Annotated in this window: 50 protein-coding genes, 2 tRNA genes and 1 pseudogene (1 of these 53 running past the window's edge); 33 read left to right on the forward strand and 20 right to left on the reverse strand. The window is 40.9% G+C overall.

Annotated elements, in window-relative coordinates:
• Nucleotides 1-253: 253 nt before the first annotated feature.
• Entirely contained in the window at nucleotides 254-751 is a 498-nt protein-coding gene (locus tag Q0R88_RS08305) for a peptidylprolyl isomerase (RefSeq protein ID WP_295714936.1), read from the reverse strand.
• Between the two features lie 26 nt (nucleotides 752-777).
• Nucleotides 778-2,787 (reverse strand): thioredoxin domain-containing protein, encoded by a 2,010-nt coding sequence (locus Q0R88_RS08310; protein WP_295714938.1) that lies wholly within the window; start codon nucleotides 2,785-2,787, stop codon nucleotides 778-780.
• Between the two features lie 129 nt (nucleotides 2,788-2,916).
• On the opposite strand from Q0R88_RS08310, the gene Q0R88_RS08315 reads away from it, so the two are divergent.
• Nucleotides 2,917-5,010 carry a M1 family metallopeptidase gene (locus Q0R88_RS08315; protein ID WP_295714941.1) on the forward strand — a complete coding sequence of 698 codons (2,094 nt, stop codon included), beginning with the start codon at nucleotides 2,917-2,919 and terminating at the stop codon, nucleotides 5,008-5,010.
• 352 nt (nucleotides 5,011-5,362) lie between these two features.
• Here Q0R88_RS08315 and tnpA read toward each other — a convergent pair whose 3' ends face one another.
• The gene (gene tnpA, locus Q0R88_RS08320) at nucleotides 5,363-5,824 is read right to left on the reverse strand and encodes an IS200/IS605 family transposase (protein WP_295714943.1); all 462 of its coding nucleotides are present in this window, start codon (nucleotides 5,822-5,824) and stop codon (nucleotides 5,363-5,365) included.
• 543 nt (nucleotides 5,825-6,367) lie between these two features.
• Between tnpA and arsB the strand changes: the two genes are divergently transcribed.
• The gene (gene arsB, locus Q0R88_RS08325) at nucleotides 6,368-7,453 is read left to right on the forward strand and encodes an ACR3 family arsenite efflux transporter (protein ID WP_295714946.1); all 1,086 of its coding nucleotides are present in this window, start codon (nucleotides 6,368-6,370) and stop codon (nucleotides 7,451-7,453) included.
• Nucleotides 7,453-8,190 (forward strand): metallophosphoesterase family protein, encoded by a 738-nt coding sequence (locus Q0R88_RS08330; RefSeq protein ID WP_295714949.1) that lies wholly within the window; start codon nucleotides 7,453-7,455, stop codon nucleotides 8,188-8,190. The genes arsB and Q0R88_RS08330 overlap by 1 nt, the downstream gene beginning before the upstream one ends.
• 45 nt (nucleotides 8,191-8,235) lie before the next feature.
• Here Q0R88_RS08330 and Q0R88_RS08335 read toward each other — a convergent pair whose 3' ends face one another.
• Together Q0R88_RS08335 and Q0R88_RS08340 are read right to left on the reverse strand one after the other, a co-directional pair.
• Nucleotides 8,236-8,526, reverse strand: a complete 291-nt coding sequence (locus Q0R88_RS08335; RefSeq protein WP_295714951.1) for a hypothetical protein — start codon at nucleotides 8,524-8,526, stop codon at nucleotides 8,236-8,238.
• A 21-nt stretch (nucleotides 8,527-8,547) separates the two neighbouring features.
• Nucleotides 8,548-10,764, reverse strand: a complete 2,217-nt coding sequence (locus Q0R88_RS08340) for a transferrin receptor-like dimerization domain-containing protein (protein ID WP_295714954.1) — start codon at nucleotides 10,762-10,764, stop codon at nucleotides 8,548-8,550.
• Between the two features lie 194 nt (nucleotides 10,765-10,958).
• Here Q0R88_RS08340 and Q0R88_RS08345 point away from each other — a divergent pair, with 194 nt between their 5' ends.
• The 4 genes and pseudogenes from Q0R88_RS08345 to Q0R88_RS08360 all read left to right on the forward strand — a co-directional run bounded on the left by Q0R88_RS08345 (nucleotide 10,959) and on the right by Q0R88_RS08360 (nucleotide 14,845).
• On the forward strand, nucleotides 10,959-11,351 hold the full coding sequence (locus tag Q0R88_RS08345; RefSeq protein WP_295714957.1) for a hypothetical protein: 393 nt from the start codon (nucleotides 10,959-10,961) through the stop codon (nucleotides 11,349-11,351).
• A gap of 155 nt (nucleotides 11,352-11,506) precedes the next feature.
• Nucleotides 11,507-13,800, forward strand: a pseudogene (locus tag Q0R88_RS08350) (UvrD-helicase domain-containing protein).
• A 138-nt stretch (nucleotides 13,801-13,938) separates the two neighbouring features.
• Entirely contained in the window at nucleotides 13,939-14,307 is a 369-nt protein-coding gene (locus Q0R88_RS08355) for a helix-turn-helix transcriptional regulator (RefSeq protein WP_295714961.1), read from the forward strand.
• 232 nt (nucleotides 14,308-14,539) lie between these two features.
• Nucleotides 14,540-14,845 (forward strand): hypothetical protein, encoded by a 306-nt coding sequence (locus Q0R88_RS08360; protein WP_295714964.1) that lies wholly within the window; start codon nucleotides 14,540-14,542, stop codon nucleotides 14,843-14,845.
• A gap of 384 nt (nucleotides 14,846-15,229) precedes the next feature.
• Here the strand turns inward: Q0R88_RS08360 and Q0R88_RS08365 are convergent, their stop codons facing one another.
• Entirely contained in the window at nucleotides 15,230-16,669 is a 1,440-nt protein-coding gene (locus Q0R88_RS08365; RefSeq protein WP_295714967.1) for a tetratricopeptide repeat protein, read from the reverse strand.
• Between the two features lie 568 nt (nucleotides 16,670-17,237).
• On the opposite strand from Q0R88_RS08365, the gene Q0R88_RS08370 reads away from it, so the two are divergent.
• The 8 genes from Q0R88_RS08370 to Q0R88_RS08405 all read left to right on the forward strand — a co-directional run bounded on the left by Q0R88_RS08370 (nucleotide 17,238) and on the right by Q0R88_RS08405 (nucleotide 20,806).
• A complete protein-coding gene (locus tag Q0R88_RS08370) occupies nucleotides 17,238-17,393 on the forward strand; it encodes a hypothetical protein (RefSeq protein WP_295714970.1) in 156 nt (51 codons plus the stop codon).
• A gap of 69 nt (nucleotides 17,394-17,462) precedes the next feature.
• The gene (locus Q0R88_RS08375) at nucleotides 17,463-17,606 is read left to right on the forward strand and encodes a hypothetical protein (protein WP_295714972.1); all 144 of its coding nucleotides are present in this window, start codon (nucleotides 17,463-17,465) and stop codon (nucleotides 17,604-17,606) included.
• 44 nt (nucleotides 17,607-17,650) lie between these two features.
• The gene (locus Q0R88_RS08380) at nucleotides 17,651-17,806 is read left to right on the forward strand and encodes a hypothetical protein (RefSeq protein WP_295714975.1); all 156 of its coding nucleotides are present in this window, start codon (nucleotides 17,651-17,653) and stop codon (nucleotides 17,804-17,806) included.
• A 67-nt stretch (nucleotides 17,807-17,873) separates the two neighbouring features.
• The gene (locus Q0R88_RS08385) at nucleotides 17,874-18,128 is read left to right on the forward strand and encodes a hypothetical protein (RefSeq protein WP_295714977.1); all 255 of its coding nucleotides are present in this window, start codon (nucleotides 17,874-17,876) and stop codon (nucleotides 18,126-18,128) included.
• A 52-nt stretch (nucleotides 18,129-18,180) separates the two neighbouring features.
• Nucleotides 18,181-18,351, forward strand: a complete 171-nt coding sequence (locus tag Q0R88_RS08390) for a hypothetical protein (RefSeq protein ID WP_295714981.1) — start codon at nucleotides 18,181-18,183, stop codon at nucleotides 18,349-18,351.
• A gap of 339 nt (nucleotides 18,352-18,690) precedes the next feature.
• Nucleotides 18,691-20,061, forward strand: coding sequence for a dipeptidase (locus Q0R88_RS08395; protein WP_295714984.1), 1,371 nt, complete (start codon nucleotides 18,691-18,693; stop codon nucleotides 20,059-20,061).
• Nucleotides 20,062-20,209: 148 nt separating this feature from the next.
• Entirely contained in the window at nucleotides 20,210-20,335 is a 126-nt protein-coding gene (locus Q0R88_RS08400) for a hypothetical protein (RefSeq protein ID WP_295714987.1), read from the forward strand.
• A gap of 345 nt (nucleotides 20,336-20,680) precedes the next feature.
• The gene (locus Q0R88_RS08405; protein WP_295714989.1) at nucleotides 20,681-20,806 is read left to right on the forward strand and encodes a hypothetical protein; all 126 of its coding nucleotides are present in this window, start codon (nucleotides 20,681-20,683) and stop codon (nucleotides 20,804-20,806) included.
• A 144-nt stretch (nucleotides 20,807-20,950) separates the two neighbouring features.
• Here Q0R88_RS08405 and Q0R88_RS08410 read toward each other — a convergent pair whose 3' ends face one another.
• Both Q0R88_RS08410 and Q0R88_RS08415 read right to left on the reverse strand, forming a co-directional pair.
• Nucleotides 20,951-21,409: a GNAT family N-acetyltransferase gene (locus Q0R88_RS08410; protein ID WP_295714991.1), complete on the reverse strand. Its 459-nt coding sequence runs from the start codon at nucleotides 21,407-21,409 to the stop codon at nucleotides 20,951-20,953.
• Nucleotides 21,410-21,428: 19 nt separating this feature from the next.
• Complete coding sequence (locus tag Q0R88_RS08415; protein ID WP_295714993.1) at nucleotides 21,429-22,538, reverse strand: dipeptide epimerase; 1,110 nt, start codon at nucleotides 22,536-22,538, stop codon at nucleotides 21,429-21,431.
• A gap of 341 nt (nucleotides 22,539-22,879) precedes the next feature.
• Between Q0R88_RS08415 and Q0R88_RS08420 the strand changes: the two genes are divergently transcribed.
• The 3 genes from Q0R88_RS08420 to Q0R88_RS08430 all read left to right on the forward strand — a co-directional run bounded on the left by Q0R88_RS08420 (nucleotide 22,880) and on the right by Q0R88_RS08430 (nucleotide 27,055).
• Nucleotides 22,880-23,623 (forward strand): DUF4290 domain-containing protein, encoded by a 744-nt coding sequence (locus tag Q0R88_RS08420; RefSeq protein WP_295714995.1) that lies wholly within the window; start codon nucleotides 22,880-22,882, stop codon nucleotides 23,621-23,623.
• Nucleotides 23,624-24,047: 424 nt separating this feature from the next.
• Complete coding sequence (gene murA / locus Q0R88_RS08425) at nucleotides 24,048-25,355, forward strand: UDP-N-acetylglucosamine 1-carboxyvinyltransferase (RefSeq protein ID WP_295714997.1); 1,308 nt, start codon at nucleotides 24,048-24,050, stop codon at nucleotides 25,353-25,355.
• Between the two features lie 134 nt (nucleotides 25,356-25,489).
• On the forward strand, nucleotides 25,490-27,055 hold the full coding sequence (locus tag Q0R88_RS08430; protein ID WP_295714999.1) for a glycosyltransferase family 39 protein: 1,566 nt from the start codon (nucleotides 25,490-25,492) through the stop codon (nucleotides 27,053-27,055).
• Nucleotides 27,056-27,219: 164 nt separating this feature from the next.
• Here Q0R88_RS08430 and Q0R88_RS08435 read toward each other — a convergent pair whose 3' ends face one another.
• Together Q0R88_RS08435 and Q0R88_RS08440 are read right to left on the reverse strand one after the other, a co-directional pair.
• The gene (locus Q0R88_RS08435) at nucleotides 27,220-28,095 is read right to left on the reverse strand and encodes a hypothetical protein (RefSeq protein ID WP_295715001.1); all 876 of its coding nucleotides are present in this window, start codon (nucleotides 28,093-28,095) and stop codon (nucleotides 27,220-27,222) included.
• Nucleotides 28,096-28,205: 110 nt separating this feature from the next.
• A complete protein-coding gene (locus Q0R88_RS08440; RefSeq protein WP_295715005.1) occupies nucleotides 28,206-29,567 on the reverse strand; it encodes a pyridoxal-phosphate dependent enzyme in 1,362 nt (453 codons plus the stop codon).
• A 169-nt stretch (nucleotides 29,568-29,736) separates the two neighbouring features.
• Between Q0R88_RS08440 and Q0R88_RS08445 the strand changes: the two genes are divergently transcribed.
• The 4 genes from Q0R88_RS08445 to Q0R88_RS08460 all read left to right on the forward strand — a co-directional run bounded on the left by Q0R88_RS08445 (nucleotide 29,737) and on the right by Q0R88_RS08460 (nucleotide 38,248).
• Nucleotides 29,737-30,957, forward strand: coding sequence for a hypothetical protein (locus tag Q0R88_RS08445; protein ID WP_295715008.1), 1,221 nt, complete (start codon nucleotides 29,737-29,739; stop codon nucleotides 30,955-30,957).
• A gap of 2,081 nt (nucleotides 30,958-33,038) precedes the next feature.
• Complete coding sequence (locus Q0R88_RS08450; protein WP_295715276.1) at nucleotides 33,039-35,579, forward strand: carboxypeptidase-like regulatory domain-containing protein; 2,541 nt, start codon at nucleotides 33,039-33,041, stop codon at nucleotides 35,577-35,579.
• Nucleotides 35,580-36,036: 457 nt separating this feature from the next.
• Nucleotides 36,037-37,521: a sodium:solute symporter gene (locus Q0R88_RS08455; protein ID WP_295715010.1), complete on the forward strand. Its 1,485-nt coding sequence runs from the start codon at nucleotides 36,037-36,039 to the stop codon at nucleotides 37,519-37,521.
• A gap of 19 nt (nucleotides 37,522-37,540) precedes the next feature.
• Entirely contained in the window at nucleotides 37,541-38,248 is a 708-nt protein-coding gene (locus Q0R88_RS08460; protein WP_295715012.1) for a TIGR00730 family Rossman fold protein, read from the forward strand.
• A gap of 88 nt (nucleotides 38,249-38,336) precedes the next feature.
• Here the strand turns inward: Q0R88_RS08460 and Q0R88_RS08465 are convergent, their stop codons facing one another.
• On the reverse strand, nucleotides 38,337-39,521 hold the full coding sequence (locus Q0R88_RS08465) for a heparan-alpha-glucosaminide N-acetyltransferase domain-containing protein (protein WP_295715014.1): 1,185 nt from the start codon (nucleotides 39,519-39,521) through the stop codon (nucleotides 38,337-38,339).
• A gap of 141 nt (nucleotides 39,522-39,662) precedes the next feature.
• Here Q0R88_RS08465 and Q0R88_RS08470 point away from each other — a divergent pair, with 141 nt between their 5' ends.
• Nucleotides 39,663-40,937, forward strand: a complete 1,275-nt coding sequence (locus tag Q0R88_RS08470) for a TCR/Tet family MFS transporter (protein WP_366086973.1) — start codon at nucleotides 39,663-39,665, stop codon at nucleotides 40,935-40,937.
• Between the two features lie 94 nt (nucleotides 40,938-41,031).
• Nucleotides 41,032-42,270: a TCR/Tet family MFS transporter gene (locus Q0R88_RS08475; RefSeq protein WP_295715017.1), complete on the forward strand. Its 1,239-nt coding sequence runs from the start codon at nucleotides 41,032-41,034 to the stop codon at nucleotides 42,268-42,270.
• On the opposite strand, the gene Q0R88_RS08480 is transcribed toward Q0R88_RS08475, so the two are convergent.
• On the reverse strand, nucleotides 42,267-42,857 hold the full coding sequence (locus Q0R88_RS08480; RefSeq protein WP_295715020.1) for a DUF502 domain-containing protein: 591 nt from the start codon (nucleotides 42,855-42,857) through the stop codon (nucleotides 42,267-42,269). The genes Q0R88_RS08475 and Q0R88_RS08480 overlap by 4 nt on opposite strands.
• A 1,308-nt stretch (nucleotides 42,858-44,165) precedes the next feature.
• On the opposite strand from Q0R88_RS08480, the gene Q0R88_RS08485 reads away from it, so the two are divergent.
• Nucleotides 44,166-44,363, forward strand: coding sequence for a hypothetical protein (locus Q0R88_RS08485; protein WP_295715023.1), 198 nt, complete (start codon nucleotides 44,166-44,168; stop codon nucleotides 44,361-44,363).
• Between the two features lie 210 nt (nucleotides 44,364-44,573).
• Here the strand turns inward: Q0R88_RS08485 and Q0R88_RS08490 are convergent, their stop codons facing one another.
• Nucleotides 44,574-47,039 (reverse strand): bifunctional UDP-N-acetylmuramoyl-tripeptide:D-alanyl-D-alanine ligase/alanine racemase, encoded by a 2,466-nt coding sequence (locus tag Q0R88_RS08490; RefSeq protein WP_295715025.1) that lies wholly within the window; start codon nucleotides 47,037-47,039, stop codon nucleotides 44,574-44,576.
• Nucleotides 47,040-47,101: 62 nt separating this feature from the next.
• On the opposite strand from Q0R88_RS08490, the gene Q0R88_RS08495 reads away from it, so the two are divergent.
• From Q0R88_RS08495 to Q0R88_RS08515, 5 genes are all read left to right on the forward strand, one after another.
• Nucleotides 47,102-47,584 carry a RecX family transcriptional regulator gene (locus Q0R88_RS08495; protein WP_295715028.1) on the forward strand — a complete coding sequence of 161 codons (483 nt, stop codon included), beginning with the start codon at nucleotides 47,102-47,104 and terminating at the stop codon, nucleotides 47,582-47,584.
• 122 nt (nucleotides 47,585-47,706) lie between these two features.
• Nucleotides 47,707-47,779: transfer RNA gene (locus Q0R88_RS08500), tRNA-Gly, on the forward strand.
• Between the two features lie 51 nt (nucleotides 47,780-47,830).
• A tRNA-Leu gene (locus tag Q0R88_RS08505) sits at nucleotides 47,831-47,915 on the forward strand.
• Between the two features lie 284 nt (nucleotides 47,916-48,199).
• Complete coding sequence (locus Q0R88_RS08510) at nucleotides 48,200-49,390, forward strand: site-specific integrase (RefSeq protein ID WP_295715280.1); 1,191 nt, start codon at nucleotides 48,200-48,202, stop codon at nucleotides 49,388-49,390.
• A gap of 69 nt (nucleotides 49,391-49,459) precedes the next feature.
• Nucleotides 49,460-49,999: an ORF6N domain-containing protein gene (locus tag Q0R88_RS08515; RefSeq protein WP_295715030.1), complete on the forward strand. Its 540-nt coding sequence runs from the start codon at nucleotides 49,460-49,462 to the stop codon at nucleotides 49,997-49,999.
• Between the two features lie 141 nt (nucleotides 50,000-50,140).
• Here Q0R88_RS08515 and Q0R88_RS08520 read toward each other — a convergent pair whose 3' ends face one another.
• Nucleotides 50,141-51,043 carry a HEPN domain-containing protein gene (locus tag Q0R88_RS08520; protein WP_295715033.1) on the reverse strand — a complete coding sequence of 301 codons (903 nt, stop codon included), beginning with the start codon at nucleotides 51,041-51,043 and terminating at the stop codon, nucleotides 50,141-50,143.
• Nucleotides 51,044-51,073: 30 nt separating this feature from the next.
• On the reverse strand, nucleotides 51,074-52,504 hold the full coding sequence (locus tag Q0R88_RS08525) for a hypothetical protein (protein WP_295715036.1): 1,431 nt from the start codon (nucleotides 52,502-52,504) through the stop codon (nucleotides 51,074-51,076).
• Nucleotides 52,505-52,705: 201 nt separating this feature from the next.
• Here Q0R88_RS08525 and Q0R88_RS08530 point away from each other — a divergent pair, with 201 nt between their 5' ends.
• Both Q0R88_RS08530 and Q0R88_RS08535 read left to right on the forward strand, forming a co-directional pair.
• Nucleotides 52,706-53,122 carry a helix-turn-helix transcriptional regulator gene (locus tag Q0R88_RS08530; RefSeq protein WP_295715039.1) on the forward strand — a complete coding sequence of 139 codons (417 nt, stop codon included), beginning with the start codon at nucleotides 52,706-52,708 and terminating at the stop codon, nucleotides 53,120-53,122.
• A gap of 206 nt (nucleotides 53,123-53,328) precedes the next feature.
• Nucleotides 53,329-53,517, forward strand: a complete 189-nt coding sequence (locus Q0R88_RS08535; RefSeq protein ID WP_295715042.1) for a hypothetical protein — start codon at nucleotides 53,329-53,331, stop codon at nucleotides 53,515-53,517.
• Between the two features lie 72 nt (nucleotides 53,518-53,589).
• Here the strand turns inward: Q0R88_RS08535 and Q0R88_RS08540 are convergent, their stop codons facing one another.
• The 5 genes from Q0R88_RS08540 to Q0R88_RS08560 all read right to left on the reverse strand — a co-directional run bounded on the left by Q0R88_RS08540 (nucleotide 53,590) and on the right by Q0R88_RS08560 (nucleotide 56,915).
• A complete protein-coding gene (locus tag Q0R88_RS08540; RefSeq protein WP_295715045.1) occupies nucleotides 53,590-54,450 on the reverse strand; it encodes a DUF5712 family protein in 861 nt (286 codons plus the stop codon).
• A gap of 10 nt (nucleotides 54,451-54,460) precedes the next feature.
• Nucleotides 54,461-55,042 (reverse strand): BfmA/BtgA family mobilization protein, encoded by a 582-nt coding sequence (locus tag Q0R88_RS08545; RefSeq protein WP_295715048.1) that lies wholly within the window; start codon nucleotides 55,040-55,042, stop codon nucleotides 54,461-54,463.
• A gap of 273 nt (nucleotides 55,043-55,315) precedes the next feature.
• The gene (locus Q0R88_RS08550; RefSeq protein ID WP_295715051.1) at nucleotides 55,316-55,630 is read right to left on the reverse strand and encodes a hypothetical protein; all 315 of its coding nucleotides are present in this window, start codon (nucleotides 55,628-55,630) and stop codon (nucleotides 55,316-55,318) included.
• Nucleotides 55,627-55,893 (reverse strand): helix-turn-helix domain-containing protein, encoded by a 267-nt coding sequence (locus Q0R88_RS08555; protein WP_295715053.1) that lies wholly within the window; start codon nucleotides 55,891-55,893, stop codon nucleotides 55,627-55,629. Before Q0R88_RS08555 ends, Q0R88_RS08550 begins: the two co-directional genes overlap by 4 nt.
• A 263-nt stretch (nucleotides 55,894-56,156) precedes the next feature.
• The gene (locus Q0R88_RS08560) at nucleotides 56,157-56,915 is read right to left on the reverse strand and encodes a hypothetical protein (protein WP_295715055.1); all 759 of its coding nucleotides are present in this window, start codon (nucleotides 56,913-56,915) and stop codon (nucleotides 56,157-56,159) included.
• 640 nt (nucleotides 56,916-57,555) lie between these two features.
• Between Q0R88_RS08560 and Q0R88_RS08565 the strand changes: the two genes are divergently transcribed.
• Nucleotides 57,556-57,671, forward strand: partial view of an RICIN domain-containing protein gene (locus Q0R88_RS08565; protein ID WP_295715058.1) — the 5' portion only. 1,759 nt of this gene lie beyond the right edge of the window; the window shows 116 of its 1,875 coding nt (coding positions 1-116); it begins with the start codon at nucleotides 57,556-57,558; its stop codon lies beyond the right edge, outside the window.

Raw genomic sequence — 57,671 nt, forward strand, 5'->3', positions numbered from 1 at the left:
TTCCTGCCCATCTAAATACTCCTGGCAAACTTTGCGTTTAAATTCCTCACTGTACTGGCTTTGCCATTTACTCCCATAAATCTTTGAATATCTTTCCATTTTTGTTTACTGGTGTGTAAACCTATTTTAGGACAAGACAGAAAGCTGAAACCATATAGGCCACGAGTTAGAACCTCGCGGCAGTTTGTTTTTTGCACAAAAAAAGCCCGCTATTTGCATAACGGGCTTTTCAAATATTATACGTTCGCCAAAATTAGTGAGCGTGGTGACCATCAGCGCCATGTGCATGGCCGTGTGATAATTCTTCTGGTGTGGCGGGGCGTACGTTGAGGATACTGCCTTTAAAATGCAATTCCTGGCCAGCCATAGGGTGGTTAAGGTCAACAATTACCGAATCTTCGGCAATTGATACTACCTGTGCCTGGAAACGGTTGCCATTATTATCCTGTAAAGGTAAAATGCTGCCAATTTCAGGAACTTCAGTTCCCTGGAACATTTCTTTAGGCAGGTTGGCTACTGCTTCTTCATCATATTCGCCGTAAGCATCCTGAGCTGACAGACGAAATTCATAAGCATCACCAGTTGATAGGGTACTTAAATTTTCTTCAAATTTGGGCAGCATCTGGCCGGCACCAAACAAAAAGGTTAAAGGTTGTTCTTGTGTGGCACTTTCCGTTAACGTTTCGGTACCATCCTGGTCAACATACAAATCGTAAGTTAATGACACTACGTGCTGTGGTTCAATCTTCATTGTAAAGTATTTTTATAAATAAGCAATCAAGCCTGCATTTGTTTTAATGCGTCGGCCGTGTTATTAGCAGGTAATCCGCAGGTTTTATCTTTACAAACAAAAATTTGTGTTGATTTACCAAACTTATCCTGTAACAAAGGTAAACTTCCTTTTGTACCTCCCAAGATTATTTTATTAGGGAAGTAATTATTTTCAAGTTCCTTTCTTACGGGTTCAGCTTCGGGGCCGGTTACTGCAACTTCATATATACCAAAAACTTCATCAAGCAATAACATAGTCCAGTTTGAATAGGCCGTACCATATTTTGCCAACTGCGGCATAATGTTGCGTAACAGCTGTGCCGAAACCGCTGCATAACTTTCATCATCAAAAAGCAGGCCTAATTTTTTCAGAACACGTGCCATAGCCGAATTACTGGCCGGTGTAACACCATCCATAATTTCTGATTTGCGGGCTATCAGCTGTTCATCATTATCGGCGGTATAAAAGAAAATGCCGTTCTGCTCATCGTAATAATGGGTTATAGCGGTATCTGTAAGGGCTTTTGCCTGTTGCAGCCAATGCTCATCAAAGGTAACCTCGTAAGTGGCTATCAACCCATCAATAATGTTGGCATAATCATCCAAAAACGCTACCGGAATTTCTCCTGCCGTATTGCTATTGTAAACCCGTGATAGTCTGCCATTTTGACCTAATAGATTATCCAGGATGAAATTAGCATTCTTCAAAACAAGCTCCAGATACTCAGGTTTATCAAATGCCCGGTAAGCTTCACAAAGTCCTTTTAGCATCAAACCATTCCATGAGGCCAGTATCTTGTTATCCAAACCTGGTCTGATACGGTGACGACGGGCTTCGAAAACTTTTTTGCGGGATGCTTTTACCTGCGATAGCAGATCATCAACTCCCAAACCCAATTTTTTGGACAATTGCTCATCAGTTTCCTTGCGGAACAATACATTTGACTGCTCCTCCTCCCAGTTGCCATCTTCTGTAATATGGTAGTAAATACAGAACAGGTCGGCATCATCGCCCAGGATCTCTTCTATCTGTGTTTTAGTAAAAATATAAAACTTACCCTCTACGCCTTCGCTATCGGCATCAAGCGCCGAGTAAAAGCCAAGATCTGGCGAGGCCAATTCTTTAGTAGCAAAATGGATGATCTCATCAACTACCCTTTCGTAAAGCTCATCGGGCTGCCAGGTATAAGCCTCGGCATATAAACTAATGAGTTGGGCGTTATCATAAAGCATTTTCTCGAAATGCGGTACATGCCACCTGCCATCAACAGAATAACGGGCAAAACCGCCGCCTATATGATCATAAATTCCGCCATAGGCCATTTTATGCAGCGTGAGTTTTACCTGTTTGGCAATTTCCTCATCCTGCATCAAATGCGCGTAACGCATTAGCAGCAGCCAGTTATTGGGCATCGGAAATTTGGGCGCATTCCCTGTACCGCCTTCGTATTTATCAAAATATCGTTTCCAGGTGTCGGCTATCAGCTTTAAATCGTCTTTAGTATGCGCAGGCTGTTCGGCTATAAATTGTACCGACTCATATTTCTGGATTCCCTCAGTTAATCGTACCGCATATTCTTCGGCTTCTTCTGGTTTTTGTTTGTAGAAATCGGCCAGGTTAAAGAGCAGCGATGTCCAGTCGTTTTTACGAAAGTAAGTGCCGCCATAAATGGGTCTTTGATCTGGCAGGCAGATACAGTTTAGCGGCCAGCCGCCACGGCCACTCATCAGCTGCACGGCGCTCATGTATATCTGGTCTACATCGGGGCGCTCTTCCCTATCCACCTTAATACAAACAAAATATTCGTTCATTACGGTGGCCACGGCTTCGTCCTCAAAGCTTTCGTGCTCCATTACGTGGCACCAGTGGCAGGCGGAATAACCAATACTCACCAATATCAGCTTGTTTTCGGCTTTAGCCTTATCAAGTGCCTCTTTACCCCATGGGTACCAGTTTACAGGATTATTGGCGTGCTGCAATAAATATGGGGATGTGGAATTTGCCAGTTTGTTCATGGTAAATAGGTATCAAAGTTTTGCAAATGCGAATATAAATGTACCTACAGGTTAAATAGGTTTTAATTTGAAAAGTTTTATCCCACAGTGTTATTGCATGGCGCAGGCCGGGGTCGGTCTACCCTCGCAATGCCCGCGTCGCCCGGTAACATTACCATTACAACTTCGCCAATCAACCACAATCACAGCACTATAAGCGCTCCCGTTACCAATTTCACAAATTATTTCCCTTTCTTTGCGCCTTTATTATCAAATTCAAAAATGCGCTATTTTAAACTGATCAACATTTTAGGCGCCTTTGGCTTATTTGCAATGGCAAACCCGGCATCGGCACAAACAGACTCTATAAAGTATGACCACCAGGACCTTTTTGGCCCTATCACCTGGCCGGTTACCGGGCAGGGAACACGATCAAACAGCGGCAAGCCTTCGCCAACCTATTGGCAAAACCGTGCCGATTACCAGATCAAAGCTGCTCTTAACGAAGGCAAGGACACTACCATCACCGGCGAAGTGACTATTACCTACACCAATAACAGCCCCGATCAACTGGATTACTTGTGGTTACAACTGGACCAAAACCTATTTAAACCCGATTCTCGCGGCGCTGCCGTTACCCCGGTTACCGGCGATCGTTTTGATGTGCGTGGCTTTAGCCGCGGAGGCTATCATATAGGCTCGGTTGATGTTACTTACAAAGGTCAAACCTATAAAGTTATTCCTGTAATTACTGATGCCCGCATGCAGTTACGCCTAAACGCGCCAATGGATGGCAAAGGCGAAAAAATACAGGTTAAGATCAACTATGATTTTGCTATCCCTTTTTATGGTGCCGACCGCATGGGCCGCAAAAAGTTTAAACAAGGCTACGTTTACGAAATTGCCCAATGGTACCCACGCATGTGCGTTTATGATGATGTGGAAGGCTGGAACACCCTACCCTACATGGGCCTGGGCGAGTTTTATTGCGAATACGGCGATTTTGATTATTACATAACCGCACCTGCCAATATGGTGGTTGTAGGATCGGGCGATTTGCAAAACCCTGAAGAGGTTTTATCACCGGCGCAATTGAGCCGTTTGGCTGATGCCAAAACCAGCGATAAAACTGTAATGCTGATTAAAGAAAACGAAGTTGGCAAATCATCAACCCGTCCGTTTAAAGGTACTTTAACCTGGCATTATAAAATGGAGAATAGCCGCGATGTGGCATTTGGCGCGTCGAACGCGTTTATATGGGATGCCGCTAAGGTTAATTTCCCATCGGGCCGTAAAGGTATTGCCATGTCTGCCTACCCTGTGGAGAGTGCCGGCGTAGATAGCTGGGGCCGCTCAACCGAGTACCTGAAAAACAGCATGGAAATTTACTCAAAAGCTTATTTTGAATATCCATGGAACTCTGCTGTAAACGTATCTGGCGTTGCCCTGGGTATGGAGTATCCGGGCGCTATATTTTGCCTGAGCAATTTAAAGAAAGGACAACTTTGGGGCGATGTTACGCACGAAATAGGTCACAACTGGTTCCCGATGATAGTGGGCTCAAACGAGCGTAAATATATGTGGATGGATGAAGGCTTTAACACTTTCATCAATGAATATGCCTCACAGCAATTTAATAAAGGCGAGTATAACGATACCACCAAAATGGCTCAGCGCATTTTAGGAATGTTCCGCAACAGCAAAGATCCACTGATGACTGCTCCGGAAGCTATTGGTTTGAACGATTATGGACAGTATTATGTAAAAACCGCTTTGGGTATGGATATGCTGCGCAATGTGGTATTAGGACCAGAGCGTTTTGACTATGCGTTCCATGAATATATCAAGAACTGGGCATTTAAACACCCACTACCAGCCGACCTTTTCCGTGCCATGAATGATGCCAGCGGCGAAGATCTTAACTGGTTTTGGAAAGCTTGGTTTACTACTACATGGAAGCTTGATCAGGCTATAAGCAACGTTAAATACATAGATGATAATGCGGCAAACGGCGCGCTGATCACTATTACCAATAACGAAAAAATGGCTATGCCTGTTGATTTGAAAATTACCCAGGCTAACGGTAAAACCGAAACTTTACATTTACCTGTAAACGTTTGGCAACGCGGCGGTGTGTGGACGTTTAAATATCCGTCAACCTCCACAATAAAATCAATGGTGATTGATCCTAATCACGAACTGCCCGATGTTAACTTGAAAAACAACGTTTACTACGGCGAGTAATTCTAATTAGTGAATTGCTGATTTAGTGAATTGCTTTTGGGCATTTTAAATAGCGATGGGTTAAGGCTCATCGCTATTTTTTTGTGATATCAATTCGTTCTTTTGGCGAGAGGTGTTATACGTACTAAAGTCATGGAATTGAATTTCATTCATCCGGGCAACCAGCTCTCCAAACTATCTTTTCATTAAAGGGCCATCGGCCCGGATCATGTTGTAACAACGGGTTAAAACCCGTTGCCATGGGCAGAGCGAATATACAAGTCAAACCTACCTCTTGTTCAACGGGTTAAAACCCGTTGTTACAATATTCGTCGAGGCGATGCCTCTATTACTAATAGGTATGGGCGAATAGCTATATCAAGTCCTGAAAAATATACTGCTCATCAAATTCGACGTTGAATTTTTTTAAAAAATCTAAATACTCATCTCTGAACGTTTGCTTTTTATGATGTTCTTCCTGCTTTTGAATGTATTTATAAACCTTATCAATCTGCGAATGGCTGTATGAAAATACGCCATAGCCTTCCTGCCATTCAAAACGCTCGGAGGTTAACGAGTGATCATTAATATATTTGGACGATTTTGCTTTTACGGTTTTCATTAATTCAGAAACGGAAACCACCGGTTTTAACCCGATAAAACAATGCACATGATCTTCCACTCCATTTACAATAATGGTTTTGCAATTAGCTTCACTGATTAAATTACCAATTACACCAAAGAATTTTTCCTTCCACTCTTTTTCAATTATCGCCTGGCGGTATTTAACTGCAAAAACTGTTTGAATGTAAATTTGATGGTAAGTATTTGCCATTTTTTGGGGTTAAATCATTAATAGTTTTTTGTTTATACAAGTCGAACCTACGGTTCTTATTGGTATCCTTCACGTCTCTTCAACGGATTAAAATCCGTTGTTACAATATCTGTCGAGGCGATGCCTCTGTTTCATTCGCTTAATTATCTTTTCATTAAAAGTGCCATCGGCACGATACATTTTGTAACAACGGGTTTTAACCCGTTGCCTGTAAGCCTACCATAAATCAAAAGTGCCATCGGCACGGACAATATTAATAATTTATACAAACCGAACCTAGGGTTCTTATTGCTATTCTTCACCTCATTTCAACGGATTAAAATCCGTTGTTACAATATTTGTCGAGGCGATGCCTCTGACTCTTTCACTTAAATGGTTAGTTTTAATAGACACTCTCATATCAATTTGCTCTCTCTTTAATAAACATATATTTTTTAATCAAAACATTAATCGTAATATTGCAATATAATAGTTTAAAGAAGAGAGAATCTTATCGAAGGTCAAAACAAACTTCACATTAAAACACGAATTATACTTTAATATATGGCAGCAAATAACTGTGCCCCGGTGGCCGAACGAAAACAATTAAGTTTTCTTGACCGATACCTTACTTTGTGGATCTTCCTTGCTATGGCTATTGGAGTAGCGGTAGGCTATTTTATTCCATCATCATCTGGCTTTATAAATTCTTTTTCCAGCGGAACTACCAATATCCCCCTGGCAATAGGCCTAATCCTGATGATGTACCCTCCGCTTGCCAAAGTGAGATACGAGAATATGGGCGAAGTATTTAAGGATACAAAAGTATTGAGCGCATCCCTGGTATTAAACTGGGTAATTGGTCCTATCCTGATGTTTATATTAGCGATAACGCTTTTACGTGATCATCCCGCTTATATGGTAGGTTTAATTTTGATAGGCCTTGCGCGCTGTATTGCGATGGTGGTGGTATGGAACGAATTGGCAGAGGGCAACCGTGAATATGCAGCCGGGTTAATTGCCTTAAACAGTATTTTCCAGGTATTGCTTTACAGCGTTTATGCTTATGTATTTATAACCGTTTTGCCGCCTCTTTTTGGCTTGAAAGGATTAGCCGTTAATATAACCATATCTGAAATTGCAAAAAGCGTTGGTATTTACCTCGGTATCCCTTTTGCAGCGGGTATTATCAGCAGATATGCTTTAATTAAAATTAAGGGAGAGCAATGGTTCCAAACTAAATATGTCCCTTTTATTTCTCCGATAACCTTAATTGCCTTGCTGTTTACCATTGTGGTAATGTTCAGTTTAAAAGGTAACTTAATTGTTCAAATCCCTTTTGATGTACTGCGTATTGCTATACCGTTGGTAATTTACTTTACCATCATGTTCATCTTGAGTTTCTTTATCGGTAAATCGTTTGGTGCCGATTACTCCAAAAGTACTTCTATTGCATTCACGGCCACCGGGAACAACTTTGAATTAGCTATTGCAGTAGCCATTGGCGTTTTTGGTATTAATTCGGGAGAAGCCTTTGCAGGGGTTATTGGCCCCTTAGTAGAAGTACCTGCATTGATCGCTTTGGTTAACCTTGCTTTTTATTTCCGAAAAAAATATTATACCTCTAAAACTCAAACTGCAGTACAATAATGAGAATTGCCCTTTTTTCGGATATTCACGCAAATCTGCCAGCGTTGGAGGCATTCTTCGCCGATGTAGCAACCAGGAATACTGATGCCATTTATTGCCTTGGCGATCTGGTTGGTTACAACATTTGGCCTAACGAGGTAATTGCCGAAATCCGTAAACGAGGTATCGCTACCCTCGCCGGTAATCATGATCTGAAAGTGAAGAAATTGGTTACCACCGATCAAACCCTTGGTGAACCAGGAAAAACCTATGCCTATCATTTGATTGATGAGGCAGGTCGTCAGTATCTATCAACCCTGCCTGCACATATTCGCCTTGAATTTAAAATGATAGATGAGGCCGTAAATATTGTACTGGCACATGGCAGTACAAGGAGTGTTGACGAATACGTTTTGGAAGATTTGGATGAAACCTATGTACTTGAAATGATGGCAGAAGCGAATGCCGATATCCTGTGTATCGGTCATTCGCATAAACCTTATCATCGTATCCTCAAAGTCGGCAACCAACAATTCAGGCATGTTATCAATATAGGCTCTGTAGGCAAACCAAAAGATGGCAACCCAGCCGGATGCTATGTAATATTAAATCTGGATATGACCAGTTCGATAACTGACAGGGATAGTATTACAGTGGAGTTTATAAGAGTTGCTTACGATGTTGAACAAGCAGCAATGGCAATTGAACAAAGCTTATTACCCGATGAATTTGCCGATCGGTTAAGAAAGGCCTATTAAAACAACTTTCTATATAAATTCCACTGATAGCTTTGGTTTGTTTTATTAATCCCCCACAATAAATAATCCTTCTTTTACTCCTGTCAACTTATCCAATAGTGTTACACGCGAGACATTTTTATCCCTGACCATATCTAAGCTTTTATTAATTTTTGATAGGAGTAGTTCGATAAACTCCTGATGGATTCGTGTTGTTCCATAGGGATCTATATAGATTCCTGTCAGTCTTTTAAATTCAATCAGTATTTCTTCTATTTCCACAAGTTCCTGCTCATCTATTTGAAACAGTAAATATTGATGACGAACATCAACTAAGTGATAACAATCTAAAGCCATTAGTAAGTATGCTAAATTTCCTTACTTCGCCCCCATCGCCAAATACCCGGCCAATGCGTTAATCCTCCCGGCTACAACCCCTATCTGCTGCTTAACTTCATCCCAGTTACGTTGCTCAATAGCTTCGCGGATGCCGGGGAGCGTTTTGACACCATAGCCGGTGTAAAAGCCCGGCGCATAAATAGTGTGACGGTACCAGCTACGACGCGGCAAACCATCTACCGAAAGTAATTGCTGCTCGGCCTGGTAAAGTAACTTGTTTAGCTTATCATGGTCGCCGTTTTTAAGTGTAGCAGCGGTCCAATAAGTGGCCAGTTTATCCGCGCTTTTCTTTAATGAATCAAGGGCGCCGGTTAGTGGTTTAAAATCTATTTGCGGCACTTCGCTTTTAGCTGCCGGGGCCTTGTACAGGTGTGTTGGGTCGGCAGCCAGGGTATAGTCGTTGGCTTTTATCAGTTGGTTATCTATAGCAGTGGCTTCGCGGGTATCGTTTGCCAGTTTCGTTAATTCGGTAGCATACTTACTGATGGTAGTTTGCAGACTCCTGAAATCAAATGGCAGTACATCGGCATCTGCCATACGCAATACCGAGTGACCGGCAGTTTGCGATAGCGCCACGCCATAAGCAAAATCAGGGTCTTTAAAGCGTTTGTAATCATCAAAGGAATCATAAATAGAGTGGTATTCGCCACCGCCATCTTCTCCACCGAAACCAAAATCAAGCGTAGGGATGCCCAGATGCTGCAGGAATGATGAGAAATCTGATCCTGAACCCAGCGCTTCCAGCTTCTCGCCCTTACGTTCCAAAATTTCTTTTTTATCGCTGGTTGATTTGGCATTAACCAATTCCATTGCCTTTTTACGATCAAACACACTCACTTTGGTTTGCGGGTCGGTTATGCCGCGGGTTATCTCGTCAATAAAGCTTTCCAATGCCTGCGAACCGCCTGCACCTAAAAACCCGCGACCATTACTATCTGAGTTGATATAAACCACAGCCTTTTGCTGCAATTCCTTATCATGATCTTCTGCAAACTCGGTAGAGCCTAATAAACCAGGTTCTTCCCCGTCCCATGAGCAATAAATAATGCTACGCTTTGGTTTCCAGCCGGTTTTAAGCAGGTCGCCGAGGGCTTTTGTTTCCTCAATCATGGCGGCTTGTCCGCTTATGGGGTCGTTGGCTCCGTTTACCCAGGCATCATGGTGGTTACCGCGCATTACCCACTCATCGGGATACGTGGAGCCTTTAATTTGGGCTATTACATCATAGGCCGGTACCATATCCCAGTTAAATTCCATTTTAAGGTGTACCGTTGCTTTACCCCCACCAATATGGTAAGTTATAGGCAGGGATCCGGCCCAGCCTGCCGGCGCAACCGGACCATCCAAGGCGGCCAGTAAAGGTTGTGCATCATGATAACTGATGGGCAGCACCGGTATTTTCAATATTGTGGTGGCATCTTTCCTATCCAGGCGTTTGGCATCTTTGGTAGCACCAACACCCGGTGTAAGCGGATCGCCGGGATAGATCACCATATCCATCACCGAACCCCGCTGCACGCCAAATTCATTTTTATAGGCTCCTTTTGGATACACATCACCCGCCGAGTAACCATCATCAGCAGGATCTGAATAAATGATACAGCCAATGGCCCCATGCTCATAGGCTACCTTTGGCTTTATGCCACGCCATGAGCGGCCATATTTGGCAATTACTATTTTACCTTTTACATCAATGCCCATGGCAGCCAGCTTCTCGTAATCATCCGGCAATCCATAGTTTACAAATACCAGCTCACCATTCACATCACCATCAGCACTCCAGGCGTTATAGGTTGGCAACTGGTTGGGCTGCCCCGATGTTCCATCCTCTGCCAGCGCGGGCTCTTTTAATAAAGCGGTATAGCTTGCCGGGCCGGAAAGTTCCAGCACCCTTGTTTTGGGCGTAGGGTAAAGTACAGTATAGGTTTCTATATGTGCATCAAGCCCATAGCTTTTATACATGGCCAATATTTTTTCGGCTACGGCCTTGCTGCCCGGCGAACCTATATTATGCGGAAATGCCGAAAGCGTTTTAATGGTTTCGCCAATACGTTGCGCGCTCAGGGATGCATCAAATGATTTTTCGGCAGCCAATTGTTTGGCCGACGATGCCGGGGTGAAGCCGATTAATGTTTTTTGCTGCGCGAAAGCAGTGGCAGAAAGCGCCAGTAAACCAAGAGTAAGGGTTTTCTTCATGACAATGTATATGGTTGATGCGTGAAGATAGTAAATTTGGCATAGATTATATTTCATGGGATGTAAAAATGGTGATGGGCTGAGTTGGATGCCGATTATAGGTATTACCGTATAAAACCGGCAGTTCCTTTTACTTAATAGACTTAAACTTTATGCCTCATCAATATTTGTTTGTTATTTAGTAAAATAACAAAATGGTACATAAAGAAATAGTTTCAGGGATTGAACTAACCTTAACCAATGCTCAAGAGATACTGAGTATGGGAGGTCCATATACAGTTGATGTTTACAAGGGTGATAAGCTGATATCAGACAATTGTATTGCTGATAACTTTATTTTCAAAGAAGATTTAAAGCTTTTGTTTTTTGTAAAATATCATCAAATCAATTCATTTCCATACTTCACTATTAACTTTTATAATATTGACAATGACACTGTATTTGAATTTTACAGGGAATTTGACATGCTGCATTTAAAACAATTTTTAAGCTCGAGTGAACTTGAAATACACATTGCCTTTCATGGACAATTTAACTACCAAGGGCAAATATTTAATATTGATAACGAGGATTTTAGACAAGTTTAAATTTCAGACTTCCCGATTGGCTAAAAAGCCAAATTTTCTTTTATCCACCTTTAAATCACCATTGTTAATATTTTTATCACGTCCACCGGCAATCTTACTTTCCCCTTTCGTCGCAAAACCTTAATTTCGCTGTTTCAAGAAAAGAGGAAAAGATTTTGGATTATTTACAGGGTTTAAACCCCGAACAACGGGCAGCGGTAGAACAAACTGAAGGACCGGTGATGATCATTGCCGGTGCCGGATCTGGCAAAACAAGGGTAATTACCTACAGGGTGGCCCACCTTATTCGTAAAGGTGTGGATTCATTTAATATACTGGTTTTAACATTTACCAATAAAGCCGCGCGCGAAATGCGCGAACGTATTACCCATGTAGTGGGTGGCGAGGCTAAAAACATCTGATGGGTACCTTCCACTCGGTTTTTGCCAAGCTGTTACGTGTAGAAGCCGAAAAAATTGGCTACCCAAGTAACTTTACCATTTATGATACCGACGATAGCAAAAGCGTACTGCGTGCCATTATCAAAGAATTAAACCTTGATGATAAGCTATATGCCGTAAACTTTGTACTTAACCGTATCTCCGCATCAAAAAATAACCTGATCTCGTTTAGGGAATACAATAAAAATGAGCAGATCCAGGCCGATGATATGTCGACAGGCCGCGGGCAACTGGGCAAAATTTACGAGATGTATGCCACCCGTTGCTTCCGTGCCGGCGCTATGGATTTTGACGATTTGCTGTACAAAACCAACGAGTTGCTTAAACTGCATCCCGAAGTACTAAACAAATACCAGCACAAGTTTAAATACCTGATGGTGGATGAGTACCAGGATACCAACTTTTCGCAATACCTTATTGTGAAAAAACTGGCAGCTGTTAACGAGAATTTATGCGTTGTAGGTGATGACGCGCAAAGTATTTACGCATTTCGTGGAGCCAACATTCAAAACATCCTCAACTTTGAAAAGGATTACCCGGATTTGAAGGTATTTAAGCTGGAGCAAAACTACCGGTCGACACAAAATATTGTGCATGTAGCCAACAGTATCATCAGCAATAATAAAGAGCAGCTTAAAAAGAACGTTTTCAGCGAAAAGGAAGCGGGAGATAAAATAAAAATAATGCGCGCCTTCAGCGATAACGAAGAAGGTAAAATGGTGGCTGAGGCTATTATGCAGGACAGGAGCCTGAAAGGTAAAAACTGGAATAATTTTGCCATTCTTTACCGTACCAACGCGCAGTCGCGTTCCATGGAGGAGGCTCTGCGCAAGCTGGGGATTCCTTATAAAATATATGGTGGCTTGTCCTTTTATCAGCGAAAAGAGATCAAGGATCTGATAGGCTACTTCCGCCTTACTTTTAACCCTAATGATGAGGAAGCGCTTAAACGTGTTATCAACTACCCTAAAAGGGGCATAGGCGATACCACGGTTGACAAGATCATTGTAAGTGCCGATCATCACAAAGTTACCCCCTGGGAGGTGATTGTGGATCCGGTTCAATATTTTGATGGGAAAGCATCCCCATCACTGAGCAACTTTGCCACTATGATTCAAAGTTTCCAGGTTTTGACAAAAACAAAATCGGCATATGAATCGGCATTGTACATAGCCCAACACTCGGGCCTGCTTAAAGATCTTTACGAGGATAAATCTGTAGAGGGGTTAAACCGCTATGAGAATATACAGGAATTACTGAATGGTATCAAGGAGTTTAGCGAGCGCGAAGACATAGAAGAAAAAGGTCTGGACATATTTATGCAGGATATTGCCCTGCTCACTAATGATGACAAGGACAAGAATAAAGATGCTGATACAGTATCGCTCATGACCATTCACAGTAGTAAGGGCTTAGAGTTTTCGCAGGTGCATGTGGTAGGTTTAGAAGAAAATCTTTTCCCATCCCAGATGTCGCTCAATTCCCGCAGTGATCTGGAAGAAGAACGACGACTGTTTTACGTGGCTGTAACCCGTGCCGAAACTAAGCTTACCATAAGCTATGCTACTTCGCGTTTTAAATTTGGCACACTCATTAGCTGCGAACCAAGCCGCTTTTTGGATGAAATAGATGCCAAATACCTTGAACTGGATTACAGCGCCAAAACAACTACAAGCAACAATCCGTTTTTTGATGACGACCGCAAGGCCTGGACCAGTGGTAAACAAGCTGATGCTTTTTCAAAACCAAAACCGGCAACATCCGCGCCTGTAAAAACCACATCAATTTTGGCAAAAGCGCACGTAGTATCGCCAGATTTTAAACCGTCTGATACATCAAACCTGCAGGTGGGTATGGAAGTTGAGCACGAGCGTTTTGGTTTTGGCAAGGTGCAAAGCCTGGAGGGAACGAAGCCCGATATCAAGGCTACTATATTTTTTAAAGAAATTGGCCAAAAGCAACTGCTACTTAAATTTGCAAAGTTGAGTATTATCAATAATATGGCTTAGAAAGCCGCCCCAATTTTCGTGTATTTTTTTCCCCGTTTTGGAATAATTGTGCTTTGAAGACATATATTTAAAGCTAAATTAATAATGGCATAACGTTTGGATATCTTTTATTAACTGATTAATTATAGATAACCGAACATGAGCGACATCACTAAAAAAAAGACCAACAAATTTGTAGGTAAAAACATCAGAACCTTGCGTCATCAGCACGGTTGGAGCCAGGAAGATGTGGCAAACCGTTTAGGTATTTCTATCCCTGCATTTTCAAAAATTGAAACGGGTGTAACGGATATTAACTTATCGCGGTTGGAACAAATTGCAAACATTTTTGAGCTTAACGTGGTGAACCTTCTTGCACTCGATGCAGGGGAAATTGATCTTACTCCATCAAACCTCAGTATCGCCCAAAAGAAGCTGGTTGACCGCGAATCGGAAATTGCAAACCTGCAGCGTAAAGTGATTTTACTTTATGAAGAACTGCGTGGTAAAAGCGCTTTAGCTGTTTAGTTATGGTAATGTGTGTTGTAAAACTTACATTTACACATACTTGATATACTAATTGCTACATTTATTTTAATGGCATTATTTTTCTTGTTAAATATTGATTAATATTATTTAACAAGAAGAAACTTTTGTAAAATTTAATGGTTGTATTAAACTTTAAAGGTTAATACCATTATTATTTAACTTTTTGGAGTAAAAATTGTTACATGCTTTTCACCCAGAAAAACATGTACTTATGTCAAATTACCTGATATCTATTTCAAAAAACGAGGCGCTAAAGGACGGAACTATTCATGATCCTAACAGCAAGCTTAAGGTGAAGGCCTATGATATGCTGAAATCAAAGTTTAAACCCTGTAAAGGCGAATTAAGGTTTTTTGTTACTGCAGGCGATGAAACCATCGCTTTTGAAACCCAGGGCTACAACAAAAAACACCGCCAGTTGCTTATCTTACAAATGATATCATGGTATTGTATTTACCTTGGCCTTTTTGAAGCCCAAATACACTCTACTTTTCCTATAGCTTTTAATCTGAATTAGTTTTTTAGAGCAAGGAGCAAGGATTTTGGGAGTAAGGATTTTTGGACAAAGGATTTTCGGACGAAGGACTTTTAGAGCAAGGAGCAAGGATTCTTAGAGCAAGAACCAAAGGACTTTCAGAGAAAGGACGAAAGACGAAAAAATAAAGTATAAAATATAAAAAAACGGCCGGTGTATACCGTCCGTTTTTTGTTTAGCCATCATGAAAGCTCAAAGCATATCGGCTTAACCCTTCAAGATAAATCATAGAATCCGAAATCCCCCTTTATCTTTTGTCTGAAAGTCCTTTGTCCGAAAGCCTTTTGTCCAAAAATCCTTCGTCTAAAAGTCCTTTGTCCAAAACTCCTTGCTCCTTACTCCAAAAAAAACCCTTGCTCCAAAAATCTACGTAGTCGTAGTACGCGATGGGTTATGTAGCATGTCGCTCATATCAATGATCTTTTCATCAATCTCTGATACGCATTTGTCCATCATTGAGATACATTCATGTTGATCTACCAAACCTTCCTTTTCAAGGTTGATAAGGCCGCGTAGCGTGGCTATAGGGCCCCTTATCTGGTGCGAGAGGTATGAGGAGTGCTCTGACAGCTTTCTGTTCTTAATCTGGAGATCTTTGGTACGCTCATCAATGATCTCTTCCAGGTGGTGGTTAATGCGGTCGAGGTTGTCCTTCTGCCGGGATACTTCCCCATTAAGCAAGGTAAGCTGCGAATTGGTTTTAGCTTTGCGTTTTACATTACCAACCAATAGCCCTATTACAACAAGCAAAAGGCCTGCAACTATAGTTACGGCCCAAAACTTGGTACGATCATACGCCTGCCGCTCGGCTACGCGCTCATTTTCTTTTATCTGCTCTTCCTGCTTGCGGGTAGCCTCAATCAGTTTCATTTGCACCGAAGTATTGGTCTTGAAAGTTGCACTATCAACCCGGTAAATCTCCCGCAAATAAAACAGCGCCTCATTATAGTTTTTACGATTATAAGCCAATTCATAATTGGTGTGCTTATAATCATACTCAAGCTTAGGGTCATTAATCAGTTGGGTATAGGCAACGCCTTCCTTAACAATCTTTTCTGCCTCATCGAATTTTTGCTGGTTCATATATAATGAGGCCAGCGTAAGGTCGATACTTGCAATCGGCTCGTTCAAATCAAGGTGCTTAGCGGCCGCGTTGGCCTCCAGTAGCATGGCTAAAGCTTTATCGTATTGGTTCAACTTAAAATAAACTACTCCAATATTCTGTCCGCATTGAATTAAGTTTACAGAATCTTTTAGCTTGGAAAATATCGCTTTGCTTTGGCCATAGTATTTTAAAGCCTGGGTATAACTATTTCTGCGTGTATAAACGTTTCCTATATTTAAATTAAGGGCCGCAATTAAGCTTACATTATTAATTTTATTCGCGATAGCCAACGATTTAAAAAAATAATCCAGTGATTTGTTGGTATCATGGTCACGGTAAATATTACCCATGTTATTGTAAACCTTTGCCTCACCCCCCAAATTATTAGCCTTTGTAAAAAAAGCCACCGCGTTTAAATAATTGCTAAATGCCTTTTCTGCCTGGTCCATGTAAAACATGGCCAAGCCGGTAACCCTGTACGCCTCGGCTATACCGTTGTTATAGTTTATTTTGCGAGCCAGAACCATTGCCCTGTTTGCATCTGAAAGCGTTTGCTGAGGCTGGGTTAAGCGGTTATCATACGCTTGCTTATTAATGCGTATAACCTCACTTGTATCTCCTGTAATTGCCTCACCTAAATCTTTCGCATGTAAAGTAACCGCCGTACAAAAAAATAAAAGAAATACAAAGGCTTTTTTCATTAAAACACTGTTACGTTATATTGAATGTGAAAGTTATAAATTATACTGATATATACCTAAAACATCAGTAAAAACATTGTTGAAAATTATTTTATATTTATTAATAGAAAATTAAAAAACATATTTATATTTGCATTGTTAAATAACTGATATACAGTTAATTAATTGAGTATTATTGTGTATTTTGTAATATTTTTTGACATAAAAATAACGTTTCAAACTACGATTTAAAGTAGTGAAAAAAATCAAACGGCATTAATATGTTACTTAGTTTACCAATATGCTACCTAATGATGAATAAAATTAAAAGTATAACAATTCTTTTTTCTTAACAATTGGGTATAGTGTTTAAAAATAACAATTTATTTCAACAAAAATGTAAAAAAAAATATGAATAAAACTGTAAATATCTTACCATATTTTGATCAGTTTTTTTCACAAAAAAGAGAGTAAATCTTAATCTAAAACAATTTTTACAGACCGGTAAATTTACCGCAACGTATTATTGGGCACATATGGTTAATTATTACTTAACAATTTAGAATACTAATATAAAATATTTATATATATGAAAAAAATCATCCTTTTAGCGTTGCTTGCATCAGGCACAGGAGTTTTATCATCAGCGGTTTTATTATCGCCAAAAAAAGCCGAACAGCCTATGGCCACCAGCTTTATAAAAAACGACCATGGGTTTAAAAAAGACCTGGCTTTTGCCGACTAATCTTTTATAAATCCAGAACAAACATTAAAAATTAAGACAGTCCAATATTCAAAATATTATTTAACGACCATGAAAAAGTTAATCACAATCATCTTGGCTATTTTATTCACCGGCGCCATCTCCTCATGCCAAAAAGAAAGGGTTGCCCCTGAAACTGCAGCATTACATTCATTTGGCTCAAGTGCAAGAAGAGACCTTGGTACAGCTGATTAATCTTAAACATGATTTATAAAAACATTTAAAAAATTAAAAACGACATGAAAAAATTTATCATCATAACCATTGTAAGCTTAACCGTAGCTACTGGTATTTTATCATCACAAACCACAACTAAACAAACTGTAAAACCCGAAGCCACAACCTTTGCTTCGTCATCAACAGCATTTAGAAAAGACTTAGGTCAGGCCGACTAATTAACAAACAACAATCATTTATAAACAAAAAATATTAATCAAAACTCTCTCACAACATATAATAATCATGAAAAAATCATCAATCATAGCAGCATTAGCATTAAGCACTTTTTTAACGTCATTTGTAAACGCAGAAACAACTCCTGCAAAAACTAAAACTCCACCAACTCAAAATACAGCTTTCACTGGCGGTCCGAAAAAAGACTTAGCTACTGCTGACTTCGCTTTCACTGGCGGTCCTAAAAAAGATTTAGCTACTGCTGACTTTGCTTTCACTGGTGGTCCGAAAAAAGATTTAGCTACTGCTGATTTTACAGCATAATTAAATCATCTGCAGCAAAACAAATTAAACATCGTTCTAACGCAACAAAAACATGAAAAAGATAATTATCGCTATAGCCATCATATTAACTTCGGGCATAACTGCTTATTCATTAAGCACTAAAGAAAACACCAATACCAACTTAAAAACAAAACCAGAAACAGCCTCATTTACTGCCAAAGCAGGCCACGGCCCCAAGGCTGATCTTGCTACTGCGGATTAATTGCTAAATTTAACCGCTTGCAGGTTGATGTGCTCTTCAACCTTTTTACAGGCGCTGGTAAATATAAAACCGCACGTACATTCCTCTCTTGGCCTCAGGGAACTTCAGTTACATTCACCATATAATAATGTAGCTCTGTTAATTACCGTTTCAGGGCTTTAGGCCGGCAAAAAGTCGTTGTAAAATTTCACTTTCTTTTTTCAATAATTGATTAGTTTACTGCCACTATCATGGTGATAGTAATTTTAAAAAGAGTGATCTTAAACTTTACAAAGCCGCCCCGCAATTAAGCCGCCCCAAATCAATAAACATCAATATATTTGCTGCAAACTTGATAATATGCAGCACATAAAGCAATATGTTGATGAGCACAGGCAACGTTTACTCGACGAATTATTTGCCCTCTTGCGTTTCCCTTCAGTTAGCGCCGATCCAAAATACAAAACAGATGTACTCCATACAGCCGACTATGTGGCGCAAAAACTGCGCGATGCCGGTGCCGACAATGTGGAGATTTGCCAAACAGCAGGCTATCCTATAGTTTATGGTGAAAAAATAATTGATGCCGGCAAACCCACAGTTTTGGTTTATGGTCATTATGATGTACAACCGGCAGATCCGCTGGAGTTATGGAAAACCCCGCCTTTTGAGCCTACCATTCGCGATGGTAAAATTTACGCGCGCGGCGCCTGCGATGATAAGGGCCAGTTTTACATGCACGTAAAAGCATTTGAACTGATGATGCAAACCGATACACTGCCCTGCAATATCAAATTCATGATTGAAGGTGAGGAAGAAGTTGGCTCATCTAACCTTGCTATTTTTGTAAAAGCAAATAAAGAGAAGTTAAAAGCTGATGTTGTGCTGATATCGGATACATCGATGATCAGTATGGAACATCCATCTTTAGAAACCGGCTTACGCGGTTTATCATACCTGGAGGTTGAAGTAACCGGCCCCAACCGCGATCTGCACTCAGGCGTGTATGGTGGCGCAGTGGCCAACCCCATCACCATTTTAACCAAAATGATAGCCTCACTTCACGATGAAAATAACCACATCACCATTCCCGGTTTTTATGATAGTGTAATTGAGCTTACCCCTGCAGAACGTACCGCCCTTAACAATGCGCCATACGATGAGGCCGAATACAAATCAGACCTGGATGTAGCCGAGCTTTGGGGCGAAAAAGGATATACCACCTTTGAACGCACCGGCACCCGCCCTACCCTTGAGGTTAATGGTATATGGGGTGGCTACATTGGCGAAGGCGCTAAAACCGTATTACCATCAAAGGCTCATGCCAAAATTTCGATGCGCCTGGTACCCAACCAAACATCAGATGCCATAACAGAAATTTTCACCAAACATTTCCTGAGTATTGCACCTGCCAACATAAAGGTAAAAGTAACCCCACACCATGGTGGCGAACCGGCGGTAACACCAACAGATAGTATTGCTTACCGTGCGGCCCAAAAAGCTATTTCCGAGTCGTTTGGCAAGGAGCCTATCCCAACCCGCGGTGGTGGTAGCATCCCGATAGTAGCCCTGTTTGAAGCCGAGCTTGGCCTTAAAACTGTATTGATGGGTTTTGGACTTGATAGTGACGCACTGCACTCGCCAAATGAAAAATATGATATTTTCAACTATTACAAGGGAATTGAAACTATACCGTTGTTTCATAAGTACTTTGCTGAGTTGAGCTTGTAAATTAAGGCTGTAGAAACCAAAAGAAATTGGGTAAAAGATAAAAAGGCATCATCCCGATAATTTGTTTTATTAAAATGATTTTTTTTACATTTTATCCAAACAAATTGATAGCCAGGTAACTTATAATAATAACTTAGAACCTATTATTATGGAAACCAGGGAGAAATCAAAAGGTGAGGCAGCCAAAGATTTGAGCGCCCCCAAAGTAACCAAACAGGAAAAAGGTGACAGCACAAAAACTGTGGCCAAGAGAAAAAGAAAGCCGCTATTATAAAGAAATTTAAGCCCAAGCTAAAAGTCCGCTGAGTAATTATCTCAGCGGACTTTTTTTTAGAGAGCCATATTTATGGCTGCCATGCCAATCACCTCAAAGTATTTGCTAATTGCAGCTATTAAACCCAAACAAAAGCCCGGAGGTATCTTTACTATAACACACAGTCCACACCGGCATCCTCCCGGTAAATAAAATAAAGGTCCTGCTTTTTTTGATCTGGGCGTAGTACCGGCACCCAAATCAAAAAAAATGAATATTACCTATAAAAAAGAGCAATTTTATCCCAAAAATTAAAACAAATTAACCCTTACGCAACGTATAAAAGGAGCACCTAAGCTTACTATTATGAAAAATAAGGAAAAAACAAAAGACGAGTCAGTCAAAGAAATGCTCAGTTCTAAGACTAAAAAGCAGGACAACCCCGAAACCGTAAAAGTTATTAATAAATGGAAGAAAAGACCTCTTCTGTGAAAGATATTTAACAAAACCCTGTTAAAAAACTTTATCACGCCCTTACTTTTTTTTTAATGCTACAACGGCAAAGGGCATCGCGTTTCCTGTTACCACGATCATCATACCCTGCACGTGGAGTGTGATGATCGTTTTCACAAATAATTATTCCAAATTCATGCGCATCTCAATCATGTGCTTTTTAAAACCAACTTTTTCATACGCTTTTATCGCCCCTTCATTATCGTTATACACCTGCAATCGCAATTCGGTTAAACCGTGCCTGCGTGTCCATAGTTTTAATTCCTCAATTATTAGTTGATTAATCCCTTTTCCCCTATGCTGTGGCGATACATACATAAAACCCAGGTAGGCATAATTCAAAAAATTAAAATACGGCTTCTCACTTTTTTTGATGCGGGCATAGCCGCTGCCAACCAGTTCACCATCCAGTTCGGCCACCAAAATTTCCACATCGGGCGAATTGATAAACATTTCCAGATCATAGTAATTAATTGAACCGGGAACAAGCGTGCTATCAAATGGGCGTTCGGCAGTGATCACGCCCTGTTCAAATTGCAATAGCACGGGCATATCATTTAAAGTGGCTTGTCTTATCAGCATGGGTTATACTATATTAAAATTAAACGCGAAAATGTTCGCAGGTTTTCAAAAACTCTTCGTCGGCATCGGCCCCAATGCCAGGGGTATCATCAATATTCAGCTTATACCCATCATAAGTAACACCGCCAACACAGGGATCCTGCAGATGACCAAGCATGCAGGTATCCATATCATAAAACCGGATATTGGGGCTGGCATACACAAAATGCAAAAAGGCACTCAATGCAATACGACTTTCCAACATACCACCCATCATACAGGCAACGCTATGGGATGCCGCTTCATCATGAATTTTCCGGGCCTCAAATAAGCCGCCCGATTTTGACATTTTTATATTGATGAAATGGCAACTCCCGCTATTGATTTGCCGGCGGGCATCATGATGGTTATATACACTTTCATCGGCCATAATTTTAACCGGCGATAGCTGCATCAACTCGGGCAGCAGATCATCATACCAGGTACGCATGGGCTGTTCACAAAACTCAATATCATAATCGCCCAAAGCTTCCAGTGCAAAAACAGCATCACCAAAACTCCAGCCCTGGTTGGCATCAATGCGAATCTTCATTTCGGGACCAACGGCATCGCGGATCTGCCTGATGCGTTCCACATCCTCAATTGCATTTTTACCAAGTTTTACCTTCAGTATATTTGCTCCCGAGGCTTTAAAATCCAGGGCCTTTAATGCCATGGTAGCAGGCCCGGCAATACCTATCGTAATATCCGATTCAACCTCGCGCCTTTTGCCCGATAAAAACTGGTATAAAGGCAAACCAGCATTTTTAGCAGCTATATCATGTAAAGCGATATCAAACGCGCTTTTAATAGTAGTATTACCGGCGGTGAAATTATGCAGTTGCTGCAGGCGTGCGGGAATATCCAGCGCATCCTGCCCTATCCACAATTTCGCAAACTCGCGGCCCATTACCAGGCAGGTATCCTGCGTTTCGCCAACAATCATCGGGAAGGCCGAGCACTCGCCCACACCATAGAAACCCGCGTTGGTATGTACCCTGATAAATACATTCTGCGCATGATCCATAGTGCCGGTGGCAATAGTAAAAGGCTCCATCGGAATACTGAAACGATAAATATCTATATGGGTGATGGTTAGTTTGTTTTTCATGGACAAAATATTATAAGAGGCTGTCTGAAAATAAACAAATCGCCATTGCGAGGTACGAAGCAATCCCTAAGCATTACAGAGGGGCTCTAGAAGGTCATCTGCCTATGTAGATATTGCTTCGTACCTCGCAATGACGACCTGGTTTTTATTTTCAGACAGCCTCTAAGATAATACTTTAATGTTAAAGTAACATTTTCAGTCATTTATTTGCACATTGATACTATTACATTATATTTGCGTTACTACTATACAATATCAATTCAATTTTAGCCTCCTGGGCCCTCAATTATGCAGGGAAAAGACGCATGGCTAACTTAACACTTTCTTAATACTACAATTACATGGCACAAGAAAACACGCCTGCAACATTTGATTATAACTCAACCAGGAATAAACTCATCCTGTCAGAATATGGCCGCAACGTACAAAATATGGTTAAATATATTGTAGCGCTGCCCACAAAAGAAGAACGTAACCGTTACGCACAGGTTGTGATAGACCTGATGGGTTTTTTAAACCCACATTTGCGTGATGTGGCCGATTTTAAGCACAAGCTTTGGGATCACTTGCATATTATATCTGATTTCCAGATCGATGTTGACGCGCCCTACCCGAAACCAACGCCGGAGGCTATCCATCTTAAACCCCAACCTTTAAGATACCCTCACCAGCGCATTAAATACAAGCACTATGGTAAAACCATCGAGCTAATGATTGAAAAGGCCAAAGCCATTGAAGAGCCCGAACGCAAACGCCACATGGTGCAGGCAGTGGCCAACTTCATGAAAATGGCCTACGTTCAATGGAACAAGGATTCGGTAACGGACGAAAGTATTCTTTCGGACCTGTACGCCTTATCAGGCGGCACCTTGAAACTGGAAGAGAACATCAACCTTAACCGTGTTGAATTCCGCCCTAACAACCAGCCTCAACACAACAACAATAATAATAATCGCGGGCGTACCAACAGTAACCAAAACAACAATAACAACCGCGGGCGTACCAACAATAACCAAAACAGTGGTCCACGTAACAATAACAACCAAAATAATCGTAACCGTAATCCCGGAGCTAAGAAATATTAGTTCAAGGTTTTAGTTTAACGGGTTATGAAGTAATTAGTCCGCTCAAATAAATTTCCAATATAAAATAGCCCGGTTTTTCATAACGAAGAACCGGGCTGTTTTTTTGCACATGCCCAGGACTTTTTAAACCCCAAAAAAGTGGAGATTTATTGACTATTATTGATTGTTTATCGGAAATTATCGCGCATTTTAAACTGTTTTATGATCATTTAAGAATCGATTTTCACTCCAAAATGGCACTTTAAGAAGTTTTAAGCGCTAATTATCACATCGCGAAAATTCAACCGGTAAGACTTATCAACAAGCGCAGTAATGAACTGATGAACAGTCAGGAAATTTTATAATCTTTGCCGGGAATAAAACACATTTAACCGGGTTAGGTGTGCAATACATGGAATCATTGATCTATCAATTATAAACACCTATGACTAACGCATTTGTGATAAACGGCGGGAAGCCGCTAAAGGGCGAGATTACTCCACAGGGAGCAAAAAACGAGGCACTACAGGTAATTTCGGCGGTACTGCTTACCGAAGAAAAGGTTACCATCAGCAATATACCTGATATTAAGGATGTTAATAAACTTATTGAGCTCCTGGGCGATATGGGTGTTATTACCGAGAAAATAGCTCCTGATACGTATACCTTTATTGCCAAAGATATTGATCAGGATTTTTTCCAGTCGGATGCCTTTAAATCCAAAGGTGGCGGTTTACGTGGCTCTATCATGATCGTTGGGCCGCTGCTGGCCAGGTTTGGCAAGGCATCTATACCTAAGCCCGGTGGCGACAAAATAGGTCGCAGGAGGCTGGATACCCACTTTTTAGGGTTCGAGAAGCTGGGCGCCCGTTTTGACTACAACCCAGAGGACGGCTTTTTTAATGTAGATGCCTCTAATTTGCAGGGAACCTATATCCTGCTGGATGAGGCTTCGGTAACCGGTACTGCAAACATTGTGATGACGGCTGTACTATCAAAAGGTATAACCACCATTTACAATGCGGCATGTGAGCCGTACCTGCAACAGCTGTGCAAAATGCTTAACCGTATGGGCGCAAAAATCAGCGGAATAGGTTCAAACCTGTTAACCATTGAGGGGGTAACCAAACTTGGTGGCACCGATCATCGTTTACTGCCAGATATGATCGAGATTGGCTCATTCATTGGCCTGGCAGCCATGACAGGATCAGAGATCACAATAAAAGATGTTAATTATAAAGAACTGGGCATGATTCCAGACGTATTTAAACGCCTGGGTATTAAGCTTGAACTGCGCGGAGATGATATCTACATCCCGGCACAGGATCATTACGAAATAGAAACCTTTATCGATGGCTCCATCATGACCATTGCCGATGCACCATGGCCAGGCTTTACACCCGATCTGCTGAGCATTTGTTTGGTAGTAGCGATACAGGCTAAAGGCTCGGTATTGATTCATCAAAAAATGTTCGAGAGCCGTTTGTTCTTCGTGGATAAACTATTAGATATGGGTGCGCAGATCATCCTTTGCGATCCGCACCGCGCAACCGTTATCGGGCTCGATAAAAAGGTACAGCTTCGCGGTATCTCCATGACATCGCCTGATATCCGCGCCGGGGTTTCCCTGCTAATAGCTGCCCTATCGGCACAAGGCAAATCAACCATCTACAACATAGAGCAAATTGAGCGTGGCTATCAACATATTGATACCCGTTTAAAGGCTTTGGGTGCAGATATAACCCGTATTTAAGTTAACAGCAAAAGGCTGAAAGCATAAAGCTTTTGGCCTTTTGCTTTAGGCTTTTTGCTTTCCTAAATATTTTTTAGCTTTACCCTCCAGCATTGAGCCTTCAGCTCTATGCTTTCAGCCTTAAGCTCCTGAACATGCCCTACAAAAACCGGAAGTCGACATACGTTTATTTCATATTGATTTTTGTATTTATTAAGGTTATTTTAAACCTTTTTGCTATCGGGCATTTCGGATTTCACCGGGATGAATTTTTGCACCTTGTACTGGCCGATCATTTGGATTGGGGCTATAAAGAAGTCCCTCCTTTTATTGCTTTGCTGGCCAAGCTATCCATCACCTTGTTTGGTAATTCCGTATTCGCCGCCAGGATTTTCCCAACTATTTTTGGCGGTTTGATCATCTGGTTCACCGGTCGTATTGTGGTTGAGTTTGGCGGACGCAGGTTTGCCATTACGCTGGCTTGTTTGGCATTAATATTTGCGCCGGCATTTGCAGCGAGCGACTATCTTTTTCAGCCTGTGGTGTTTGACCAGTTCTGGTGGGTTTTAACCGTTTGGCTTTTCATCAAATACCTCAACACAACCGACGTAAGGTACCTGTACTGGCTGGGCGCTACCGTTGGCCTGGGTATGCTTACCAAGTATACCATGCTGTTTTTTACCATTGCCCTTATTGTCGGCATCCTGATTAGTAAGCAGCGCAAACTACTTTTTAACCGGCATATATTGGGTGCAATGGGCCTGGCGATGCTCATATTCATGCCAAACTTTATATGGCAGATCACGCATCATTTCCCGGTGATTACCCACATGAAAGCTTTACGTGCCGAGCAGCTGGATTACATTACACCAGGTAATTTCATTAAGCAGCAGCTTACCGTTAACGGTATTGCCTTGTTTGTTTGGCTTACCGGTTTTGTATTCCTCATCTTCTCGTTCAGGCTGCGTAATTTCCAGTTTTTGGCTATTGCTTATGTGCTCATCTTCCTGTTTTTACTGCAGATGGATGGTAAAAATTATTACCTGTTTGGCGCCTATCCCATGCTTTTCGCCGCGGGTGGTTTTGGTTTCGAACGCTGGTTAAAAACAAGTGGATTAGTCTTACGTACCTTAACCATAATTTGCTTCACCCTGCCTAATATGATCTTGTTTCCACTGATATTACCTATTTTACCGCTGGAGCAAACTTTGGCATTTTTTAGGTTTGCTCACAAAAACCTGCCTGCCTTAGAGTTTGCCGTAACCTGGGAAGATCAAAAAGTGCACGCCACTACTCAGGATTATGCCGATATGTTCGGGTGGGATGAAATGGCCCAAAAAGTAGGCGCCGCTTACCAGAGCCTTACCCCCGAACAACAAAAGCAAACTTTTGTTTATGCCGATAATTACGGCGAGGCAGGTGCACTGCACCATTATCACAAGCAATATAATTACCCCGATGTAGCGTCTCTAAGCAGCAGTTTTACGCTTTGGGCACCCGACTCTCTAAATTGCAAATACATGATTTATGTAGATGACAGCGGCGGTAGAAACATACGGGAATTTGTAGCCGGCAACATGATAGGCTCCTACAAAAAGTTAGGCGAAGTTGAATACTACCTTGCCCGCGAAAAAGGCACAAGCATATACCTGCTTACCGATATTAAGTTTCCGCTACAGGAAAGGTACCGGAAAGAGTTGATGAGAAAGAGGATGGAGTAATAGGCTCCTAAATCTGGCTTGAGGGGAAACTTTAAATTTTTTGCCGCAATGCAAGTGTTCTACCTGAATACCATTTACAACTATCACACCGGCTTTAACTTTTACTATGCCCCAAAAATGGGAGTGAAGGAAGACCACAAACTGGTAAGAGCTCCAACCATGATTTATTTCTCTTCAATTAATGCATAGCGCTTTTTAGTTTGAGATGACATTATTCCTGTTGATGAAAAGTCGATCAATCCATTATAACTTATCCACTTACCTTTTTCTACAGAAAATTCGGCTAGCCCCTGAAAGCTCATAGCCATGGTTGTTTTTATCGGTGACTGCCCCATTGGTGAGTTAAAATCTCCTTTAATATATTCAGCAACATCGTATTGGAGTGTTACAACATGCTCGCCTCCCCTATTTTCGATTTTAAGCACCTTTACCCGGTTTTTATGGTAAGAACTATCGCAGATAAAGCTTTGATCAGCGGTAAGTAAATTTACAGTAAGCGAATAGGTATCGCCTTGTTTAATAGGCTTGCCCGGTAATTCAAACAACATTGCTATCATGTTCTTTTGCTCGCCTTTAGTGTAAAAACTTTCAATAGTTCCATCCTCATATATCGCCCCACGCAACATTACGCCTGCCGAAAACTGCTTCATTAGCTTTTGCATTTCAGTTAGGTCACCCACTTTACTATCCTGAGCCTTTGATTTATCAGGCTTTGATACCATTGCAATATCAATAATACCTTTGCGGTTTTCGGTTAAGCTGGTCACTAAATTAGTTTGCTGCATAACTGAGTTAAGTTCCTTAAATATCTGCTGCATTTTACCGGCATTTGCTGAATCGATACCCATAGATTTAAACATACCATTTACCCCAAAATTTACCCGGTTGGCAGTATCTATTTCCTCCATAACGGTTTTATAGGATAGCACTTCGTTAGGCTTCAGCTTCCATTTCAAAAATATATGGTCGGCTGTTTGGGCAAAGGCAGATGAACTAACTGTTATAAAGACACTTAGAAAAAGGAATTTGATTTTGGTCATAGGGTTTAGATTTAATCTAAATAGGTATTTAAATTAAACAAAAAAAGGTGCCATGCCTTAGCACAACACCTTTTCTCCTTTATCCAAAGATCCTCTATCCTTGCTCTAAATTAAGCTGAAATAGCGTTTATAATATCATACTGGGTAATGATCTCAATTTTACCGTTTTCGCTTTCCACCAATACCGCGATATTATCTCTATTGATCATAGTCGAGATTTTATCGATAGAGGTGTTCAGATCAACAAACGGGAATGGCGCAGTAGTGATGTTTTTGATCGGCTGAGATTTGATAGATGGATTTTCTATCAGCGAATCCAAAATATCAGTCTCTGTAATTTTACCTATCACCATACCTTTTTGGGTAACCGGAATCTGCGATATATTGAGCGATTTGATGGTATTGATAGCCTCTAAAACTGATTTTTCGCAATCAATGGTAACTATCTCCTGCACATCTTTTTTGCTGATGATATCGCGGGCCGTTAGTTTTTCGTCCTTCAGGAAACCGCGGTCGCGTAACCAATCGTCGTTATACATTTTGCCCAGGTAACGTGTACCATGATCCGGAAAAATGATCACTACCACATCGCCTTCTTTAAACCTGTCCTTCATCTGGATGGTACCTGCTACTGCTGACCCTGTAGAGTTACCGGCAAAAATACCTTCCTTGCGGGCTATTTCGCGGGTCATGAGGGCGGCATCTTTATCTGTCACTTTTTCAAAATGGTCAATCAGGCTAAAATCAACGTTCTCCGGTAAAAAGTCTTCACCAATACCTTCGGTGATGTATGGATAGATCTCGTTCTTATCCATGATGCCCGTCTCCTTGTATTTTTTAAATACCGAACCGTAGGTATCGATACCCAAAACCTGGATGTTTGGATTTTTCTCTTTCAAATAACGTGCTGTACCGGATATGGTACCACCTGTGCCCACTCCTACTACCAGGTGCGTGATCTTACCTTCGGTTTGCTCCCATATCTCGGGACCGGTTTGCTCATAATGCGCCTGCGAGTTGCTCAGGTTATCATACTGATTGGGTTTCCATGAGTTTGGCACCTCACGCTCCAGGCGCGACGAAACCGAATAATACGAGCGTGGATCTTCGGGCTCCACATTGGTTGGGCATACAATTACCTCTGCGCCAAAAGCACGCAGGGCATCAAACTTTTCTTTTGATTGTTTATCGGTACTGGTAAAAATACACTTGTACCCTTTTATAACCGCCGCAATGGCCAGCCCCATACCCGTATTGCCCGATGTACCTTCAATAATAGTACCGCCGGGCTTAAGCTTACCGCTTTTTTCGGCATCCTCAATCATTTTAAGAGCCATCCGGTCTTTTATGGAGTTGCCGGGATTGGTTGTTTCAATCTTGGCTAAAACTGTTGCAGGTATATCTTTTGTTACCTTATTTAACTTAACCAGGGGCGTATTGCCAATGGTTTCTAATATGTTATTATACCACATAAATTTAAAATCTACTAACCCGGTGTGTTAAGCGGGATTATTTGTCAAAAATAGTTTTTATAAAGTGATATTTCTTTATGGAAAAGTAAATAGATGTGCATCTTATAAAAGTAGATGCACAAACATTATATTTAAACCAGGGGCGTGGCCCCATAACACAACCTATAACATGTTATCACTTTATAAAAAAGCAGCCATTCTTTTATTATTGTTGATCTTTTGCTCAAGCGCCACTTTTGCTCAAAGGCCGCTAACCCTAAGTAAAGAACGCAGTTATTATACTTATATATATAAACTCACTACGGCCAATGTGCTGAATTTTTATAAATATCCCGATAAAAACCTGGACGAGCGCATGCTTCAGCATCCTATCGATTCTTTTAAAACAGGCTCCTACTGGGAAAACACTTTGCCAGCAGGTAATTATTTAAAAGTTTATGCCGAAAAAAACCGCTTAAGCTATTCCCTTATCGAGAATCATTCAGTTTTTATAAAGGTGTTGCACAATGATTACGATCAGCGTTTTGTATTGCAGGATAAACAGGGCAATAACATTGTCAATGCTGTTGTCTGTTTTAATGGTAAAGCCCTCAGGTTTGATGACAAAAGCAGTACCTGGCATGTTAAAAGATCAAAAAAGGCAAACATGGTACAGGCGGATTACGCAGGTGTTTCCAACTTTTTTATAGTGAAAGAACAAGGTTTTGATCGCGACGATGATGACCAAAACTGGTTTGCAACTTTATGGGCATCAATCAAAAAGATATTTAAAAAGGAGAACGGTTATCAGTACAGTCATTACCGGTATAAACAAAAACCCAAGCCTTATATTGGTTTTGTAGTATTTAACAAACCCCTTTATAAACCAAATGATACTGTAAAATTTAAGGCATTTATATTAAATGCTAAAACTAAGTTACCGGTAACTCAGAAAAAATTATTGGTTAAACTGCATGACGGCCGCCAAAGCGAAGGGAAAACTATTGGCACGGTAAGCAGCTATCGTGATGGCGGTTTTGAATATAGTTTTGCTTTAAGTGACACCCTTACACTGGATGAAAGTTATTCAATCGCGCTGGTTGATCCGGATGCAAAAAAAATAGCTGCAGGTAAAGTGGACAATTACAATATATACAACGACCCGTCTGTATTGATATTTAGCAGTTTCAAGTACGAGGAGTATGAGTTAAAATCAACTAAGTTTGAATGCGTGCCGATAAAAAAGAGCACTGGCGGGGTAAGCCGCTTGCAGTTTACCTTAAGGCTACTGATGAAAATGACCTGCCGATACCCGATGGACGTGTTACACTTACGCTCACCACCAGCTCGGTTAACTCTTATACCAGCAAACGTGTTTTTGTGCCTGATACCCTATGGGTGCATGATGTAACACTTGACCCGCTTGGAGAGACAAAGGTGATCCTTCCCGATTCTATTTTTCCGGCAGCCAATATCTACTACAACATAAATGCTCAATTTTTAAACTCCAACAATGAAGAACGATCCAAAAGTGAATACATAAATTTCAATAATGATAAGTTTAACATCATTACCGAATTAGTTGGCGATACCCTAAAAGCCAATTACCAGCAGCTTGGGAAAGACATTAAAGGCCTGGCCACCATCAGTGCCTTAAATGCCGATGATGATACAATTTCAAAGATAAAAGTAACCCTTCCGGCAAAAACCCTCATTAACCCCAATGCGGTTACCTATAATATTGAAACAGATAGTACAGATACGGATATTGAATTGAAGGATTTTGATGCCAATCTATCAGTAGCCGGCGAACGGAGTGCCGATTCCCTTTTGGTAAAAGTTAACAATCCGCGTAACCTGCATTTCTGGTATTCTGTTTTCGCTGACGATAAGTTGATAGATGAAGGTGAAGCCAACAATCTATTTTACAAAAAGCCCTATCGTGAGCAAAAAAAAGTAACATTCTGGGTTAATTACATCTGGGGTGGCTTAAGCAAAAATGTGCAGGCCGTGGTAGTTTATCGGAAAGATCTCCTTACAATAAATGTTAAGCAGCCTGTATCGGTTTATCCGGGGCAGCAGGTAAAAACCAATATTGTGGTTACCGATGCAACCGGCAAACCTGTTGCCAATGCAGATTTGACAGCATGGGCATTAACCCGCAAGTTTGAAAATTACAGGGCGCCGTCGCTGCCATATATGGGTAGGTACTATCATAACCGAAAAACAAGAAAAAACTATGAAACAGATAAGGCTGAGCCTAACGGAAGCCTCAAACTAAACTGGAAACGCTGGAGCAAAGCAATAGGACTGGATAGTATCGAATACTACAAATTTACCCATCCGTCAAAAATATACAGTATTGAAGAACCGGGCATTGATACAGTTACACAGATTGCCCCATTTATAGTGAAGGATGGAGATATTGAACCTGTACACATTTTGTACATCGATGAAAAGCCCGTTTATTTTAGCCAGGCGCAACAATTACAACGTTATAGTTTTGCCGTAAAGCCAGGCAACCACACTTTAAGGTTCAGGACTGCTCATCAAAATATTAGGCTGGATAGCGTATGTGTTGAGCAATCTAAAAAACTCATTCTAAGCCTTAATGCCAATGCTTTCAAAAGCGACACCGTGGCCGATACATTGAGCAGGTATGAAGCCGATCTCATCAACGGTTACCTTATCACGGTTATTGACAATTTTGATCAAAACATGGCCGTTATAAAGCAAAGAGGTGGTTTATTTTACCTTAACCCGGTACCTAACAGCCATAGAGAAATATTAACCGGTCCGCTGGCAGATGACTACACTATTTTTGATATCAAAGGCGAAAAACAAAGGCAGTTTCTTGCCGAGCCAAATTTCACTTACCTGTTTGAGCCAAACCTGCTTAAACAAAAAAGCATAGCCACCAAATATCCTTTCAATACAAAAATATCCAATGCAGCTGCCATAACCGACTATACGCAATACGTATTAACTCAAAATACTGCCGATAGCCTTTGGCAGAATTATCTTGATGTACGTAGCAATACATTCGACTTGTTTCCAAATGATCACACTACATTATTAGCAACCGGGGCACTTAAGATTGAAACGGAAACACACAAAGGGGAAAAGTCCGATCTCATAAAAAACATCATCTTATACCGCTACAATGATCCTGACTATATAAAGATCTTTCGGGGTAATACTACAGAATTTGGCCAGGTAGAAAAAGGAAAATACCGGGTTATGTATCTACTGAAAGGCGATAAATATGATATTATTGAAAACATTAGCATAAAACCTCATGGCATCAATTTCTATAAAGTTCATATTACACCCACCCATGCCCGGGATTCGGTAAGTATCAAGATTAACAATGTTATTATTAGCAGGGCGGGCCGTTATAATTATAAGGATTCCAATATAGAAAATGATGCCTTACGGATTAAAGAAGCATTTAATGACAAGTATATTCAACCAGCCAACTTTACAGAAATGATGACCGGAGTGGTGTTTGAAAAAGGTGGAAAACTAACCATCCCCGGCGTTTCCATACGGGTAAAAGGGACATCAATTGGCACACAAACCAACGCAAGCGGTCATTTTACCCTGAAAGTGCCCAATAGCGGCAAATTGATATTCAGCTATATAGGATACCAAACCAAAGAGGTAAGTATATCGCCGGGGGCTACCATTAAGGTTACGCTTGATGCAAGTGAGGCGCATCTTAATGAGGTTGTTGTGGTGGGCTATGGCGTACAAAGAAAATCAATGGCCCTGGGATACTCAACAACTGTTATGAATGATCTGGCTGGTTCGGTCGGCGGTGTAAATATAATTGAGACTGCGCCCGGGGCTAATGGAACAATGTTTATCAGGGGCACGGCAACTGCACCGGGCCAAACCCCGCTTTACATTGTTGATGGAAATGTTGTTGAAAGTATTGCCGGTATAAATACAGCAGATATTGGCGATATAAGTGTTTTAAAATCGACTGCCGCAGTTGCTTTATATGGGTCGCGCGCTGCAAATGGTGTAGTCATCATCAACACTAAAAAGAAAAACGAACCGGCACCTGTCAATGGTACCACACCCGGAGACGAGCTAACCCTCCGGAAAAACTTTGCCGACTACGCTTATTGGCAGCCCAAACTAACCACTGATGCCCAGGGCCGGGCAAGCTTCACAACAACCTTCCCAGATGATATCACCAACTGGCGCACCTTTGTGGCGGGAATAACCAACCACCAGCAAACCGGATTAGTCGAAAGCCAGATCAAGTCGTTTAAATCATTAAGCGCCAACTTTATTGCGCCACAATTTGCCGTAGCCGGCGATGAAATGAAACTGATAGGCAAAGTGATGAACTATAACTCACAGGCCGTAAGCGTTAACCGCAACTTCACCTATAATGGTAAAGTAATTAAACAAGATGCGCTTACCATTACCAACTCAACAATAGACACCTTAGCGATTACTGCCGAGGCCACTGACAGCCTGGCTTTCGAGTATACTATAAAACGTGATAATGGCTATTTTGACGGCGAGCGCCGCAAGATCCCGGTGATAAAACAGGGTGTGGAGGAAACCAAAGGAATATTTGAAACATTAAATGGCGATACTACCGTGAGCCTGAAATTTGATCCGGCTATGGGACCTGTAAAGTTCAGGGCCGAAGCATCAGTGCTACCTACACTGATAGAGGAATCGCGTAAATTAAGGGAATATAAATATTTATGTAACGAACAGCTGGCCTCAAAACTAAAAGGCCTGTTAGCCGAACGTCGTATTAAAAAATTCATGGGCGAAGAATTTAAATACGGTAAAAACATATTGGAGGTAATTAAAAAACTGCAGGAAAACCGTAAAAGTAATGGTACCTGGGGCTGGTGGAAAGACACAGACGAAGAGCTCTGGATCAGTCTGCATGCTGTTGAGGCTTTGCTGGATGCGCAAAAAGAGGGTTATCTTGTTCAGCTGGATAAGCAAAAACTTACCGATTACCTGGTGTATCAATTGGAAAGCTACCATGGCGCTGATAAATTAACCTGCCTGGAATTATTGCATAAACTGGATGCTAAGGTTGATTATCGAAAATATATTGATATAGTTGAAAAGGAAAATAAAGCGATCAAATTAAATTACGGCTTCCAATTATTTGCCTACGATAAATTGAGGTTGATGCTGGTGAAGCAAGAAACCGGCGAGATTGTTAAACTTGACAGCTTATTGGCTAAAGAGCGCCACACCCTATTTGGCAATATTTATTGGGGCGAAAACAGTTATCACTTCTTTGATAATTCTATCCAGTTGAGCGTGATGGCCTACCACATAGTTAAAAATGACGGTAAACACCCCGAGCTGCTTCAAAAGATTCGTGGTTACTTTTTAGAACAACGCCGCCATGGCGAATGGCGCAACACCTATGAATCGGCTCTGATACTGGAAACCATATTGCCCGATTTGCTGGTTACCGATAAACAGGTTAAATCATCTGCTATAACCATTAAAGGCCCAACAACGGAGACCATTAATAAATTCCCCTACTCGGCCACACTTACAGCCAACAACTTAAGTATCAGCAAAACCGGCAGCTTACCTGTTTATATCACCGGCTACCAACAATTTTGGAACGCTAAGCCTGAAAAGGTGAACAAGGATTTTACGGTGGATACCTGGTTCGAGCGGAATGATAAACCTGTATCCCAATTAAAGGGTGGCGAACCTGTTGTATTGCAGGCTGAAGTCACCGCGAAAGGCGATGCCGATTTTGTGATGATAGAAATACCTATCCCGGCCGGATGCTCTTACGAAAGCAAGGATCAGCCGTGGAGCAACAACGAGGTTCACAGGGAATATTTTAAAGAAAAGGTGAGCATATTTTGCCGCAAGCTAAAACAAGGTACATACACTTTCAGTATCAACCTCATCCCCCGCTACGATGGCAAGTACAACCTAAACCCGGCCAAAGCCGAGATGATGTATTTCCCGGTATTTTATGGCCGGGAGGGAATGAAAAAGGTGGTTATTGGTAAGTAGCAAAATTTTGTCATCCTGAACGATTTGAAGGATCTAATCGCAGACTATACCGGGCGAAGAAGCATGGCGAACAATAGATCCTTCAAATCGTTCAGGATGACAAGAGGTTTTTTTGCAAAAAAAGTCATAGGTAGGTGATAAAACTTGGAAAACTCTAAAGGATGAAATGACGTGAAAAAAAAGGCTGTCCTGCTGAGCCTGTCGAAGCATGTGGGCAAATGCCTCTGCGCGCGAGTCTTCGACAGGCTCAGACTGACAGGCCCACACGCCTCAAAATCCAACACGTCATTGTTAGCACAGAGGTACCCTCCCCGATTTAGCAAGCTCACCATAACAGCTCACAGATTTCTCCCCCAATAATCCACCTCCTCCCCTTGCGTATTTTGCATATTATAAGCACCTTTAAAAAAAACAACCCGGATTAGCCAAATTGGCTCATTCGGAATAAATAAAACATATGTCGCCCGGAGTATTACTTTCTTTTATTATTGGTTATTTTTTGGTGTTACTGGTTATATCATGGCTTACTTCGCGCAAGGCATCTGACAATGATACTTTTTTTGTGGCCAACCGCAATTCCAAATGGTATTTGGTTGCATTTGGGATGATCGGTACCGCGTTGAGTGGGGTAACTTTTATATCGGTACCGGGCAAAGTAGGTGCCCCATCCGGCGATCAGTTCTCCTATTTCCAGTTCGTGCTGGGTAATGCCGCGGGTTTTATTATCATCGCTACCGTATTACTTCCCCTTTACTACCGGCTAAAGCTTACCTCAATTTATAGCTACATCGAAGGCGCCTTAGGTACCTGGAGCTATAAAACCGCAGCGGGGATTTTTCTTATCAGCCGGGTTATCGGTTCGGCTTTCAGGCTTTACCTGGTGGTTATTGTTTTGCAGAAATTCATTTTTGATAGCTATCATATCCCTTTCGCCGTAACGGTGCTTATTTGTTTGGCACTCATCTGGTCGTACACTTTTAAAGGGGGATTAAAAACCATTATCATTACCGACAGCTTACAAACATTTTTCCTGGTGTTATCGGTATTTCTATCCATCTATTTTATTTGCGATAGCCTGCACATGAACATTTTTGAAGCTGCCGATGCTATCAAAAACAGCAGTTACTCTAAAATATTTTTCTTTAATGATTTCTTAAGCAGTAAGTTCCACTTCACTAAAGCGTTTTTAGGGGGATTGTTTATCACTGTAGGTATGACCGGTTTAGACCAGGACCTGATGCAAAAAAACCTCAGCCTTAAAAACATCAAAGAGGCGCAGAAAAACATGTTCAGCTTTACGGCGGTATTTGTGGTAATCAATATCTTCTTTTTAAGCGTGGGCGCCTTGCTTTGGCTATACGCTAATAAATACGGCATTCATGTTGATAAAACAGATTACCTGTATCCTACCATCGCCCTGCAATACCTGGGTATTGTGCCTGCCATGGTATTTATGCTTGGCTTAACTGCAGCCACTTTTGCCACAACAGATTCGGCCCTAACCGCATTGACCACTTCATTTTGTGTTGATTTTTTAGACTTTAACAAAAGCAACGACTTGAACAGCAAAAAGAAAGTAAGTACCCGGCATGCCGTACACATTGCCTTTTCCGGGCTCATGTTTTTAACCATTATTATATTTAATGCCATAAACAACGACGCTGTAGTGAGCGCCATATTCCAGGTTGCATCCTATACTTACGGGCCATTGCTGGGGCTTTATTCATTTGGCCTATTTATGAGCAACAGGCAGGTTAGGGATAAACTGGTACCCTTTATTTGCATAGCATCACCAGCCATCTGTTATTTTTTAAACGCGGAATCAAAAACGCTTTTAGGCGGATATGTTTTCAGCAATGAGCTGATCATTGTAAACGGATTAAGTACATTTGTCGGCTTATTGCTCACTTCAACATCAAAAACAAAAGTGGCAGTGTTATAGTTACTAATTCTACTGATATATGACCGGAGACGATAAAATAAGACAAGCATTCGAGAATAAAAACTGGCAGGAAATTAAGGTTACCGACTCCTGGCAAATATTTAAAATAATGGCCGAGTTTGTTGACGGGTTTGAAAAACTGGCAAAAATTGGCCCCTGTGTATCCATATTCGGATCGGCACGTACCCATAACGACAATAAATACTACAAAATGGCCGAGGAAACAGCCCGCCTGCTTACCGAGCATGGCTATGGCGTAATATCCGGCGGCGGCCCCGGTATTATGGAAGCGGCCAATAAAGGCGCTTACGAAAACGGAGGTAAATCGGTGGGCTTAAACATCGAGTTGCCGTTTGAGCAATTCCATAACCGGTATATTGACAGGGATAAGATCATGGAGTTTGATTACTTCTTTATCCGTAAGGTAATGTTCATGAAATACTCCCAGGGCTTTATTATATTGCCCGGCGGCTTTGGCACTATGGACGAATCATTTGAAGCCATTACGCTGATACAAACCGGCAAAATTGCCCGTTTCCCTATTATATTTGTGGGTGTCGATTATTGGAAAGGCCTGTTTAGCTGGGTTGAAGAAAAAATGCTGGATGATCAGCACAATATCAACCCTGACGATCTGATGCTTTACCGCGTGGTTGATACAGCCGAAGAAGCGGTTGAACACATTACAAGGTTCTACAATAAATACGTATTGAAACCAAACTTTTAGAGTAACGTTTTCAAACAGAAATTGCTTTAACTCCCATCATGGTTTACTATTATCAGCAAACGATGATGGGACTTTCCTTGGTCAACTACTACAAATAGCTTAACCACCATTTTTCTTTATGGGCTTGTTTATAAGCATCATAACGTTTGCATAGCGGATACAGCCCTACCACGATAATCACCCATACCAGGTACGCTACCGGCAACGAAAACCCATACCCCTTAAGATCAGATGTAAACCATATAGGTTTATCCAATATCCAAATCTTCCAGTTTTGGCCCTGCGTAAATGCCGAGGCAACCATAGCTATCAGGTGAATAATGTAAATATGGATGATGTAATAAAACATAGGCACCCTGCCGTAAACCGAAACTATTTTTACAAACCCGTTTTGTACCTTTTCTGTAAAGGCCAAGAATAAAAAGGCTCCACCCAATGTTAATAATACATATAGTAACGAAGGTGGATACTTGTTGACTTTTATAAAGGATAGGAAAGTAAAAAAAGCATCTTTTTGCATGCTCCATTTTACCGGGTCGCCGTAAACGTTAATGTACCTGATCACAATAAATAAAACAACGGAAGAAGCCCCCAAGAGGAACAATGTCTTCTTTCTTTTCTCAACACTATATTCCGGAGTGTACAACTGCCCAAGGCAATAACCAAGGGGCATTATAGCAACCAGCGGAATAATAGGGTAGCCAACTAAAAGTATTTCGTTATGCCACATAAAAGGCCGCTGATCATGAAGCATCGCCCAGCCAAAAGCGGATAAGGTATTTCCATTTACATGAAAACCATCAAACAAATTATGGCCAAATATTACTACGAGGCAACAAACGAGGATGAGTTTCTTAGGCAGATGGATCAGAGCGGCAAGTACTATCATGCTTATCCCCAGCGCCCAAATAGTGATAAATAAAAGCATCGGGAAGGCAATATTAAAATTCCAGCCAAAATTTACTACCACCAGTTCCAGGAAAACCAGCCAAAGGCCACGTTTCACCAGGAAAACCGATAATTCCTTTTGGGTTTTCTTACGGCTCATTAAAAATGCCGATGTACCTGCAAGCAACATAAATATGGGGGCGCAAAAGTGTGTTATCCAACGGGTAAAAAACAGCAGCCCGTTTGTTTTCGCCAAATCAAGCGGATCAAATAAAAATGATCCGGAATACAGGTAATCCCGCACATGGTCAAGCGCCATGATAATCATAATTGTACCACGAAGAAAATCAATAGATGTTATCCTGTTTTTAATAGTTGTTATCATTTTGCTTTGTTCAGAGGTTTAGGCAGGTATTTTTACTAATTGGAGTTTACACTGCTTCTGTTAGAAATTGTATTGCAAATTGCATATTTTTTTAAGCTTTTTATTGAATAAAAAATTGAATGACAGATTTTAGACATTTCAATGATTTTTGAATGCAATGATATCCCGCTAACATTTTATGATTATTTTGCGCCTATGGATCAACCTGCCAAACTTAAACCACAGGCTGCATTAGGCTTTATTTTTGTTACCATGCTGATAGATGTTATCGGTTTCGGCATCATCATACCCGTAATGCCGGCACTGATAGAAAAACTTATACATGGTTCATTAAGCGAAGCCTCACTCTACTCGGGATTGATGCTGCTGGCATATTCTGTAATGCAATTCCTGTTTTCGCCGGTAATTGGAAACCTTAGCGATAAATATGGACGCAGGCCAATTTTGTTAACCTCCCTTTTGGGTTTTGGGATAGATTACCTTTTCCTGGCCTTTGCCCCATCTATAGGCTGGTTATTTGTGGGCCGTACCATTGCTGGTATTACCGGCGCAAGCTTTACTACAGCGTCAGCATACATTGCAGATATCAGCACGCCCGAAAAACGTGCTCAAAATTTCGGGTTGATCGGCGTTGCCTTTGGGCTCGGCTTTATCATCGGCCCGGTTTTAGGTGGGATTTTAGGTAAATGGAATGTTCATTACCCATTTTTTGCAGCAGCAGGATTGGCTTTGTTAAACGCGGCCTATGGATTTTTCATACTGCCAGAGTCACTTTCGGTAGATCATCGCCGTCCGTTTGAGTGGAAAAGAGCTAACCCGCTTGGGTCATTATTACAACTCAAAAAATATCCATCGGTAATTGGACTGGCCATCTCATTGTTCCTGCTTTACTTTGCGGCTCAATCGGTACAAAGTATCTGGACATTTTTCACCATTGAAAGATTTAAATGGAGTGAGGACCTGATTGGATACTCATTAGGCTTTATCGGCCTGATGATAGCCATGGTGCAGGGCGGGCTCATCCGAATAGCCTTGCCCAAATTGGGATTAGAAAGAAGCATCTGGATAGGATTGCTCTTTTATAGTTTGGGCTTAACACTATTTGCCCTGGCCAGCAAAAGCTGGATGATGTTTGTTTTTATGATCCCCTATGCCCTGGGAGGTATTGCAGGTCCCGCCCTACAAGGTTTAATGACCAACCAGGTGCCGGCCAATGAACAGGGCGAATTGCAGGGCGGCCTAACCAGCCTGATGAGTTTAAGCTCCATATTTGGCCCCTGGATAATGACCACCCTATTTTATTATTTTACCAATTTTAAAAATCACCTGTACATACCAGGCGCGCCGTTTATTTTAGGTGCTGTATTGATGCTATTGAGTGCTGTATTGGCTATCAGGAGTTTCAAAAAGAGATGATATTTTCTTTTTAAATCAGCATAATTGAACCTTTATAATTTATTTATTTTACTTATTTCAAAACTTTTATAATAATTTATCATTTATCAAATTAATGACTGAAAAACCTAAAAAGAAGCACTCGGCAGCGCTGGGCTTTATATTTGTTACGCTGTTTATTGATGTGCTTGGTTTAGGTATTATAATACCGGTTATGCCCAAACTGTTGGAAACATTGGGGCATGTAGATGTGAGCCTGGCCACACAATACAGTGGTTATTTAACTTTTACGTATGCCTCCATGCAGTTTCTGTTCTCCTCGGTATTGGGTAATTTGAGCGATCAATATGGCCGCCGCCCAATATTGTTAAGCTCCTTACTTGGTTTTGGTATCGATTATATTTTCATGGCCTTTGCCCCCACTATAGGCTGGCTTTTTGTTGGCCGAACCATTGCTGGTATTACCGGGGCAAGTACCTCGACCGCAACCGCATATATTGCCGATATCAGTACCGGGAAAAACCGGGCCGCAAACTTTGGACTGGTAGGTGCGGCATCAGGCTTAGGCTTTATTATAGGCATTGCTATCGGCGGCTACCTGGGCGACTTGAATGTTAAGCTTCCGTTTATGGCAGCGGCAGCATTTGCCCTCATCAATGCAACTTATGGATACTTTGTACTGCCAGAATCTTTGGCACTCAAAAACCGCCGCAGGTTTGAGTGGAAAAAATCAAATCCCATCAGTTCATTGCGCAGCCTTACCAGGTATCCTGCACTTAGCGGCCTGGTTGGCGCCTTCGCGTTGGTTTATGTGGCTCAAAAGGCGGTTGAATACGTTTTGTCGTTCTTTTTGATCGAAAAATTTAACTGGTCGTTAAGCAGCATCAGCAGCCTGGGTATTTTCATTGGTGTTGTACTGGTAGCTATACAGGGTGGCCTCATCAGGTACACCATACCCAAATTTGGACAGAAAAAAAACATTGTAGCCGGGTTGCTATTTTATACCGCTGGTTTAACGCTTATTGCTTTTGTTAGTCGTGGCTGGATGATGTATCTGTATATAATTCCTTACTGCCTTGGAGGTATCTCCGGGCCGGCATTACAGGGCCTTATCACCGGCACAGTGTCTCCAAAAGAGCAGGGCGAACTACAGGGTTCCTTAACAAGTTTAACCAGCGTAGCGGTAATTATAGGGCCGTTGTTAATGAGTTCGGTATTTCACATTTTTACACACCGTAACACCAATACCTATTTCCCTGGCGCGCCATATATACTTGGGGCGTTTTTAATGCTGATCAGTGTATTTTTGACTATAAAGAGTTTTAAAAAAGTATCTACGGCAAAAGCGGTTTAATCCAGCCCGCTTACTCCGCCCGAGATCACGAATTTCATAATATCGGCGGCACTTTTGTCAATTGATTTTACCTTGCTGGCATCAATAATGATAACCTGGCCGGCAAACGAATAAGAGTATGGAAAATACACGGCAACCTCGCCGGGCAATCCTAAAACCGCAAGATCTTTTTGAACAAGAAATCCGATTTTTTTAAGACCGAATTCATTTACTTCAACCAAAACAGGCTCGTTAAATTTCTTTTCTTCGCCTACAAAAGCTTCGGTAAGGTCTTTTATAGAGGAGTACAGGAACGCGAAAATAGGTAAACGGTTAAACCAGCGCTTAAACCAGCGTTTTATAGGGTCGGTAATTACATTGGTAACCAATATCCCGGCCACCATGATCACCACAATCACATTCAATATGCCCAGGCCCGGAATATATAGATGCTTGCCCGATCTATCAACCAACAGATCGCTCAAATTCAAGGCCTTATCAATGGTTGACACCCCCCAGTAAATCAAAAAAATTGCAGCGCCTATGGGCACAACCACCAACAGCCCCTTTGCAAAATATGTGACTAAACCCCGCGCAAACCTGTTCATAAAAACCTATTTATTTCTATTCGTAAAAGTACACCCTTTTAAATTGGCAAAAAAATATTTTAAAAAGTGCGTTTCCAGAGCGTAGAGGCACTTTTTAATTTTTCAGATTTTATCCCTTTTTGACCTTTAATATTCTTGTTTTTGTCTCCGCAGAAACGGGTAAAAAACCGTAAAAACTCCGCATTTAATGAACTTTTACGGTGGAGACAAACGGAGTTTTTGGGTTGATTCGGAGTGAAATTAATGCCTTCCAAAGGCAAAAAAGGACAAAAAATAAAAAGAGACAAAAGGGACAAAATGAGGTGTGAAATCTTGATGAATTTCAACTTTAAATTAATCTTAGAGCTTTTTAGATTCTGACATAAAATTTGCTCATACATTTATAGCGGTTGAACACTTAGGACAATGGATATCTTTATGTGTATGATTATTAATATCTGACATAATAACAACGTTTAGCAACGGTAAGTATGTAAGTTAACCTTTAATTCACCGTTACCCCTATTTTCGAATAAATTACTAAATGCCACAATCATTAACAATACATTAAACGATGATTCCCATACCAAGTTTAAACAAATGAAAATATTTAACTATTAATTACGCTGGCACAATTATTGCAAACATTTTGTGCCTTTATGGGAATATTGGCATTTTAATCAATAGTAAGGGGTAAACAGCGAGTGTGAACCCCTTTTTTATGCCGAATTACGTAACAAACCTGTAGCAGGTTTACGTACAAAAATCAACTATCGATTAAATCCATATTTCTGACGGGTTGGTTTTGGTTCAAACCAACCTGTTTTTTAAAAGTACCGTTAACAAAGTCGGTTGAATAATCGTAAAATCTTACCGTTTGAGTTATATAAAGAGTACTATAAAATAATAATGTGAGAGTTATTTATTTTAAGCAACGCCACTTAAAAAGGGCTTTTTATTTAACCTTCTTTTTTAGTTTCATTAAATAATTGAATTTACCATAGCGGTAAACATTGAATCGTAATGCTCTAAACTGATTGTATCCCCAATTTCAACGCCCTTACTTACAAGTTGCCGGGTATTAAGTCATAACATACCCCAATTGTTGCTACTTCGGCAACATCGTAATAGACTTTAAGCCTTACCCTTTCCTGTTTGTATATTAAATCCCTTCCGGTAGCATCTATTCTCATTAACCGGAAAATAGGCTCAAAAAGTCAAAAAAATGGTAAAGGAATGTGAAAAATTTACAACGATTTAAGCCTTAAATTAGTTGGTGGATGCAACTATTATCGTTTGTACAAATTATTCTAATTAATTAATTAATTAATGACAAGGACAGAAATTTTCAATGCCTTAATAGCCGTTCAAGAAACCCACTCTGAATATTTAGATTCCATCAAAAAAACAATTATGGATATCGTTAAAATTGAGTGGAATGAACAAATGACGATTAAAATTATTAAGGACGATATTCCAATAGAATTATTGAATGATATCAAAAAAAAACTCCCCGTAGAGGACTAAATATTTCCCAAATGCTTCAATGCATCGACTTTCTTAAAACAAAAAATTAGAAAAACTCATTTCCAAAACTTGATGAATAAGGATGTTCATCATAACTGATATTATCAGTTTGCGGGTTTGAATGTAAAATTTACCATATATTCTTAACACAAACACAGCAATGTTTTTGTCCATTTTTTATAAAAAGCGCCTTTAAAGCGCGTTCAATGCCTACTCGTAAAAGTATACTCTTTTTACCCGTTGCGAAACATTAGTTAGTATTTCATAAGGGATGGTACCTATTTGCCTCGCCAGTTCCTCTATACGCTGATGCTGTCCGTCAAATATAATTACCTCATCGCCTTCCTTTACATCAAGGCCGGTTACATCAAGCATACACATATCCATTGTAATGTTACCAACGGTTGGCACCAAGCTGCCTTTTACCAGCATTTTACCTATGCCGTTTCCAAATGCGCGCAGATAGCCATCGGCATAACCAATACGTACGGTGGCTATTTTACCATCTTTTGCCAGCAGACCGCTCCTGCTATAGCTAATGGTATCCCCCCCTTTAATTTTTTTAACCTGGGCTATACTTGTTTTTAAACTGGCAATAGGCTGTAAGGCATTATCCGCAGCAGGTACGGCCGAATCTATTCCGTATAAGCCAATCCCCAGCCTAACCATATCATATTGCGCCGCAGGCCAGCGAATGATGCCCGCTGTATTACATAAGTGTTTAATCACCTTATAGCGCAGCGTTTTCTCAATCTCTTTAAAGGCTTTTTCAAAGCGCTTTATCTGGGTTTGGGTAAATTCATCGTGTATGGCAGCTTCGCTCGCTACAAGATGTGAAAATACCGACTGGATATGCACATAACGGTTCTCTTCCAACAAATCGCAAAGGGTTTCAATCTCATGATTTTCGAAACCCAGCCTATGCATGCCGGTATCAATTTTAATGTGTACCGGGTAATTTATAATATTTCGGGCTAACGCGTATTCTACAAAATCATCAAGCAAGCCAAAACTATAAATTACCGGCTCCAGCTTATACTCCGTTAATTTATCAAATGCGGTGGCTTCGGGGTTAAGCACCATCACCGGTAAATTAATACCAGCCTGCCGCAGAGCGACACCTTCATCAATATAAGCCACAGCCAAATAATCAACCTTGTTGTATTGCAACATATTGGCCACCTCAAAAGTGCCGCTGCCATAGCTAAAAGCCTTCACCATGGCCATTACCTTTACGCCAGGTTTTATTTTAGTTTTATAAAAATTAAGATTACTAAGCAATGTATTCAGGTTAATCTCCAGTACCGTTTCGTGGGCCTTTTGCGCCAGTGCACGGCTAATGCGCTCAAATTCAAAACTGCGCGAACCTTTTATCAGAATAGTTTCTTCCTTAAAATTAAGTTGCTTTAATTGCAGCAACATCGTTGCGGTATCCTCAAAAAAGTGCTGCTCGGTAATATTGAAAAAGGTTTGATGGGCCATCAACGCCTCACCCACTCCAATAAATTTATCAACCTCTTTATTGCTGATAAGATCGGCCACCTGCCGATATAAAACGTCCTGTGATAAACCAGACTGATAGATATCAGACAGGATCAAGGTCTTTTTTTGATGCTGATTTTGCTGCCCTAAAAAGTTAAGCGCAATTTCCAGAGATTGCAGATCAGAATTGTAGGAGTCATCAATTACCGAACAGTTATTTACTCCGTTCTTCAGCTCCAGGCGCATGCTAACCGGGCTAAGGCGCTCTATTCTTTTATCAGCTTCAATCGCGGTATAACCCAAGGCCAGCATGGTTGCCCAGCAAACAATAGCGTTTTCAATGGATGCCTGGTCAGAAAAAGGGATCAGGCATTCTATTTCTTTGCTTTGGTAGTAAGCCCGCAGGTAATAGTTTTTTGAGATCGCCGTCTCGCTAAATACATACAAATCGGCCTGGCTAAATTTACGACTCCAGGTAAATGTCTCTTTAGCAGTAACATCATCCTGGTAATCTATGAGCTGATCATAATTATAAATAAGCTTATTGCTATTTTTAAACAACCGGAGCTTTTCCAATACCTTTTGCCGGGGACTGCTGAAACCTTCGTCATGCGCGGTACCGATGTGGGTTAGTACACCTATCTGTGGTTTAATAATTGCCTCCAGTTTATCCATTTCATTAATGGTAGATATACCGGCCTCAAAAATACCAAGATTGTTATGGCTATTAATCTGCCATACCGAAAGCGGTACCCCAATTTGAGAGTTATAACTTTTAGGGTTGCGTACAATATTTTTATTGGCTACCAGCAACTGGTATAGCCATTCCTTCACTATGGTTTTGCCGTTGCTACCGGTTATGCCTATAACCTGCAAGTTAAATTTGTTACGATGATAGGCAGCTAAAGCCTGCAAAGCGCTTAAGGGATCGGCCACTATCAAAAAATTAGCATCGGGCAGGTTAAACTCCGGGCCATGCTCCACCACAAAATTACGCACACCACTGGCATAGGCCTCGGCAACAAATTCATGCCCGTTGCGCCTGCCGCTTAAAGCAAAAAACAGCCCCTCGGCAGGGTTATTTATCCTTCGGCTATCGGTAAACAATATACTAATGGTATATTCTTTTACAATATTACCCTCTGCATTAATAATTTGCTTTACCTGCGTTATGGAGTATTGGTTGCTAAACATGGTACGAATTTGCTTATATTAATCTAACAATAGAAGATTTTTTACCGAATTTTGGTTTTCAGATGGATGCCCCTAAAAAAATCAAGATCACCGACCCTAAGGTAGCTTTAGCTAAAGCCGAGCATTTTTGCGCTTACCAGGAACGATCACAACAGGAAGTACGCGACAGGCTTTATGAATGGGGATTATGGCCCGATGCCGTGGAGCAAATAATAAGCCAGCTGATAGAAGGCAACTTTTTAAACGAGGATAGATTTGCTAAAGCATATACCAAAGGTAAATTTAACCAGAAAGCCTGGGGCAAAATAAAGATAAAACAAGGCCTTAAATTAAAAAGGGTACCCGAGATATTAATAAAAAAAGCGCTTTTAACTATTGATGCAGATGACTACATGGCGGCCTTAACCAAGCTATTAGATAGAAAAGCGAACACCCTTACCGAGAAAAATCACCTGAAACGCAGATACAAGCTTCAACAGTATGCCATGAGCCGGGGATATGAGACCGACCTCATCTCTGACGTTTTGAAAGCCAGTGAGTTATAAACTATTTGAAAAAAAGTAAGAATTTTGCTTGCAGAGTTTACTTTTCTGTCTATATTTGCACTCCCGCAAACGAGATAGGCACACGGTTAACCGCAAAGCAACTCAAAGCAGGGAGCACCAACGCGAAAGTAGCTCAGTTGGTAGAGCACGACCTTGCCAAGGTCGGGGTCGCGAGTTCGAATCTCGTCTTTCGCTCAAAGCCCTTCTGTTAAAAGAAGGGTTTTATTTTTAAAAGGTTAATCACCTGCTCAGATGGTGGAACTGGTAGACACGCAGGACTTAAAATCCTGTTCCCGTAAACGGAGTGCGGGTTCGATTCCCGCTCTGAGTACTGAAGCTGATGTCAAACGCTTCATTAAGCCCTTAAATCAATGATTTAGGGGCTTTTTTTGTTATAAAGCCCCCCAAAAGATTCATTCAATCGCATGTTTTAGTTGAACGATTCGTTGAACTCGCAAGAGTAATAAAAATCGCTCAACGAAAACCTTACAAACAACTGTATATCAAGATGTTCAATAACTAAACATCTTGATAATAAAGCCGTCAAAATCGACATTTGTTTAACCTTTTTATTGAATGATTATGTTGGAAAAAAGCTTCGGGTTAATGTTCTTTATGCGCAAACCCAAAAACAGTCTAAACGGCTCCTACCCTATTTACCTAAGAATTACAGTGGATGGCAAGGCCAGTGAACTATCTACTAAAAGAAAATGTCATACCTCTTCATGGAATGCCAAGACAGGCCGATCTATCGGTAATAAAGAAACCACAAAAGAATTAAACCACTTCCTGGATGCACTTTCCCAGCAAGTTTACCAAGCTAAGCGCCGGCTAATAGAAGGCGATAAGGAATTAACTTCCGATTCTATAAAAAGGAACCTTACCGGAACAGACGAGGAAAAAAGAACGATCATTGAGGTATTCACTAAGCATAACCAACAACTTAAAGCACTTGAAGGAACTGAATTTGCACGCAATACCGTTAAACGATATGCAACAACCCTGGAACATACAAAATCCTTCTTAAAGTGGAAATATGGCACAGAAAATCTTGACATCAAAAAACTGGACCATGAAACGATAGCGGAGTTTGATTTCTGGTTAAAAGGCATTCAAAAATGCAATCATAACTCAACGATGAAATACTTGTCAAATTTTAAAAAGATCGTTTTAATCTGCGTTAAAAATAAATGGCTGCTGTCAGATCCTTTTGCAAATTTCAAATTCACAAAAAAACCGGTGCAACGATTAGCCTTAACCGAACATGAGTTAAACGCAATCGCTATTAAAAACTTTAAAAATGAACGATTACAAAATGTGAGGGATATTTTCATTTTCAGCTGCTATACAGGCCTCTCGTACGCTGATGTGCAAAAACTACGATCTGATGAACTTAATATTGGCATCGATAAAAATCTCTGGATATTTACAAACCGGCAGAAAACCGGCACTTCGACCAGAATGCCCCTAATGCCTGAGGCATTAGCAATCGTTGAAAAATATAAAGGACATCCAAAATGCATTGTAAGCGGATTGCTTCTGCCCGTTTTAAGCAATCAAAAGATGAACTCCTACCTGAAAGAAATAGCAGACTCTTGCGGTATTGAAAAACCAATTACATTTCATATCGCCAGGCATACATTCGCTACTACGGTCACTTTAAGTCATGGAGTACCTATAGAAACAGTTTCAAAAATATTAGGGCATTCATCAATTAAACAGACGCAACATTATGCGAAACTAACTGATAACAAAGTAAGTGATGATATAAACCAACTAATTACCAAACGTAGCCAAAGAGTTTAATAATTGAAACTCTTATTAAAAAAAGCGAGCTAATTAAACAGTACTTTAATAATCAAAAGCATTGAACAAATGGAAAATTTAATAATAACAGAAGAATATATTTTAAAGAAAATTTATCACATACGAGGTCAAAAAGTAATGCTTGATAGAGATTTGGCAGATATTTATAACGTAGCCACAAAAGTTTTAAAACAATCCGTAAAACGTAACATGAGCAGGTTCCCCGAGGATTTTATGTTTGAAATGACTATTGAAGAGTTTTCAGATTGGAGGTCACAATTTGTGACCTCCAATTCAGATAATATGGGACTTCGTTATGCTCCATTTTGTTTTACAGAACAGGGTATAGCCATGTTATCCAGCATTTTGAACAGTGAAAAGGCTATTAACGTAAACATACAGATCATTCGAATTTTTACACGCATTCGTCAAATACTTTTGGATCATTCGCAATTAAAGCTTGATATTGAAATAATTAAATCGAGGCTTAATGAGCAGGATCAAAATATGGAAATTGTTTTTAAGTATCTCGATCACATGACAGCTGATGATGTCCCGCAAAAACGAACAAGAATTGGCTTTAAACCTGATAATTTAGAATCGTGTTAGGAGTGTGACAAAATCATTCAAGCAAAGGGACAGGGAAAGCCGGACAAATGTCACGGCCCCTGGCTGTCAACCTTATTATCATATTGTGCTTATAGCCATGCTATATTCCTGGCGTTTCTAATAACAATACCACACAGATGCTCACAGGGAGGGAGGCAGGGCCGGGGAATAATCCACGACCACTGCCTGATCTTCCACTGTGGTCCTGGCAGTACCCCGGTGCGGTTCTTTTGATGACAATTCTAATGTAAGATCAAGAAAGGCTTTGACGAGTGTGCAAAGTTGGTCTGCATCATGATCGATAATCTGGTAATTGTCTCTGTATCTTGCTTCGGTGTAGCTTCCGGCCAACACCCGGAAAAGTCTCTTTTCTTCTTTAAAATGGCGTTTAAATAGCTTGGCAGGCTCTGTGGAAAAACATGCACAAAAGGACAGCAAACGATCAATGTTATGAAAATCGGACCGGTAACCGGTGTACAACCGAATCAAGCCCCGACAAGCCTGTTCTACCGCCTGGTGCAGCAGAAAAGTGACATTATTATAAAATTCTTTTTCGTAACACTCATAGGCGCATTCCATAAAACCGGAAGCCATGCTATACATCCTGTTGAACGCATCTTCATCTTTTGAATAGTCAACACTTATATTTTCACTTGCAACTTCAGGGACCATGGTAAAACCGTCGGATGTGTAAACTAACAGACCATTCAGGCAGGATTCTGTAAAGAACCTATCCCGTTTGTGAACCGCCTCTATGACGGTTGCAAGCCCATGAGCGACGATAAATACGCCTGGAAATAGATTACTGATAAAATCCTGAAGGGTATACTCAATTCTTCTGAGCTCCGTAGTCAGGACTAAAAGATAATAGGTGTTTTTCAAATTACTTTCAGTATCAGTAAAACAGGTATCAGTTGTTTCCTCAGAACGCAATACACCAAAACAAATGATCTTTTCGATTTGACAGTGGCTTTTAAGCGCTATTGCAATTTCCTGTAATTCCTTTTGTTGCGCGTCGCTAACTTTAATGGCTTTATTTTTCATATTTCAATAATTCTGCTTCTTGATAATCAATTATTCGTTCAAAAGGTCACTGATAAGCATAAGCAGATTACCTGTTTCCTGCATAAGTTCCATAATCTGTTCTTCAGAAATTATGAGCGTTTCCCTTACCGACTCCGGATACACGTTTTCAATGAGGTTATATATTTCAGGATGTTTGTCCTTGCGTTTAGTAAACCAATCTGATATTTTGGAGTCGACAATTAAGGTCAGGGTAATCAGCCGGGTGAGATTAGGGATAGTGGTTTCAAAGCCAACCTTCACGTCCATGAATTCGCTAATCACCGCTTCCATCGATTGATGTATTGCATGGAGTGCATCATGAAGATCTTTTCTTCGTATATAATAATTTATCTCTTTGTAATGCAGTGTTGCTAATGTCAACCACTTCTTACGGGGTGCGGTAATTAAATCGATTTTTACAATATCTTTTCTTAAAGCATCCAGCCTAAGTTCTTCCGCCTCGTAAATTACCAAACCATTCATTAATGACCAGTTTAGGAATCTTCTATCTGTGGGGTTGCTTTCTGTTACAAGCTTAACGCTGTCGACTACTGTAGAAATATTAATCAGCGGCCTGACGGCATGTTCGATGACTTGGTTAATAAGGTAACTTAGTTCATAATGGGCATCATCTATTAAGATATAAAGTATGTGACCAAACGGATCTTTAATTGTGCCGATCAACATGATTGCTTTCACCATCGGCGCTGCACCGATAATGGCTTTGGCGAATGTTTTCAGAGGTTTGGTTGCCGGAGATTGCGGGACCATTTGATCTATGATACCAACCTCCGGTTCAAACGGGTTTTCCGCTCCACTTTTTGACAGTGTAGCCGCATCGATCCCTGTGTTGTTTGGTAATGATGGCTTGTTAGTTTCCCGCTGAAAAATCAGCCATGCTGCCGAGTACATTTTTTTGATGTGCTCATAAACTGTAATAATCTCTCCGGGTGTCGTTGTCTCGTCTATCGCGTTACTCGATAAAGCGGCATTGATCCATTCCCAAAGGTGATCCCGGAATTGCTCCGGTTGTATTTCATCAAAAGCAGCCTTTATAATCAAATATGGGTTAAGAAGTTCTGCTTTAGTAAGGTGGCTGGGGTACCAAATCCAACCATCTTTCTCAGTCATGAGCTGCTCCTCTTCGATCTTAGTAAGAACATATTGATGATCCTGATAATCTAAGAATAGTATGTACAAGCATTCCAGCATCCTTATATTTAGTTCGTAATCATAGAGCAAGTTTCCTGGTCCGAAACGCTCATCGTTATAATGTTCAAAGTTCACAACATAGTGACGCCACCTTTTCAGCTTTTCAAAATGACCTTCGACATCATTAGCATCGAAAAAGCCTTTGAGTGGAATAAATGGATTCCTTACCTCTGATTGGCGAAGAAATTTAGGATAGTGGTCCCATGGAGCATAAACACCGCAATACATAACCAATACATTAAACCGGCCTCCATTGACCGGCAATACAAAGTTGGCCAGTTGAATAATGCTAAACTATTCTAGCCTGTTTCTATCGAAGAAATATCAAGGAATAACTTATTCACGGGGTATTTCTAAAACAGGCTTTTCCACACAAGGATATTTTTTTGTTACATTTGTTTATATATCATACTATCACATATCTGACTTATGAGCGCTACTACTGACACACCAAAGAACATTCATCAAGGCCGTAACATTAAACGTTTCAGGGAAATGCTTGGCCTAAAACAAGAAGCCTTAGCTTATGCACTTGGTGAGGAATGGAGCCAGAAAAGGGTGTCGCTTTTGGAAGCTAAAGAAACAATAGAAGATGATATCATAGATCAGGTTGCGAAGATTTTAAAAGTTCCTGTCGAGGCGATCAAGAACTTTAGTGAAGAAGCAATGTTCAATATAATTGGGAATACCTATCATGATGGTTCCAGTTCAGTTCAATACCAATGTACTTTTAACCCAATTGATAAGCTTATCGAGATTTATGACGAGAATAAAAAACTTTATGAGCAACTTCTTGCCAGTGAAAGAGAAAAAGTAGAATTACTTAAGCAGTCGAAAGGACTCTAGGTTACCTATTATTATAGCCACACCCAGTCATTGCACCGCTTAAACAACCGGAGCTTAAAGCAGGGAAACGGTCAAGGGCGGGGCAAACCAATAAAAAACAAACAACCCTGCCCCGTTCATATACCCTTTACCGTTTTCCTGCGTGAGCTAATTTTGTGACCGTGGTGCTGTGACTAACCGATAACTGTGCGCCGGGAAAAGCAGGTGTGGATGAGGAACGAATACACTCCTGCACGTGCGGCAGCGAGGCTGATGGCGAAATGAAACCCGGAGCGCAGCGCGTGGTGAAATGCAGCCACTTGCCGCAGCCGCATGGGATTATCTCCCTGCCTGTAATATCAATACTCAGCGCCCTTAACCAGGCATTTGTTCATGAGCTTAAGCTTACTGTATAATGGTTTATTAACGAGCTATTGGATTTTGAATGCGATTATCTTCAAAATAATACGTTTGCTTGTAAAAAACATTCACCAGCCGCCCATCTTTAAACCGTTGCTCTGCCCTCTGCTTTGTTGTTTCTGCTGTAGTTTTAACGCTCTTTCCAATTCCAGTTTTTCCTGCCGCTTTTGCTCCTGCTCCTGTTTTCCCCGCTCTTTTATTTCCAATTTTTGTTCGTAATCGCCATGCTTTAGAGTATTGGCATAGATAAAAGTTTCTTTAAGTTCCCGGTCATAATCAAATACCCGGTCAAATGTTCGTTCGGCTGCTTGTTTGAAAGCCACCCGGTCAAACTGCCCGACTTTCAAGCTATGTGCCGTATTCTTGCCCCGTGAATTGTTCATCGGGCTTAAACGGATACTGTCGGTAATATCTTTCCTGCTGACAATGACCTGTATGTGCATCTGCTCTCCCGGTTTTTGTTCGCCCCGTTTAACAAGTCCCTGTTTTACTTCTTCATCTTTACGGGTATAATAACGGTGATTTTCTAATTTACCAAAGTATAAAATGTCTCTATTGCCCTGTACCTTATCCTTTTTAAAGTTCTGGGCATATTCACTCATGACCTGGTTAGCGTATTGCTTTAATTGCTTCTTAGCATCCTCCCCGCCAAATTCTTCTTTGAGAAATAACAACTCGTTTTCGCTTGGGCTGATATTGACCAGGAAAAACTTAGCCTCATCTTTGGAAAGCCGGTCGGTATTGTGGTCAATATCATAACGTACCTGGTAAGGCTGTATAAGTTGGCTTTCTTGATTAAACCAGTATTCCGGCCCCCGTTGCGGGTTTTGTTCATAAAGCAGCCGGTTCTCTTTTTCCAGGTAACTGACGAGTTGGCCGCTGCTGCCTTTATTATTCCCTGTTTCGCTCTTACTGATATTGATGTGCATGGCATTTGTTTTATAGGTTCTTTACTTGTTGCCGGACATTTTGAATCAGGCTGTCCTTATCGGTCTGTTTGGTCATCATTCCCATTACTTCCCGGTGCTGGATATAATACTCTAAGATTTCAAGACATTTGCGTTTGGTGACATCTTTGGTGTACTGCGCCTTTTCGATGTTCTTAATCGAAGTCTGAATACTGTTCAGCATAGATTGCTGGTCCGCATAGGCGGTCTTTTGATCCTTATTATGGGCAATGATATGCTGATTAAAAAAGTTAACAATGCTGATCTGTGAATTAGTCATCCCCTCAAATGATTTAACCAGCGGCTTCAATAACTGATCTTCCAGTGTCCTGATAAACCCAATGATATTATCGCTGCGTTTAACCAGTTCTTTTTTTAACAGTTCATCGTTCAAATCCCTCGGATCTTTCTTGCTCTTATAGAAATAATCTACCATCGCAATAAAAAATTCAATCTTGGTCAGGCCGCATTTTTCGGCCATTTTTTGCAGCTTGCTATCGGCTGTTATCGGGAACCGTATGGTTTTGATATTTTGGTCTGTCTGTTTGTACATGAAATTCCAACCTTTCTTCATTAGCTGTTAAACAATCATTTAAATCACGGTATACTGTAGAGTATACCAAAAACGCCCCTTATAGCTATTTCTAAGGGGTAAAGTATACCTCCGGTATACTAAAAACTGGCCTGGCCCCGCAGGGCGAGCGGAAGAGTCAGGTGCAACCTGACTCCCGCTCGCTCACTCCGCTTTCGCGAAGCGACCTGTGCTTTCTTCCAGATTTGCGAAGCAAATCATATCCGGTGCAGCTATTCGCTGCACCGGATATGTAGCCCGATACAAAGTATCGGGTTATACTTCCCAACCGGCAGGCCAGTAAACCTGGCTGCCCAATTTAGGATGATATGATGGCTGGTAACGGATATAACCATACTCATCCAGCTCCCGGATGCATTTATGATAGGTAGCAATCGAAGCGATCTTGCTAAAAGCCATCAATTCCCTGCGAGTAACCGCAAACGGACTGGCAAAACCATTCCGTTGCCACTGGACAAATAAAGCCGAGAAAAGGCTGATGTGCGTTGCGATCAGCCGCTGGTCGCCACTCATGCGGCGCAGCAACTTGCCGTAACCGGCAAGCTCAGCATTTGAAACGGCCTGCTTCATTTCAAACCTCCTTCCAATAGCTTGTTGATATCTTCCAGTTTGTAATACATGATGCTTCCTATCCTGGTAAAGCTTAGCGTGCCGTTTATACGCAGGTTTTGTAAGGTACCCGGCGAGATATTCAACAGCTTCCTTACCTCGTTGCTTTTTAGCCATTTCTTAGACTGTCCTTGTCCCGGTTCCATCAGCTGCTTGATCTCCGTCAATAATTCACTCTTAAACTCCCTTAAATCCTCCTTGGTGATCAATTCGATTGCTGTCATAGTTAATTTTTTAATAATGAATAATTCTTGCCCAAATTTGAACAAGCGCTATTTTATTGATTGGGGTCTTTGATAGTGTCACCCAAATCTTCGTTTATTACATCTGTTTAGTTTCGCACGGTGGTGGCCTCCTTTCTTTATCAAACCTGTTCAGCGGAACAATAAAATGCCAGCCACTGAACACAATGGTTCAAAAGTGAGGGCTAAAACAGCGAAATGAATGACCATTAGAGGCGTTTGGTCACGAATGAAAAGACAAAATCCTATTTCTTAGGCTTTTGAATGATTTTGAAAAGCTTATCCTTTTCACTGATAATCGTGTATTTCGGTGGTGGGTTATCTTTATCGGCAGGGAAATAGTTGTGGGCAGTATCGATGGATATGGGTTTATCACCGTGTTGGAAGTTCTTAGCGATCAATTTGTACCAGGGGCTTTCGGTTTGGCTATTGACGAGTTTGTTGTCATTGGGCAGGATCAATATTCTGATCTGATTAACCAAATCGATAAAAACCGGTAGGCCTCCTTTACTGATCACGATCTTTTCACCAGCTTCGTATTTAGCGGCTACTTTCAATTCGCTTTCCAGCACTTTTATTCTTTCCTCTAATTGATCTATACGTTTATTTTTATCGCTGATGACCGATTCCAGTGGTTGTGTTTTATGCCACTGATCAATAGTTTTCAGAAAAGTCAAAAACATTTCCAGCTTAGCTGTAAAAATCAACCCTTTGGCATATGCGCTACCAGACGGCTTTAGGCCTTTATAGAATTTGATCCTGTTGGTTATGATATCATAAACATGATCGAAAAAAGCTTCTTCCTGGCCGGCGTTCCCTTTCAGGTAGTGGTTTAATTGGTGACTGTAAAACGAAGGATATTCATCTTCCCTAATTTTATAGATCTTATCCATAAAGAAATTTAAACCGAAAATCCTGTCTGTAAATATCGGCCAGCCGATATCGTAACGATGAGGAAATAGCTCAAAGCGGCCACGGAATATAAAATAGCTGTTTGAGGGCATAAAAAGACATTTCTTAGTAAACGACTTACCAAGGTTTTAGTTTTATGATTGAAAGAAATTGGACTTTGCCGTCATAAATAAATGGATCGAGCCCAGTCTGTGGAGCCAGAATGGGCAAGCACGAAAAATCGGTCGCTTGCCCTTCTTTTTTTCTTCTATTTCGTTACTAATCAAGTAGATACAAGTATATAAATCGCTTGTTTTAGCGGTTCGATGTTGCAATTCCTCGAAAGTGAATTTTTGGGGGTACATCGAACCAATCAATTGACGCTTTTCAGAAACCTCTAATTTTGAGTATATTAGATTTAGCTGCGTTAACTTAGTGATCTAATGCGTACGGAACAGCATGATCAAGCATGCCGGAATGTCCAGTGGTGCTTGCATTCGATAAAATAAATGATATTATATCGTTGAGCCCCATTCCATCACACGGAAATCCGCGAGGCCGAACTGAATATACGGTGCGACTTCATTTACATGAAATAAGTAGTCTTTTTACATATTTTAGTTATTTCATGACAGCGCAGGTTGCCAAAACAATTGGTCGTCAGTATTTTAGATTCAAATAAAATCAAAGCCTAATAACTATGATGCCAATCATCATAGCTATCAAACACTACAGACCTTTAAATCAATCTTTATGAAAAAAACATTTAACAAAGTAACGTTTTTGCTTACTGCGGCACTTCTATTGACATTCGTGAGCTGTAAAAAAACCATTTTAGAACCCGCAAGTCCCAAAACGGTTAACCATCT

This window comes from Mucilaginibacter sp., assembly GCF_025362475.1.
GTDB lineage: Bacteria > Bacteroidota > Bacteroidia > Sphingobacteriales > Sphingobacteriaceae > Mucilaginibacter.

What these genes read in the sequence shown, in the direction of transcription:
- Q0R88_RS08490 (WP_295715025.1), bottom strand. Translation starts at nt 47,039, where the DNA reads ATGTTTAGCAACCAATACTCCATAACGCAGGTAAAGCAAATTATTAAT.
- Q0R88_RS08375 (WP_295714972.1), top strand. Translation starts at nt 17,463, where the DNA reads ATGAAAAAGTTAATCACAATCATCTTGGCTATTTTATTCACCGGCGCC.
- Q0R88_RS08520 (WP_295715033.1), bottom strand. Translation starts at nt 51,043, where the DNA reads ATGAAAAATAAAGCCATTAAAGTTAGCGACGCGCAACAAAAGGAATTA.
- Q0R88_RS08310 (WP_295714938.1), bottom strand. Translation starts at nt 2,787, where the DNA reads ATGAACAAACTGGCAAATTCCACATCCCCATATTTATTGCAGCACGCC.
- arsB (WP_295714946.1), top strand. Translation starts at nt 6,368, where the DNA reads ATGGCAGCAAATAACTGTGCCCCGGTGGCCGAACGAAAACAATTAAGT.
- Q0R88_RS08420 (WP_295714995.1), top strand. Translation starts at nt 22,880, where the DNA reads ATGGCACAAGAAAACACGCCTGCAACATTTGATTATAACTCAACCAGG.
- Q0R88_RS08515 (WP_295715030.1), top strand. Translation starts at nt 49,460, where the DNA reads ATGGAAAATTTAATAATAACAGAAGAATATATTTTAAAGAAAATTTAT.
- Q0R88_RS08465 (WP_295715014.1), bottom strand. Translation starts at nt 39,521, where the DNA reads ATGATAACAACTATTAAAAACAGGATAACATCTATTGATTTTCTTCGT.
- Q0R88_RS08530 (WP_295715039.1), top strand. Translation starts at nt 52,706, where the DNA reads ATGAGCGCTACTACTGACACACCAAAGAACATTCATCAAGGCCGTAAC.
- Q0R88_RS08545 (WP_295715048.1), bottom strand. Translation starts at nt 55,042, where the DNA reads ATGAAGAAAGGTTGGAATTTCATGTACAAACAGACAGACCAAAATATC.
- Q0R88_RS08525 (WP_295715036.1), bottom strand. Translation starts at nt 52,504, where the DNA reads ATGTATTGCGGTGTTTATGCTCCATGGGACCACTATCCTAAATTTCTT.
- murA (WP_295714997.1), top strand. Translation starts at nt 24,048, where the DNA reads ATGACTAACGCATTTGTGATAAACGGCGGGAAGCCGCTAAAGGGCGAG.
- Q0R88_RS08440 (WP_295715005.1), bottom strand. Translation starts at nt 29,567, where the DNA reads ATGTGGTATAATAACATATTAGAAACCATTGGCAATACGCCCCTGGTT.
- Q0R88_RS08370 (WP_295714970.1), top strand. Translation starts at nt 17,238, where the DNA reads ATGAAAAAAATCATCCTTTTAGCGTTGCTTGCATCAGGCACAGGAGTT.
- Q0R88_RS08430 (WP_295714999.1), top strand. Translation starts at nt 25,490, where the DNA reads ATGCCCTACAAAAACCGGAAGTCGACATACGTTTATTTCATATTGATT.
- Q0R88_RS08550 (WP_295715051.1), bottom strand. Translation starts at nt 55,630, where the DNA reads ATGAAGCAGGCCGTTTCAAATGCTGAGCTTGCCGGTTACGGCAAGTTG.
- Q0R88_RS08385 (WP_295714977.1), top strand. Translation starts at nt 17,874, where the DNA reads ATGAAAAAATCATCAATCATAGCAGCATTAGCATTAAGCACTTTTTTA.
- Q0R88_RS08560 (WP_295715055.1), bottom strand. Translation starts at nt 56,915, where the DNA reads ATGCCCTCAAACAGCTATTTTATATTCCGTGGCCGCTTTGAGCTATTT.
- Q0R88_RS08445 (WP_295715008.1), top strand. Translation starts at nt 29,737, where the DNA reads ATGTTATCACTTTATAAAAAAGCAGCCATTCTTTTATTATTGTTGATC.
- Q0R88_RS08360 (WP_295714964.1), top strand. Translation starts at nt 14,540, where the DNA reads ATGTCAAATTACCTGATATCTATTTCAAAAAACGAGGCGCTAAAGGAC.
- Q0R88_RS08315 (WP_295714941.1), top strand. Translation starts at nt 2,917, where the DNA reads ATGCCCGCGTCGCCCGGTAACATTACCATTACAACTTCGCCAATCAAC.
- Q0R88_RS08540 (WP_295715045.1), bottom strand. Translation starts at nt 54,450, where the DNA reads ATGCACATCAATATCAGTAAGAGCGAAACAGGGAATAATAAAGGCAGC.
- Q0R88_RS08410 (WP_295714991.1), bottom strand. Translation starts at nt 21,409, where the DNA reads ATGCTGATAAGACAAGCCACTTTAAATGATATGCCCGTGCTATTGCAA.
- Q0R88_RS08365 (WP_295714967.1), bottom strand. Translation starts at nt 16,669, where the DNA reads ATGAAAAAAGCCTTTGTATTTCTTTTATTTTTTTGTACGGCGGTTACT.
- Q0R88_RS08555 (WP_295715053.1), bottom strand. Translation starts at nt 55,893, where the DNA reads ATGACAGCAATCGAATTGATCACCAAGGAGGATTTAAGGGAGTTTAAG.
- Q0R88_RS08395 (WP_295714984.1), top strand. Translation starts at nt 18,691, where the DNA reads ATGCAGCACATAAAGCAATATGTTGATGAGCACAGGCAACGTTTACTC.
- Q0R88_RS08485 (WP_295715023.1), top strand. Translation starts at nt 44,166, where the DNA reads ATGACAAGGACAGAAATTTTCAATGCCTTAATAGCCGTTCAAGAAACC.
- Q0R88_RS08495 (WP_295715028.1), top strand. Translation starts at nt 47,102, where the DNA reads ATGGATGCCCCTAAAAAAATCAAGATCACCGACCCTAAGGTAGCTTTA.
- Q0R88_RS08435 (WP_295715001.1), bottom strand. Translation starts at nt 28,095, where the DNA reads ATGACCAAAATCAAATTCCTTTTTCTAAGTGTCTTTATAACAGTTAGT.
- Q0R88_RS08510 (WP_295715280.1), top strand. Translation starts at nt 48,200, where the DNA reads ATGCGCAAACCCAAAAACAGTCTAAACGGCTCCTACCCTATTTACCTA.
- Q0R88_RS08455 (WP_295715010.1), top strand. Translation starts at nt 36,037, where the DNA reads ATGTCGCCCGGAGTATTACTTTCTTTTATTATTGGTTATTTTTTGGTG.
- Q0R88_RS08390 (WP_295714981.1), top strand. Translation starts at nt 18,181, where the DNA reads ATGAAAAAGATAATTATCGCTATAGCCATCATATTAACTTCGGGCATA.
- Q0R88_RS08470 (WP_366086973.1), top strand. Translation starts at nt 39,663, where the DNA reads ATGATTTTTGAATGCAATGATATCCCGCTAACATTTTATGATTATTTT.
- Q0R88_RS08475 (WP_295715017.1), top strand. Translation starts at nt 41,032, where the DNA reads ATGACTGAAAAACCTAAAAAGAAGCACTCGGCAGCGCTGGGCTTTATA.
- Q0R88_RS08450 (WP_295715276.1), top strand. Translation starts at nt 33,039, where the DNA reads ATGACCGGAGTGGTGTTTGAAAAAGGTGGAAAACTAACCATCCCCGGC.
- Q0R88_RS08405 (WP_295714989.1), top strand. Translation starts at nt 20,681, where the DNA reads ATGAAAAATAAGGAAAAAACAAAAGACGAGTCAGTCAAAGAAATGCTC.
- Q0R88_RS08305 (WP_295714936.1), bottom strand. Translation starts at nt 751, where the DNA reads ATGAAGATTGAACCACAGCACGTAGTGTCATTAACTTACGATTTGTAT.
- Q0R88_RS08400 (WP_295714987.1), top strand. Translation starts at nt 20,210, where the DNA reads ATGGAAACCAGGGAGAAATCAAAAGGTGAGGCAGCCAAAGATTTGAGC.
- Q0R88_RS08345 (WP_295714957.1), top strand. Translation starts at nt 10,959, where the DNA reads ATGGTACATAAAGAAATAGTTTCAGGGATTGAACTAACCTTAACCAAT.
- Q0R88_RS08335 (WP_295714951.1), bottom strand. Translation starts at nt 8,526, where the DNA reads ATGGCTTTAGATTGTTATCACTTAGTTGATGTTCGTCATCAATATTTA.
- Q0R88_RS08340 (WP_295714954.1), bottom strand. Translation starts at nt 10,764, where the DNA reads ATGAAGAAAACCCTTACTCTTGGTTTACTGGCGCTTTCTGCCACTGCT.
- Q0R88_RS08460 (WP_295715012.1), top strand. Translation starts at nt 37,541, where the DNA reads ATGACCGGAGACGATAAAATAAGACAAGCATTCGAGAATAAAAACTGG.
- Q0R88_RS08355 (WP_295714961.1), top strand. Translation starts at nt 13,939, where the DNA reads ATGAGCGACATCACTAAAAAAAAGACCAACAAATTTGTAGGTAAAAAC.
- Q0R88_RS08415 (WP_295714993.1), bottom strand. Translation starts at nt 22,538, where the DNA reads ATGAAAAACAAACTAACCATCACCCATATAGATATTTATCGTTTCAGT.
- Q0R88_RS08480 (WP_295715020.1), bottom strand. Translation starts at nt 42,857, where the DNA reads ATGAACAGGTTTGCGCGGGGTTTAGTCACATATTTTGCAAAGGGGCTG.
- Q0R88_RS08380 (WP_295714975.1), top strand. Translation starts at nt 17,651, where the DNA reads ATGAAAAAATTTATCATCATAACCATTGTAAGCTTAACCGTAGCTACT.
- tnpA (WP_295714943.1), bottom strand. Translation starts at nt 5,824, where the DNA reads ATGGCAAATACTTACCATCAAATTTACATTCAAACAGTTTTTGCAGTT.
- Q0R88_RS08330 (WP_295714949.1), top strand. Translation starts at nt 7,453, where the DNA reads ATGAGAATTGCCCTTTTTTCGGATATTCACGCAAATCTGCCAGCGTTG.